This is a genomic window from Acetobacter sp. AAB5 (genome assembly GCF_050106715.1).
Classification (GTDB): Bacteria; Pseudomonadota; Alphaproteobacteria; order Acetobacterales; family Acetobacteraceae; genus Acetobacter; species Acetobacter oryzifermentans.
On record NZ_JBNIEW010000010.1, the window covers coordinates 1 to 57,671 of the forward strand.

Sequence of the window (57,671 nt, forward strand, 5' to 3'; positions counted from 1 at the left end):
CTTCCGCCCCCTCACCCTGCCAGACCGCTTTATTGACCATAACACTCAGGCCGCCCAATATGCCGAGGCCGGGCTCTCCGCTCCGCACATCGTCGGAACCGCTCTAAGCGCGTTGGGCGTTGATTTTTCGGAACAAATGGCCTGATTTGATATGGCACGACGTCGTGTTGACCAGCTTCTTGTAGACAGGGGACTGGTTGAAAGCCGCACCAAAGCACAAGCTCTGATTATGGCTGGGCTTGTGTTTTCTGGTGAAAAACGCGTAGCTAAAGCTGGGGATCAGGTTCCTGAAGATGCACCTTTGCAAGTGCGTGGGCAGGAACACCCTTGGGTATCTCGTGGTGGCTGCAAGCTGGCTCATGCCATTGAACATTTTAGCCTTTCTCCAGAAGGACGGATCTGTTTGGATGTTGGTGCTTCAACCGGCGGGTTTACGGACGTGCTTCTTACTCACGGCGCCAAGCATGTTTACGCAGTTGATGTTGGCCACGGACAACTTGCATGGAAATTGCGGTCTGATCCACGCGTAACTGTGCTGGAAAAATGCAACGCCCGGTATCTGGATAAGACAACCATACCAGAAGCCCCTTCCGTGGTTGTGTGTGATGCCAGCTTTATCGGCCTGCGCACGGTGCTCCCTGCCGCGCTGGCTCTTACCACGGAAAACGCTTGGGCTGTTGCGTTAATCAAACCTCAGTTTGAAGCTGGCCGTGATCAAATAGGCGCTAAAGGCGTTGTGCGCGATCCTGCCGTGCATGATGCCGTTTGCGAAACCATTTTTTCTTGGTGGAGCGCTCTTCCCGGCTGGAAAGTGCTGGGGATTGAACCCAGCCCTATTACCGGACCAGAAGGAAATAGAGAGTTCCTTATTGCAGCTCAGCGCGTCTAGCTAAGACGGCTGATTGTAACACTAAATTAAATTTTCAGGTTTCCCTGCCTTTTTTGCATGGCAGCACATCAATTTTTTTGCCACATTTCTTTGTGATCCTTCTACACGTTATCACTAGGAATAAGGGCAAGCATCTTATGCGCAAAATTGCAGGTCTGTTTGGCGTCGCCTGCCTTGCATTTACAAGCGGTCACGCATTGGCGGCCCCAGTTTTTCATTCTGCATCCCACACTTCTGCCCCTACCCAAAGTATGCAGGCGACAGAAGTTGGTAATACGCTTTTGCGTGGATACGAGCAGGATGGCTTAATCCTGCATGATGATATAAGTGCAGGTACACTTTCAATTCAGGCAGACCCAGCAACACTACAAGCGCATGGTTCTAATACGAATAATCGCTATCGGTTGGCGATGAAAGATGTTCTTTCTGCTGCTGCAACATACGCGTATCTGTATTTTGGACAGAACCCCGATGCGCGGGAAGTTACCGTCTCTGCTAATATCCAGACCGATGGTTTTACCCCTGCCAGCGCAAACTCAGCAGACACGGCAGAGCCTGCCATGACTTTGGAAATTGCCCGACCCGCCTTTCCTATTTCTTCGGATACCAAACCCGATTCATATTCCGCACAAACCATTGGCATGATTCTGGATGGCATAGACGCTTCAAAAATTACCATTGCCCCATGGCTGCGTTCCGCCCTGAAGGAAAGCAACTAACGTGTAAGGGCTGCTGCCCACAACAGATACGAATGCGCATATATAAAAGAGGCTGGTATCTATCAGCCTCTTTTTTTGTTATATCCACTTTCCCTTCCTTTTTTGTAGCAGCATATCCGTAATGTCTTCGCGCACTTATACTTCCACATCAGCTGACGCTAACAGTTCAGCCCTTACCGATCTGAACGCGGAAGAACGTTCACGCATTCTGGCCAAGGCTGCGCTTTTTAGCCCCCCATCAGCCACTTTATCCGATGGACGAAGAGATTTGGTTGGGCTTTCACGCGATGAACTCACGGATATTCTGATAGAAATTGGTGAAAAACCCTTCCGCACCAAGCAGCTCTGGCACTGGATTTATCATCAGGGTGTGACAGATTTTTCGCGGATGAGCACAATTGCCAAGCCTCTTCAGCAGAAATTGGCTGAACGATTTATTATTGGGCGCCCAGAAGCTGCAACGGTTCAGACATCATCGGATAGCACACGTAAATTTCTGTTCCGTTTTCGCGATGGGCAGGAAGCTGAAACCGTTTACATTCCTGATCGGCGTGAAGATCGGGGCGCTGTGTGTATTTCATCGCAAGTTGGATGCACTCTTTCCTGCACTTTTTGCCATACAGGCACGCAAAAGCTGGTGCGTAACCTCGGCGCGGCAGAAATTGTCAGCCAGTTCATGGCTGCGCGGGATTCCTACGGAGAATGGCCCAGCCCGAAAGGCGAAACCCCTCGCCTTCTCTCTACTATCGTGCTGATGGGTATGGGGGAGCCGCTCTATAATTATGAGAATGTTGCCAAAGCCATGAAAATTATCATGGATGGCGAAGGTATTGGGCTCTCTCGTCGGCGTATCACACTTTCTACGTCCGGGGTTGTGCCGCTAATGGATCGGTGTGGTGATGAGCTGGGGATCAATCTGGCGGTCTCCCTACACGCAGTCCGGAATGATCTGCGTGATGAAATTGTGCCGCTCAATAGGAAATATCCAATTGAGGAAGTGCTGGCAGCTTGCAGGCGCTACCCCGCAGCCAGTAATGCCCGCCGCATTACATTCGAATACATCATGCTGCGTGGCGTGAATGACAGCGAAGCCGATGCACGTGAGTTGGTACGCCTGATTTCCGGCATTCCCGCAAAAGTCAACCTCATCCCCTTCAATCCGTGGCCCGGCAGCGCTTACAAGCCTTCCACGCGTGAACAGCAGAACCGGTTTGCAGAAATTGTTATGAATGCAGGATTTGCGTCCCCAATCCGCACACCTCGTGGTCGGGATATTCTGGCTGCCTGTGGGCAATTAAAAACGGCAAGTGAACGTGCACGCGCAGGTTCAGCACCTGTTTCAGAGTAATTTTTCCACACAAACAGCCCTTAGTGGGTGAATGCACTCTGGTTACGCGCCTCCTGCAGTGATAGGAGGAAAGCCATAGTTACAGATTTATATATCAGGAGATCTGCCTCATGGGCCCGACTTCCGCCCGGAAAGACGTCAAAAAGGTTGTGCTGGCTTACTCCGGTGGCTTGGATACATCTGTTATCCTCCGCTGGCTCCAGAAGACCTATGGTTGCGAGGTTGTTACCTTTACGGCTGATCTGGGCCAGGGGGAAGAACTGGAACCAGCCCGCAAAAAAGCGGAAATGTTTGGCGTAAAGGAAATCTTCGTTGAAGATTTGCGCGAGACATTTGTGAAAGACTTTGTTTTTCCGATGTTCCGGGCCAACACCCTGTATGAAGGCCAGTATCTTCTGGGCACATCCATTGCGCGCCCTTTGATTGCTCAGCGCCAGATTGAAATTGCAGAAGCCGTTGGTGCAGATGCCGTGGCACATGGCGCAACGGGTAAAGGCAACGATCAGGTTCGCTTCGAGCTGGCATATTACGCCCTCAAGCCAGATATCACAGTTATTGCCCCTTGGCGGGAATGGGATCTGACATCCCGCACACGTCTGTTGGCCTTTGCTGAAGAAAATCAGATTCCGATTGCCAAAGACAAGCGTGGTGAAGCCCCTTTCTCTGTAGATGCTAACCTGCTGCATTCTTCTTCAGAAGGAAAAGTTCTGGAAGACCCTGCCGTTGCTCCAGAAGAAATCGTGTTTCAGCGCACAATCTCTCCAGAAGCCGCGCCGGATAAGCCCACAGAAATCACCATGGATTTTGTGAGCGGTGACCCCGTTGCCATTAACGGCGTGGCTATGTCTCCGGCCACCTTGCTGACACGTCTGAACGAGTTGGGTAAAGAAAACGGTATTGGCCGTTTGGATATGGTGGAAAACCGCTTTGTTGGCATGAAATCCCGCGGGATTTATGAAACACCCGGTGGCACCATCCTGCTTGCTGCGCATCGCAGCATGGAATCCATCACGCTGGATCGCGAAGCCATGCATCTTAAAGATAGCCTGATGCCGCGCTACGCTTCCATTCTGTATAATGGCCTCTGGTTCTCTCCAGAACGGCGGATGCTGCAAGCTCTTATCGATGCCTCCCAGCATTCTGTTACGGGGCGTGTTCGTCTCAAACTTTACAAGGGCAATGTTATCTGCGTTGGGCGTGAAAGCCCCAACAGCCTGTATGATGCGCGCGTTGTAACGTTTGAAGATGATGAAGGCGCATATAACCAGCAGGATGCTCAAGGCTTTATTAAGCTCAATGCACTGCGCCTGCGCCTTGGTGCGCAGATCGGGCGTAAAGGTGGTGCCCTGTAAGGCCCCCCTTTCCACCATCCATCAGAAGGTGTTGAAGAAGATCATGATCCGTCGCTTTTCTCTTATCCCCTGCATGCTTGCGGCCAGCTTGGCCGTATCTCTTACGGCCTGTGGTTCTCACAAGGAAGAACAGGAACTTACGCCTGCTCAGCAGATGGAAAAGCTGCGCTCTGCACCTGGCGTAACCGTTCTGAAAGATGGCTTGGCTTATAAAGTGCTGGAATCTGGCCCCAAGGATGGTGAACAACCACGCCCGGGTGATGGCATGATGCTTATTTATGAAGGCCGTCTGCCAGACGGCTCCATCTTTGATAGCTCAGACCAGCATGGTAGCGGTGCCTATATGCAGATGCCTCTTGCCGGCCTGATCCAGGGCTGGATGGAGGCTCTGCCCTTGATGCACGTGGGTGATACATGGATGCTGTATGTTCCGCCAGAACTTGGATATGGACATAAATCCATGGGCATTATTCCTTCAGATAGCCCGCTGATTTTCCGCATCCAGCTTTTGGGTGTGGAACACGCACACAATTCGCCCTGATATAAACCCTTATGATAATGCGGGTTCTTGGTTTCAAGAACCCGCTTGGGTTTTTGCCCATGCTTTCTTCACGCTTTGCGTATCGTCTTTTATGTGGCGGCATGTTGCTTTTGGTAGCGGCTTGTTCTCCTAAAAGCGGCTCCAGCCTTTACGGCACCAATTGTGGTATTTGCCATCATGGTGGCGATGGTATGCCCGGCTCTGTTCCCCCTCTTGTAAACCGCATTGACCATATTGCCAGCACCCCAGAAGGGCGCAAATATCTGGCCGATGTGCTTATGAATGGTGTAAGCGGGCCTATTAAGGCTCATGGGGCGGCTTATAGTGCAGAAATGCCCCCCTTCCGCTACCTTAAAGATGAAGAAGTTGCCGCTATTCTGACTTGGCTTTCTGAGCGCGGAAACCTAAAACCTGCCCCAACAATAAGCCCGGCAGACATTGCGACCGCACGGGCTGATCGGAAATCGGCCGGTAAAGTTGCAGGCGAGCGGGAAGAACTGGATCGCATACATCCAATCCCATAATCTGTCCCTATAACATGCGGTGATACTTTTCTTATGCAGCGTATTTTTTCTGGTATTCAGCCTTCTGGTGTTCCCCAACTTGGCAATTATCTGGGGGCAATTCGAAACTGGGTTCATTTACAGGCAAACTATGAGTGCATTTTCTGCCTTGTAGATATGCACGCCATTACTGTGTGGCAGGACCCAGAAAAACTACGCGAACATACCTTAACACAAGCCGCTATCCTGCTTGCTGCGGGCATTGATGCTGATAAGCACATTCTCTTCAACCAGTCTGCTGTTTCTGCCCATGCGCGGCTGGCATGGATTTTTAATTGTGTTGCACGGATCGGCTGGCTGAACCGTATGACGCAATTTAAGGACAAAGCTGGAAAAGACCGCGAAAATCATTCAGCCGGCCTATATGTTTACCCCAACCTTATGGCTGCCGATATTTTGGCCTATAAAGCTACGCATGTTCCGGTAGGTGAAGACCAGAAGCAGCATCTGGAACTCACCAATGATATCGCCCAAAAATTCAACCATGATTACAAGGTAGAGTTTTTTCCGCAGGTAGCACCGCTTATTCCACCTACAGCCGCGCGTATCATGAGCTTGCGTGATGGCACCAAAAAGATGTCCAAGTCCGACCCTTCTGCACAAAGCCGGATTGAATTAACAGACGATGCCGATGCGATTGCTTTAAAAATTCGCCGTGCAAAAACAGACTCAGCCCCCTTGCCCGAAGATATTTCGGGCCTTGCTGATCGCCCGGAAGCAAAAAATCTTGTTTCCATTTATGCTGCCTTGGCAGATATTCCTGCCGAACAGGTACTAAAAGAGCATGCAGGCCAAGGCTTTGGACCATTTAAAGCCGCGCTGACAGAAATTGTTGTCAACGCTATTGCTCCTATCGGGCAAGAAACTACACGGCTTTTGCAAGATGAAAGCTATTTGCTGAATACTCTGCGCGCTGGTGCACAACGCGCACAAAGCATTGCGGAGCCTATTGTTTCTGAAGCTGAAAAACTTGTTGGTTTTCTAAAATAAACGCAATCTGACACTATTTTTTGCGTGCGGATGTTCGGGCATTTTCAATAATGCCCGGCGCCGCCAAAGCTACCAGAATAATTGCGACTATAAATAAAATATATTTTTTGCAATGCATGTAGCCTACAGCCCCTAAAATACCTCCTACAATAAAACAAAATACAATTTGCGCATGTAACCATAAGCGTTTTTTAATAACATCCAAATATTCATCATCAACATGATGGTAAAAAGATTCAAGCCAATCTGATATTTCTATCCCAAGGTCTGTCAACATTCCGGTAACATGGGTGGTACGTACAACAGACCCCGAAATGCGCGTGACTGTGGCGTTTTGTAACCCCATGACAAAACTTAAAACCAACGTAGCGCCCCCATCTGGCACTCCCGCCTGTGCAAACCAAGCAGATTTTACACCTAAAGCTACAAGGATAGCTGCCTCTAAAACCAAACTAAAAGCATATACCGCGCCCCACCCTTTCCGGCGGCCCATATTAACTAAAACGGTACAGACAATGGCGCCCAGAACAAAACTTGCAATTAAAGCAAAACATAAAAAGGCAGATCTAACATCCAAGGCATTGATTTTTAGAGCCAGACTAGATGCGTTGCCTGTCATATTGGCGCAGTAATATCCAAACTGCAGAAAGCCAAGCACATTTACAGCTCCTGCCACCACAGCAAGAGAGCTGCCGAGTTGCCGGTTCATCTGAAAACTGCGCTGACTTTTTTCTCGCAAAAGCATGACTAAGAATTTCTCTGCTTTAATGATGCAAAGCAATGCCATTGCCCTGTTTTTTTTACACTTTTTATATAAGAAGCCCCTTGCCAAATGTCTTAGAGGCAGATATTAAGCTCCCATAAACCGGGTGCGTAGCTCAGCGGTAGAGCATCGCCTTCACACGGCGGGGGTCACAGGTTCAATCCCTGTCGCACCCACCACGGTTTTTCCTAGTTTTCTGCGGGTTTTGGATAAATTATTGAACACTAAGGTGTTCTATTCAGTCCCGTTTTATCCCTCTTAGAAGCGGTAAATCGTTGCCAAAATTGTGCAAAATTGGTGCACAATTCGCAGCCCTTCTACCTATCCCCAATCCGCGTGAGCTTCACGGGGTGATGAGGCACCATCCCTTTCCTAATGTCGAAGCCACAACCCTCGGTCTCACGAGGAAAGTTGCTTCTGGGAACGCTCGGTCAGAAACTAACCCCTGTAAAACTGAGAGCCGCTGCTAGACAGTAGCAGGCAATGCAGAGGGATATAGACGGCGGACCTTAGTCGCGTGGCATATCCTCGTAGCCGACGAGTAGATGTCTTTATGATCATGAACATTAGTGAGCAAAAGGCGTTGAGGCTGGCATGTTCCGCCATGCTCTCTAATTACGAATTTTAAAGCGCGACCACCTATCGGTTCATCTCGTAAGCAAGATTTTATCAGTTTAGCCGATAAGCTTCTGTACAAATTGCCCTGACTGAGATTCCAGCAGAAAAATAGCCAGATACGTTTTTCAGAATTTCTTGTGAAATAAGACAGGCCCTGCTGGGGGCAAGATGATGCTCGCTTTCTGGCTCACTATCTATCGTAGGTTCAGCTTGGCAGTCATCAGAATGAGGAGTTTCATTTTCGGTCTGAACATGGTCATTCAAGGGGTGGAATAGAATTTGCATACGATGATATGATTTTTACGGCAGAATGCAGCATCGTTAGCCGTTCATAATAAAAAAGCCCTCCAAGGTTGGAGGGCTTTCCTAATATAATTTAAATTACGAAACCGTTAGAAATTGAATCTATTTTCAATTTAGCAAGAATCAAACGGCTGTTGTCGCAACTTCTGGTTCAGGGTTCAGCCGATACCCCCCTCCTTCTGTTACCAGCAAGGATGCATGAGCTGGATCTGGCTCAATCTTCTGGCGAAGGCGGTAAATATGCGTTTCCAGCGTATGTGTTGTTACCGCTGCATTATATCCCCACACCTCATTCAGCAAAACTTGCCGGGGCACTGGGCGCGTTCCTGCGCGATAAAGAAACTTGAGAATAGCCGTTTCTTTTTCCGTCAAACGAATGCGACGGTTTTTAGCCGGTTCCTGCAACAGTTTAGCAGAAGGGCGGAACGTATATGGACCAATGGAAAACACTGCATCTTCACTGTTTTCAAACAGTCTGAGCTGCGCCCGCAATCTGGCCAGAAGTTCTGCAATACGGAAAGGCTTGGCAACGTAATCATTAGCACCAGCATCAAGCCCTTTTACAATATCAGATTCATCATCTGATCCTGTGAGCATGATAACGGGCATACGCAAGCCATCCTTGCGCAGTTCTGCACAAAAATCGCGCCCATCTCCATCTGGTAGCGTTACGTCCAGCAGAATGGCATCACATCGCGCATCTGGTTCCTTCAGCTTCTGGCGGGCTTCGGCCAATGTTGCCGCCTCCAGAACCTGAAATTCCCCGTCCAACTGCAACTGCTCTGCCAGTGTTCTGCGAATGACTTGATCGTCATCTACAACCAAAATTGGGCGCGCACCCGTCATGGAACATCGTCTCCTTATGTCAGCCCTCTGGCTCGGCTGCCTTGGCCTGCTTCCTGCACGATCACAAAACGAATCGTATCGAAACCAATTTCTGGCATGATACGTCAACCTCACGCGAAAGCCATAAAGCAGGGGTAAGATTGTTTATGATGATACACGTCTGGCCAACAGTAAACAGCAATATGGATGCACAACTGCATTGCAGACACAAAAGCATGAGCGCCATTATCGGCAAGAATGGCGTAACGCACCATAAGCACGAAGGGGATCTGGCAACACCACTAGGCACCTTTCCCCTACGGCAAGTATTTTATCGGGCTGACCGGATTATAAAACCACAAGCCGCCCTGCCTGTTATCCCTTTAAGCCCGCAGGACGGATGGTGTGATGATCCATCATCATCCTGTTATAACCAGCACATCCAGTTGCCATCTTCTTTCCGCCACGAAATACTGTGGCGTGAAGATGCTGTATATGATCTGATTGTTGTGATCGGTTATAATGATTGCCCTGCAGAACCCGGCAAAGGTTCTGCCATTTTCATGCATCTGCAACGCCCCAACAAAACACCGACTGAAGGATGCGTTGCCCTAACAGAGGCAGACCTACGTTTTGTGCTGGCTGCAGGCGCTACAGAAATAACCATTCACCAGCCACGTTAAGCCGCATTGCCAGAAGCAGGCTTGGCTATTTGTTCCGGCGCAACCAACCCTATTGCCACGTATCCTGGTGTTAAAGTTGGTTGCGGCTCATCCTCTGCCGATACAATCGTGATGGCCGCATCTTTCTGAAGCACCAGAAACAACAGAAAATGGCTGCTTTCACTCAGAAGATAATCCTGATTAGCTTCGGTAACTTCTATCGCAACAAAATGCCAGCCTTGGCTCACCAGCGCTTCCAACACGGTAAAATTCCACGCAGGCTGCCCCAAAACCTTTCCGCGCGCTTCCCGGCTAAATCCGCGATACTGATCCAGCCGCGCAATGCCGGGGCTGACCTGATAAACCCTCTGCCGCCCAAAATGGGGCGCCAGATGTGCACAGACCAACCCATTGTAAATGGCATCTGGTGTAGCTGAAATAAGATAATCAGCCGGGCGTTCCTCCAAATTTTCTGTGCCTTCTTCCGATAAAACCTCAGCACATAAAACAGGCACGCCAGCAAGCTCGGCTGGGCGTAAATCACCCAAAGAACTATCCACCAGCAAAACAGGCGTGCCCACAGCGTGCACTGCCATAGCCAACTGTGTGGACCAATCATTCGCCCCCACAATGGCCAGCGCGGGTTGATTGGAAAGCGTAAGATGCAACCGTCGGCCTAGAGGAATAAGGGAAAAACCATGCAAAATCATGGTGGAGGCAATAACGGCAAAAACAGCCGGCATAACCTGAGAAGCCCCAGGGTAACCTGCATCCTGCAATCGTATCCCGGCGGCACCAGCAACTGCCGCCGCCACAATCCCACGTGGTGCAATCCACCCCATAAATAGCCGTTCGGCCCGGCTTAGGCTGGAACCTATGGTGGCCAACCAAATACCCAAAGGCCTGACCACAAACAGCACTGCCAGCGTTAAAGCCCCAATAGACCATGACAAACCAGCAAGCTCACTTCGTGTCAGATCGGCCGTAAGCATAATGAACAGGATGGAGACAATAAGCACCACCAGCGCTTCTTTCATCCGCTGGATTTCCGCCATACCGGGAATACGCAGATTAACCAACGCCATGCCGAATACGGTAGAGGCAATCAGCCCAGCCCCATCCATGGTTAAAGTGCCGATAACGTAAAGAATCAGCGCAAGGCTAAGCAGTATCGGCATTTTCAGAAGATCGGGCATTAAATCCCGTATGCACAGCCACCGCACAAACCATGCCGCACCAATGCCAAGCGCAATCATCAATGTAGCGCTCATCAGCATATGCGGGATGATAGATACAAAAAATGTGCCAGACCCCTCACCCGGCTGCATAAGCAGCACTTCCAGCACTAACGTGGCCAGAATGGCACCTACGGGGTCATTCAGAATGGCTTCCCACCGCAAAAAGGCTGCAATGCGCGGTTTCAGCTTGGCATGGCGTAACAGGGGCAAAACAACCGTTGGGCCGGTAACCACAATAATGGCGCCAAACAGAAAGGCAGGCCCCCAGCCCATACGCCCAACGTAATGGGCTGCAATGCTGCCTAAAATTAAATTGATCGGCAATGCCACCAGCGTAAGGCGCAAAACGCCCTCACCGGCTTCTTTTAACTGACGAAAATCTAATGCAAGGCCGCCTTCAAACACGATAAGCGCCACCGCCAAAGAAACCATTTGGTGGAAAGCGCTACCCGCAACCTCTGAGGGATGCATGATCTGCAACCCCGGGCCCAAAAGCAGCCCCAGAGAAAAAAGCAGAACAATGGCAGGTAACCTGAACCGCCAAGCCGCCCATTGTGCCAGCATACCGCCGCCCAGCACGAGAAAAACAAAAAGAATTACGCTTTCAGTCATGCTAGGCCATTTATCTTATTGGTCTGTAGGACCTGATGAATCAGGCATCAGTATTATGCGTAAGACCAATAAGATGAACAGTTAAAAATGTTTTCCTATTCTATACCTGCCTCAGGTTCTGGCGCGGCACGCTCCATGACGGCGGCAAAAAAGCCATCTGTTCCATCCCGCAGAGGACTTAAACTGATAGAGCTTTCCTGACGCAAGGCCTGCGGCATTTCTGGGCTACCTGAAGGAACAAGCCTGAAATCAGGATGGCGTGCTAAAAATGCTGTAACCTGATCCATGTTTTCTGCGCGTAGCAAAGAACAGGTTGCATACACCATACGCCCTCCGGCCCGAACAAGTGCTGCCGCCCGGTCCATAATGGCAGCCTGCTTTTCCAACAGCTCTGTCAGATCCTGTTCCGTAGTGCGGAAACGTGCATCCGGGTTCCGGCGCCATGTGCCCGTTCCGCTACACGGTGCATCCACCAATACCCGATCGAATGATCCGGCCCGACGTTTGGCCCATTTATCTCCCGGCACCAGCAAGTGCCGTTCAACATTATGCACGCCTGCACGCCGCAAGCGTTTAACTGCACCTTCTAACCGAGGCGCAGAAACATCGCATGCAACAATATGGCCTTTGTTTTCCATCATCATGGCCATAGCAAGCGTTTTACCGCCAGCGCCTGCGCAATAATCCAACACACGCATCTGGGGTTCAACGCCACTTATGGCGGCAACAAGCTGGCTGCCTTCATCCTGAATTTCCACCAGCCCATCACGGAATGCCACACTTGTTGTAACTGGCAAACGTGCAGGTAAACGCAGCCCCCACGGAGAAAGCGGTGTAGGTTCAGCATGCAGGCCTTCACATGCCAGACTACGCTGTGCCTCCTTACGGGGGCCACGCAGAATATTCACCCGCAAATCCAGAGGCGCTGGGGTGGACATAGCTGCAAGCTCTTCTTCCAGCTTATCGCCAAAAGTTGCTTCCAGATGAGGCAACAGCCAATCCGGCAGTTCCAGCCGAACAGCACGAGGCATTTCCGGGTTATCCAGAGTTTTGCCCGCAAGTGGCGTAAGGGTTGAAAGTTCCCCACGCGTCAACGCCCCTGCTGCAAAGCGCCCCTGCTCAAACATTTCCTCTACTTCTGCAAGAGAGAAACCATCGAACAACAGACGCGCCCCGGCCCGGAGCCGAGCAGACGCCACCTGCCCTTTTTGCTCCAACCACCAGCCAAGCCGACGCCACGCCCGCATAACATCCCATACAAGGCCGGATATGGCTCTGCGGTCTCCACCGCCCATATAGCGCCGCTCTCTAAAAAAGCTGTTGGCGACAGCATCGGCGGGTTTGCGCGGGGCGGCTTCCATTGCTGCAAGCAGATCAATAGCGGCCGCAAGCCTGGCTGAAGGTGTCATATGTGGTTATCAATCCCGACGGTAATTAGGAGCTTCACGCGTGATGGAAACATCATGCACATGGCTTTCACGCAGGCCTGCACCGGTAATACGGCGGAACTGAGCACCTTCTTGCAGCTCCTTCAGCACGCGGGAACCTGTGTAGCCCATACCGGCTTTAAGGCCACCCACCAGCTGATGAATAACCGCAGCCATGCTGCCTTTGTAAGGCACGCGGCCTTCAATGCCTTCTGGCACCAGCTTAAGCGCATCTTTGACTTCCTGCTGGAAATACCGATCAGCCGAGCCACGCGCCATGGCGCCAAGGCTGCCCATGCCACGGTAAGATTTGTAAGAACGCCCCTGATAAAGGAATACCTCGCCCGGCGCTTCTTCCGTGCCAGCAAGCAGTGACCCCACCATGACCACATCAGCACCAGCACCAATGGCCTTTACGATATCGCCCGATGTACGAATGCCGCCATCTGCAATGCAGGGAATACCTTTTTCCTTACATGCCAGAGAGGTTTCAAGCACGGCAGAGAACTGAGGCACACCTACGCCGGCCACAATACGTGTGGTGCAGATGGAACCCGGGCCAATACCGATTTTCACGCAGTCTGCGCCAGCTTCAATCAGGGCATGAGCAGCTTCTGGCGTGGCAACGTTACCAGCCACAATCTGCACATTGGCATCAAAGGCTTTCAGGCGTTCAACTGCACCCAAAACACCGGCAGAATGACCATGCGCTGTATCTACCACCAACACATCCACACCGGCTTCAATCAGCATCTTGGCGCGGCTAAAACCGTCTTCACCCACCCCTGTTGCAGCCGCACAGCGCAGGCGGCCCAAGCTATCCTTGATAGCCAGCGGATGGGCTACAGCCTTATCCATGTCTTTAACCGTGATGATACCTACGCAACGGTCTGCGTCATCAACCACCAGCAGTTTTTCAATCCGGTGTTTGTGCAGCAACTGGCGGGCCGTATCTGCATCCACACCATTTTTAACCGTGATCAGCCGATCTTTGGTCATCAACTCGGAAACGGGCTGGTTGGGATCTACGGCAAAGCGAGCATCACGGTTGGTAAGAATACCCACCAGCTTCTGCGTGCCGGGTTCCACCACAGGAAGGCCACTAATACCGTGGCGGTGCATGATATCACGCACTTCGGCCAGTGTCTGGTCCGGGCCAACGGTTACCGGGTTCACCACCATGCCAGATTCAAAGCGCTTAACGCGACGAACCTGCTCGGCCTGTTCTTCTGGTTGCAGGTTTTTATGGATCACGCCAAGGCCGCCTTGCTGGGCCATGGCAATAGCCATCTGGTCTTCCGTAACTGTATCCATCGCGGCGGAAACCAGCGGAATATTCAGTTCAATAGAGCGTGTGAGATGCGTGCGAACGGTTGTCTGGCTGGGCACAACGTCAGATGCAGCCGGCACAACCAGCACATCGTCAAACGCCAGAGCTTCCGTAACACGGCTATAGGGAGAAGAGGTCATGCTGCGGGCACCCTTGCTGAAATACAAAAAGGCAGGTTACCCTGAAGCATACGCTACGCCGCAGGTCACCCGACCATTGGCGCTCCCTCTTATGATGATGCACGCATAAACGCAAGCGTTACACGCGCCTTCTGTCTGTTTTTTTAACGTAAATGCAAAAAAGCAGAGGAGGAACGTTTGAAAGACACCCGCATACAGGCCATAACACAGCAGATGAAACGTGTTCTTCCTTTCCTGTGGGGTTTTATGCTGGCCCCTGCTGCTGCACATGCAGTGGAAGCTCCACAAACAGGAGGCACGCTGCGCATTCTGGTTTCCAGCGCAGCGGGCACGCTTGATCCGCAGATATCCTATATTGGCTTAACCAAGTTTTTTGAAACGCCTGTTTACGATACGCTTTTAACCTACCCCAAATTTGCAGGAGCAGGCGCGCAACCCGTTATTCCCAATCTGGCAGAAAACGTGCCCCAGCCAGAAGATAACGGGCTGACCTATAGGCTCACCTTGCGCAAAGGCATTCACTTCTCCAACGGGCAGCTTTTAACCGTGGCGGATGTGGCGGCTTCTTTCCGGCGTATTTTTGCTGCTGGCAGCCCGACTGCGGGGCCGTATTACAGCGCAATCAAAGGGGCTGATGCCTGCCTGAAAGACACCGCCCACTGCACTTTAGCCGAGGGCATTGAAACAGATGCAACGGCAAACACCATTACATTTCATCTCAGCCACCCGGACCCGGAATTTCTGGAACATCTGGCGTGGGTTCATGCAACCATTTTGCCAGCGAGCACGCCCACGCATGATATGGGCAATATGGCCCCTCCGGGTACGGGGCCTTACCAAATTACAGATTACAACCCCACAACACATATGCGTTTTGAGCGGAATCCATACTTTCATGAATGGTCGCATAATGCACAGCCTGCGGGCTTTCCTGACCACATAGAAGTAACGTTTGGGTTGGAGCCAGAAGCCGCTGTAACCGCGGTAGAAAATGGCCAAGCTGATCTGATGTATGAAAACGTTCCGCTAGACCGCTTGGGTGAGGTTGGCAGTAAATATGCAGGCCAAGTGCATATCTTTACCCCTCTGTTGTATTACTACGCGACATTAAATGTAAATGAACCGCCGTTTACATCCCTCAAGGTGCGGCAGGCGCTTAATTACGCGGTAAACCGTCATGCTATGGTGATTTACGATGGCGGCAGTGCTGTGGCATCTCCGCAGTGCCAGCTTTTGCCAGAAGGCACTCCGGGGTATGAACGCTTTTGCTCCTATACCGCTGGCGCATCCCCTCAAAACCCTGCACCAGAATGGGCCAAACCGGATATGGAAAAAGCCCGTCAGCTTGTGCAGGAAAGTGGCACCAAGGGTATGCGGGTAACTATTGTAACCCCATCTGGCGGTAAATCGGACAATACTGCGCTAGATTTGCGCAGTGTATTGGAAAATCTGGGTTACAAGGCTTCGGTCCACAGTATCAGCCCGGCCATCCATTTCACGTTTGTGCAGAACTCAGACAACCATGTGCAGATTTCCATTGGTGGGTGGAATGCAGATTACCCATCGGCTGCCAGCTTTCTGGACACGTTGTTTGCGTGCTCCAATTTTCATCCCCATTCCGATAATTCACCCAATATGTCCGGCTTTTGTGATCCGCATATTGACGACATGATGCACCACGCCGCCCAGCTTGCCTTAACAGATCGCACAGCCAGCAATGCGACGTGGGCTCAGGTTGATAAAGCCCTGATGGCGCAGGCCCCTGCCGTGCCTTTTGTACAGACCAAAAGGGTTGTGCTGGTTTCTAAACGCACACGAAATATAATTATTACGCTTAATGATGAAATCCTGCTTTCTCAGCTACAGGTTCCATGACTGATCTCGCCCCCACTTCTGCGCAAGATACCAAACCACCCGGCCCTTGGCGGATGGCGTTGCGGTCCCTACGCCATAATCGCTCTGCACTGTTTTCTTTTGCCGTTTTGGTATTTCTGGCTGTAGCCAGCCTGCTTGCGCCCTATTACGCACGCTATGTTGCACATACAGATCCGTTTGTTTCCAACGTAGCAGGCGCCATCACGGTAGGTGGGCAGGAAGTGGATATCATGCAACCCAATGATAACCCATTGCACCTTGGCCTTAGCCCCATTGGCCCCACATGGCATGGAGCTTACATGCTGGGGGCGGATAGCCAGGGGCGTGATGTTGCAGCACGGTTACTTTATGGCGGACGGAACTCTTTACTGATTTCGTTCTGCTCTGCCGTTCTATGCCTTGTAATGGCAGCCGCTGTCGGAATAACCGCTGGTTTTTGCGGTGGCATTATAGATACCGTTCTCTCCCGCATGATGGATATTATGTGGTCTGTTCCCGTGTATCTGTTTGCTATTTCTCTTTCCATTGTCACGGTAAGTGATGGGCTGCATCTGGGCCCGTTTGTTATTGAATCTGACAACCTGCTTTTGCCTATCTGCATTATCGCGCTGGTTTATGTGCCTTATGCTGCACGCCCTATTCGGGGCCGGGTTATGGCATTGCGGGAAGCTGAATTTGTAATGGCTGCACGTTGCCTTGGCGTTCCCCGCTGGCGTATTGTGCTGCAAGATATTCTCCCCAACGTCACCTCCACCCTTGTTGTTCTTGGGCCACTTATCATGGCCATGTCCTTGCTGGCTGAAAGCGCGCTCTCGTTTTTGTCCATTGGGGTGCAGGCCCCTGCGGCATCTTGGGGTACGCTTATCCAAGATGGTGAAGGATTGATTTATACACGCCCCATGGTGGCCATTGCCCCGGGCTTGGCCATTATAGCCGTAGTGCTGGCCCTGAACATTCTGGGCGATGGCCTGCGAGATGCGCTGGATGTGCGTGATGCCAGCCACCGCGAACAATAGGAGGCCCACTGCATGTTGATGGCCGCCCTCCGCCGAGTGGGACAAACAGTTTTCGTGCTGTTTGGTATTTCCGCATTAGTGTTTGCTGTATTTTTTGCCACACCGGGCGCAGACCCTACAGCTCGGATTGCTGGCAAAAACGCATCGCCTCAGACCATGCAGAAAGTGCGGCAGGAATACGGGTTTGATCGTCCCTTACCCGTTCAATATGCCATCATGATGAAAAAGCTGTTCATCACACAAGATCTGGCCTCTTACGCAGATAGAGGCGAACTGGTGGTGCCCGAAATTGCACGCGCGGCTCCAGTTACAGTTTCCTTAGTGTGTGGTGCGGCCATTATCTGGGTTGTCGTTTCCATTGCCATGGGCACGCTGGCTGCCGCCCTTAAAGGTTCATGGATTGACCGCACGCTGATGATGCTGGGGTTAATTGGCATTTCCATACCCGTTTTCTGGCTTGGGCAGGTCGCCAATCTTATTACACAGAACCGCTATCATGATACCTGGCTTTTTTCATGGGTACCGGCTCTGGGCTATGTGCCGCTTACACAAAACCCTTGGGGTTGGTTCAAAGCCTTGGTTATTCCATGGGTTGTGTTGGCCGTTTTGTTTATTGGTGTTTATAGCCGCGTGCTGCGGGCAGACCTTGTTGCGCTATCTGGAGAAGATTTTATACGCACGGCCCGCGCCAAAGGGCTTTCTCCTTCTCGTATTCTTATCCGGCACGGACTGCGCACGGCTATGGTTACCTTTGTATCTCTGTTCGGTATGGATTTTGCTCAGTTGGTCGGAGGGGGGGCTTTGTTGACCGAAGTGGTTTTCGGCCTGCCTGGAGTTGGTCGCCTCACCTATCAGGCCCTTACCAATCTGGATCTGCCCCTTATCATGGCCACCGTTATGTATTCTGCCGTATTTGTTGTGCTGGCAAATGCGGCGGTTGATATGATCTACCTTCTGCTTGACCCGCGAGTGCGCGATGCCCGCTAACATACCCCCCCACGCCCTGCTGGATGTGCGAGACCTACGGGTAAGTTTTCCGGCCCGGGGGAAGATGATCCCGATTGTAGATGGCGTTTCCTTCGCCCTAAACCATCAAGACATTCTGGGGCTGGTGGGTGAATCTGGATCAGGTAAATCCGTCACGGCTTTAGCGCTTATGGGGCTGATTGATGTTCCCGGCGTGCAGGTAACGGGGTCTGTCTGCTTCCGGGGGCAGGAACTGATAGGAATGCCGCCAAAAAAGCTACGGCGCCTACGTGGCAAAGAAATTGCCATGATCTTTCAGGACCCTATGACAGCCTTTACACCTGTGTACACAATAGGCTGGCAAATTGATGAGCAAATACGGGCCCATGAACGTGTTTCGCGCAAACAAGCCCGCACCCGCACAGTGAAACTGTTGGGTGATATGGGTGTGCCAGACCCAGAACGCACAGCCAACCGCTATCCACACCAACTGTCTGGGGGCTTGCGCCAGCGCGCCATGATTGCCATGGCCCTTTCATGCAACCCATCTCTCCTGATTGCAGACGAACCCACAACCGCATTGGATGTAACCGTACAGGCACAGATACTGGAGCTGATACGCAGCTTGCGAGATACGCACCACTCATCCGTTTTACTGATTACGCATGATATGGGTGTGGTGGCAGAAACCTGCGATAACACCATGGTGCTCTATTCTGGCCGTGTTGCAGAATATGGGCCAACATCTGCCCTATTTGCATCCCCCGCTCACCCATATACAGCCGGGCTTCTGGCTTCCATTCCACCATTGGATGGGCCTAGACCATTACGTTTGCCAGCCATTGCTGGCTCCCCTCCGCTTCCGCAAAACCGCCCGGCAGGATGTGCTTTTTCACCACGTTGCCAATACGCACATACAGCCTGCACGATAGCATTGCCGCCTTACGTTCAAACAGGGCCGAACCATTTTGCCGCTTGCGTTCTCCCGCAAGAAGGAAAACCTTTGCCACCACGCCTGAGTGATGCACTTGCACAGGAGCACCTCCGGTCATGAAAGCGCCTAAAGCCCCCTCACCCATTTTGGATGTGCGCGATCTGTACAAAACATACCGCCTTCCCCGCGGGCAGGAACTCAAGGCTGTAGATGGTGTTTCCTTTTCCGTTATGCCGGGGGAAGTGCTGGGCGTTGTGGGTGAATCTGGGTGCGGAAAATCATCCCTAGGGCGTTGTCTGCTCAAACTGACGCCTGTTACAAGTGGCCAGATTGTATTTGAAGGGCGTGATATCACGCATCTGTCTGAACGCACCCTGCGCCCCTTACGCCAGCGTATGCAGATGGTTTTTCAGGATTCCTACGCCAGTCTAAACCCGCGCCGAAGAATAGGAGACTTGCTAGCCGAACCTCTTAAGGTTCATCCTAATGCCCAAGGCCGCAAGCGTTCCTCTGCCGAAATTACGGCGCGCTTACACGAACTGATGGAACTTGTCAGCCTGCCCATTACAGCACTGGCACGATATCCACATGAATTTTCTGGCGGGCAACGCCAACGTATTAACATTGCACGTGCATTAGCTCTGTCCCCTCAATTGATTATTGCGGATGAGCCTGTTTCTGCCCTGGATGTTTCTGTTCAGGCCCAAATCATCAATCTGTTTGCTGATTTACAAAAACAACTGGGCCTTACCTACATATTTGTAGCGCATGATCTGGCTGTTGTGCGCCAGATATCAAACCGGGTAGCTGTCATGTATCTGGGCCGCATTGTAGAAATTGGTGATACCGATAGCGTTCTACACACCCCCGCCCACCCCTATACAGCTGCCCTTACCGCTGCCATCCCGCGGCCTGTTACAGGGCTAGCACGTCCTGTGCCTTTGCAAGGGGATGTTCCCAGCCCCATTAACCGCCCGAGTGGTTGCCGTTTTCATACACGCTGCCCCTACGTGCAAACACGCTGCAAGCAGGAAGATCCAGCTTTACGCCCCATCCATAACGATGGGCATGAAGTGGCCTGCCATTTTCCGTTATGACCCGCTGCGGCCACAGCGCATTGCAACAGATAAAGCTATGTTTACCTTTTCCACTGCTAAACGTATTTCATCCTGCAAAATATGCGCCATTTCTTTGAAAGAATTATCTCGTATCAGTCTCAGCCCCTGCCCTGCCCACAAAGACATGTTCTCAGCGTTTCCATCTCGCGCAGCCTTCTTACGTAACGCTTGGGTTAAGGCATTCTGGACAGGATAAGGAAACGGCTGGGAGCTTCCATATTCTTCAATAAATTGATTACGTATGCCGCGCGCCAACCTGCCTGAAAAAACATGAGTCAATACGGTGCTTTCGGCTGGCAAATGCTGTGCAAGTGCTTTTCTGTATGCTGGGGCCAACGCTGTATCTGAACAACCCAGAAATGCTGTGCCCATTTGCACGGCTTCTGCACCCAAGCTTATAGCCGCTACTATGCCTTCCCCATCCATGATACCTCCAGCAGCAATAACTGGAATTGAGATATCCTTTACAATTTCTCTGACAAGAGGAAGCAATCCTACGCCATTTCCTCCATCAGAGAGAAAGCTTCCGCGGTGCCCGCCTGCTTCTATACCTTGAGCACACACAGCATCGGCCCCAACATCTGCCCATGCGCGCGCCTCTGCACTGGTTGTAGCTGTACCACACACAAAAATACCTTGAGCATGCAGCCTGGAAACCTGTTCCTGTGTAAGAATACCAAACGTAAAACTTGCAACTGGCGGTTTGGCGTGAAGCAGAACTTCAAACTGTTCCTGAAATGATGGAGCATATTGATTGGGTAATGTAAAATCCAATTCCAGTTTTTCATAAATATGACGCAAAAACAGAGTATCTTGCGGGGCAGGATGATAACGGGGCAGATGATCAATAATAAAAAGGTTAACGTTAAAAGCTGATGTTGTTTCAGATTTAATCTGGTGAAGAGAAGCCTCAATTTCCTCTGGAGACATCATGCCAGCACCAAGAGAGCCTAAAAAACCTGCATTACTGGCAGCAATAACCATTTCAGCATTACTTATGCCAGCCATAGGAGCCTGAATAACTGGCAAGGCAAGCTCTAACGTTTCGGCCAATGTATGGTGCAGCATGTGCTGGCCTTTCTATGTTTTTGTTGTTTAGCACTTTATTTACAAAGCCCATTCTCCACGATCTTCATGCAATCGTCACAGTTATAAATGTGAAATGCAGGTAAATTATACGCCAGTATGACGATTGATGTGGGAATAAGTCACTATGCGTTTTCGTAACGCCGTTTTTTATGCCGTAAGTCTTTCCTTAGCGCACACCTTTTTTGGATATACCGCACAGGCACAACAGTTTACCCTGCCTGATGGGCGTGCATTTCTGCCGCCTCCTCCGCAGGCTGAAGAACCCGCACAACAGGCAGACTTACGGGCTTTTGAAAAAACACGGGGGCTGAAAGATAAGGCGCGCTGGAAATTGGCCCAGAATGACGCCAACCTGAACCCAGACCATGTTATCAAGGATTTTTCATGCGCTGCCGGATTTAATCTGGATCCAGCCAAACTTCCCGCAATGGTCAATCTTCTTACATCGCTTGCGCAGCCCGTAGAGCAAGATGTTTCAAACGAAAAAGACTTCTGGAAACGGCGCAGGCCTTTTGTCGGAACAAATAAAGACATCTGCACAGCGCATTCGGATGGGCTTGATCATAGCTATGCCTACCCATCTGGCCATACAACTTGGGGGTGGCTTACGGCATCCATTCTTGCCAGCGCTCTGCCAGATCGTGCAACGCAAATCATGCAACGCGGCCGTATATTTGGTGAAAGCCGTATTGTTTGCGGCGTGCATTGGAAAAGCGACGTACAAGCTGGCTATATGAACGGAAGCGCCATGTTTGCAACACTTCAGGAACAGCCCGCTTTTACCCAGCAAATGGCAAAAGTTCGTCAGGAACTCCTTGCCTTGCGTAATGCTAAAACAGAACCAGACACAAAAACTTGCGCGGTAGAGCAGCAAGCCGCGCAAGATATTTTTTAATAATTGATATTTCTGATTCTGGGGTCTGGATATTCATGAGTTGCCGGTTATCTGCGTTGCCTGCCCTGCGGTTGTTTACGCTGGTAGGTTACGCACAACAGGCCTTGCCAACCACTTTTAAAGCACCGGCACCGCTTATCGGTTTGCATGGCTTGTGGGGCTCTCGCCTATCCGATCTGGTAGCATATGAATGCACCAAACTTGCAAACTGCTTTGACCTGAACCCTGAAAAGCTTGCCAATTTTCCTCACGCCTCATCATTTACAAGCACTGCTTGGGAACAGAATAACCACCCTGCGCATTTTTTACGGCCAAATTGGGATACTATAAATCGGACAATAAGCTCCATCCCAACAAAGGTTATCCTTTAAAATGCAAAACTCTGTTCCTCACACTCAATGGTTCAATAAAAACCATATCCGTTCCGTAGTTTCTGCTGGGTTTGCGTGTTCTCTGCTTGCTTCTTTTCTGGGAACAATTTTACCGGCACAGGCAGAAGAACAAAAAATTCCGGTTAGAGTGGTTGTTGTAACCACTTTTGAACTCGGCCAGGATACAGGTGATACGCCCGGTGAATTTCAGAACTGGGTGGAAAAACTGCCTCTGAATCAAGAAATTTCTGCCCCTGCGACAGATCATGGCGTTATGCGCTATAATCCCAACCTTCAGGTTTTGGGAATTGTAGCAGGAGAAGGCCCAGAACATATGGCCTCCGCCATGACAGGCCTTGTGCTTGACCCGAGGTTTGATCTGCGAAAAGCCTATTTTATTCTGGCTGGTATTGGTGGCATAAATCCAAACTTTGGTTCTGCTGGATCTGCCGTATGGGCACGATACGCCGTGAATGGCGGCTTGGCCCATATGATTGATGCCCGTGAAATGCCCAAAAACTGGCAAGATGAACTCGTGCCCATTCAAGGGGCTGCTTCAAATATTCACCCTCTTCCGGCCCTGCATTCTCAGTGGGGTGATATGGTTTATACGCTCAACCCCAATTTGGTGACATGGGCATATCAACTTACGCGCTCATTGCCCTTAACAGATACGCCTGCCCTGCAAGCCAATCGCCGCCGATACAAGAGATACCCACAAGCGCAAATCTCGCCGCATGTCATGGTAGGAGACACCTTGGCATCTGAAACCTTTTGGGTTGGCAAGCGAATGAATGCTTGGGCAGAACGCTGGGTGAAATATTGGACAGAGAACCAAGGCACTTTTGCAACAACGGCAGAAGAAGAAATTGGCATGCTTCAGGCTCTGTCCCTGCAAGCACGCGCTGGCCGTGTTGATATGAACCGTATTCTTGTTTTACGCGCTGGCAGCAATTTTGACATGCCTCCACCCGGACAGACGGCAGCAAACCTGCTTAAGGCCGAAACTGAAGAATCTGGTTTTTCTGGTTTTCTACCTGCTCTGGATGCTGCGTATCAGGCAGGAAGTGTGGTTGTAAAAGAAATTGCAACACACTGGAACCATTACGAAAATACCATTCCCTCTCATTAGACGTTTTTACGTATCTGACAGGATCGAAACATGACGACACGTCGTAATTTTCTGAAATATGCGTTCCTTTCCGGGGCGGCGGGTTCTGCTGGCATGTTGCCTTCTGCCATTAGCCGCGCATTTGCTATTTCCCCAGATCCGGGAACGACATATCAGGATGCAGAACATATTGTTGTCCTGATGCAGGAAAACCGTTCGTTCGATCATTTATATGGTACATTACAAGGTGTGCGTGGGTTTAATGACCCACGCGCCATACGCCAGCCCAACGGTAACCCGGTATTTGTGCAATCCAGCACAGAAGGGCAAACCTACGTGCCTTGGCGCCTGAATATTCATGATACACGCATTACATGGATGGGCTCTATCCCTCATTCACGAGAAAGCCAGGTTGATGCGTGGAACAACGGGCATCATGATCGATGGGTGGACGTTAAAAAGTCACATTACAAGAAATACGAACATTATCCCATGACTATGGGATATTATACACGAGAAGACCTCCCGTTTTATTATGCATTGGCAGATGCTTTTACGGTTTGTGACCAAAATTACTGCGGTGTGATGACAAGCACTTGCCCGAACCGTTTGGTGTTCTGGACAGGTACTGTGCGTGATAAACAAAGCACTGATTCCACAGTTTATATGCGCAATCCGGAAATTCTTAAATCTGGCCTAACATGGACAACCTTTCCTGAAAGATTGGAACAGATTGGCATTTCATGGAAAGTATATCAAAATGAAACCGATCAGGTTGGCGGTCTGGATGAAAAAGAACGCGCCTGGCTTTCCAACTTTGCACTGAATATTTTAGAATGCTTTGAAAACTACAATACATCTGCAAACCCCAGATTTCATGAATGGGTAGATGAGCGTATAAAAGCCTGCTCCAAACATATTGAAAAACTTCAGGCCGAAGAAAGACTTGTTTCAGAAAAACATCAGGAACAATTAGCTGAAGCCAATGCCTTGCTGGCTGTTCTAAAACGCCGCCGCGATACTGCTACAAAAACAGTAGAACAGCTTACTCCGGCAGAACGCAGCCTGTTTGAACGCGCTTTTGTAACAAACAAAGCAGACAAAAATTACCGGACACTTGAAACACTCACTTTTTCAGATGGCTCCAACACACGCCATATGGATGTCCCCAAGGGAGATGTCCTCTACCAGTTCCGCAAGGATGTACAGAACGGCAAGCTCCCCACTGTTTCATGGTTAGCTGCACCGGAACATTTTTCTGATCACCCAGCCTCACCTTGGTATGGTGCATGGTTTGTATCAGAAGTTATGGATATTCTTACCGAAAATCCGGAAATCTGGAAAAAAACCATTTTCATCATGACTTACGATGAAAATGACGGCTACTTTGACCATTGCTGCTCCTTCACGGCACCAGACCCTAAACGCCCGGAAACAGGCAAATCCTCCGCCAGCATAGGGCCTGATGGTCTGGAATATACTTACGCTAAAGATGAAGAAGTTATGGGCGTGCCTCCTGCATTAGCACGTAGTGGCCCCATTGGTCTGGGCTTTCGGGTTCCCATGATTATTGCATCTCCGTGGAGCCGTGGGGGCTGGGTGAATTCTCAGCTGTTCGAGCATAGCTCTACGCTTCAGTTTCTTGAAAAGTTTATTGAAGGTAAGTTTGGTAAAAAGGTTACCGAAACAAATATTTCTCCATGGCGCCGTGCCATTAGTGGGGATTTAACATCATGCTTCCGCCCTTATGATGGCACGGTCCCACAGCTTCCATTTATTGAAAGAGATAAACATCTGGAAATTATCGAAGATGCACGCTACCGGCCTATGCCCAGTGGATTTAAATCTCTTGAAGAAGCAGACATTACGCTGCTGAAAAATGATCCCCTCCAGCTACAACGCTATGTAAAACAGGAACCAGGCACACGGCCAGCCTGCGCCATACCCTATGAACTGTATTGTGATGGCGGCCTAAGCGCAGATGGACAAACCATATCCCTGCATCTGCAAGCAGGTACAAAGGTGCACAAGCACCTTTCATCTGGTGCCCCTTTTAATGTGTACACCCACAACATGCAGCAAGATGGCGGTATGCGATCCAGCACCTATGCTGTAGCTGCCGGAGATAACATAAATGTAAATGTTGATAGCCGTTTATCTGAAAACAATATTTACGATGTATCTGTTCACGCACCCAATGGCTTCTACCGCAAATTTACTGGGCGCAAGCATGGCATAAAGCTTTTAGCTGAATGTAAATATATGCCTTCGAACAAGGAAAGCATGCTGCTTTGCCTAAAAAACATGGGCCATGATACATTGGAAATTCACTGCAATGTACCAGGGCACGCATCTTTACATGTCCTGCACATTCCTGCCCAAGGCAATGTCAAGCAGGTTATAGCTCTTGCTCAATCCAGCATGTGGTATAATTTAACACTGACAGCACCCAAAGAACCTGAATTTTCTTATGTTTTTGCTGGCCATCTCGATAATGGGCACCATAGCATTACAGACCCAGAAATGGGCCTTATAAAGTAAATACAGGTTATTATTTTATATAGGATAAAACACCGGGCGTTTGCATGCTGATTTATGTAAACGCCCGGTATATTAAAAACACAATAATGTATTTGATATTCATACAAATTTCGAATTCTTATAAATTCATCTTCCCGTGAATATAGACCTTCTTATTCGCGCAATTTACTGATCAACAGTGAAATCCAGATCATAAACGGCCTGATTGGATGAGCGTTTTTGGCTTTGTATATGAACAGATGAATCATGCGGCAGCAGTACATTCACCAAATAGACAGTATCTGGCCCAGCGCCTTGATTATTATATCTCAACTGATGCTTACCAGGTGCAAGAATGGCCCGCGCCCTAAGCTGCAAACGTATCGTGCCATTTCCTGTCCGCAGTTCTAAAGCGCTAGGAAACACATAGTTCTTCAGTTTGATAGGCAGAAACGCATGATCTAGCATTAAAGACAACCGACTTACGACATGTTGAGCATACTGCTGCTGTTCCTGAGCAGAGAAGCTACCATCTCCATCCGCATCAATTTGGCGTAGAACTTGAGATGCCAGATCCACACCTGGCGTAAGGCGTAAAACAACATCAATCTCTTGCCGCGAGACATCAATAAGTGTTGCCTGCAAATATTCATCCAAACGATGCGCCCATGCTGAAGCCACAGAAGCTGTTAGCCCAGCCAGCATAAGCAAGAAGGCTATTTTTGGTCTCACTGTGCGGTATACCGGTTGCCATAACTATTGGTAGGATCACGATATACCGTGTGCACATGCATGGTTGGATCATCCCCCACCCCTTGTGGTGAAAACTCAATCAGCAACCGTGGCCCCTGAATACGATAGTAGGATGACCCGTTGCGCTCAGGAGCATGCGTGGTTGGGCCGCTCCAGGCAAACCAGGTATCATTCAGTCCTTCCCTTATTTCCGCCAGGCGCGGTGCAGAATAGGTGTCATTAATAATACCCGCCCACTCAGTAATGACTGCCATCAACAATTCTTTTTGTGCACTTGTAAGGGCTGTCCCTTTTATCCCTTCAGGAACAATAGTTTCACCATCATGGCCCGGCCCCTGCACCAGATCTTCCACCTTGTAGGGTAAAATTGCTTGCTGGCGCTGCTTTGCATCCAGCGCATTCAGCAGGGCAAAAGCGCGGTCATTCTCTCCTGCCAGCACACGCACCACTTTGCCGTTGGTTGTATAAACGGCTGGCTGCGCGCCCGTTAAGGTGGGTGTCATCACCCCATGTTCACCATCAATAACAATATTCAAACCAAGATGATGCCCACCAAACTGGATCATCCAAGGTTTTGTTTCTGATGGATCACCAAAAATAGCTATGGTGTAAACCGCCTTGCCAGAAGCAAAAGGGGTTCCGCTATCAGCCAAGGTCTGATCGGCCCCCATAATATCCTGTACTTTCTGATAGCCTTTAGGGCTCAGAACCGTCTGTAACAAATGCAATGCGGCTGTATGCTGGGCAGGTGTTAACTGCCCCATTTGCAAACCGGGGCGCAGCACATCACTTACAGGAAAGTTGGACCATACTGATGCTCCATAGCGTTCGCCAACAAAGCCACCGGGCGGCCCCATACCCGGCCCCCGCACCGTTGGTTGGCGTGCTTGCGCATCTGTTACGGGTTGAACAGGCTGATCTGGAGCACTCCGCCGAAAACGTGCAAGCGTGGCAGACTTCTGTACAACAAAAGGCAATTCCACTGTGGCGCGTCTATGCGCATCTAAAGTAGATAGAAAAGACTGTGCAGCAAGAACTACGGCATGTGTCTGCTGTGCTGTGGCATTTTCATCCATACGCACCAAAGCAGGAGATGTATGAGGTGCGGAAGTTTCTGCCACAGCAGGCATCACGCTTAATAATCCACCAACTATACCAAAAATTTTTCGCATAATTTTTCTGCTTTGTCCCTTTTGGCCAGATTTAACTACCGTTTCCCATCAACACTGCATGGAGCATACTTTTGGCACAATAGGGTTTCCTTTTTCCTCTCTTCCTGCCCAAAATGCCATTTATCGCCACGCGAGCGCCGCTTTAAAAAGCAGTCCGGCGCATGGCACCATATTATTGTGTCACTTTTCTGCAGGTTTTCTTATGCCTTATCCGCAACCACTCTCCGCGTTGTTGGCGGCACTTCCGCGCCGTTTTCCCCTTTGTATAACAGGAGCCACCTTAGCTGCGCTGATGCTTCCACACATGGCTCATGCCACAGACTGCGCAGAACTTGCGCATCAGGCTCTACCAGATACCACATTCACCACTGTTGAAGTTGTGCAAGCCGGCAAATGGCAGCCACCGCAAGATCAACTCAGCCGCATTATGTCCGCTCCAGGAATGAATGTGGCCGGGCATCCAACACAGCCCCCCACCCCCGCTTTCTGCCGCGTAGCCATTACCTTGCGCCCCTCTGCTGATTCACATATCCGCACAGAAGTCTGGCTGCCTCTCAAAGGCTGGAACGGTAAATTACTGGGGGTTGGCAATTTTGGCTGGGCTGGCTCTCTCATGTATTACGGTATGGCTACGGGTGTAGCAGAAGGTTACGCCGTGGCCAGCACCGATACCGGGCATGACAGCTCCACCCCAGAAGGCCAAGGTGGGCGCTTTACGCTCAACCATCCCGAAAAACTGATTGATTATGCTTATCGCGCTGATCATTTGATGACCACAACGGCCAAAGCGCTGATTGAAGCATTTTACAAAAAACCTGCCAGCCATGCCTACTGGATAGGCTGCTCACTTGGCGGCCTTGAAGGTCTGATTGAAGCAAAGAGATACCCAGAAGATTACGATGGTATTGTTGCTGGTGCGCCCCCCAACCCGATTGTAAACTTTAATGCCGAGCAACTCTGGGCGGGCTGGATGAGTTATCATAACCCGGCTTTGCGCGTATCACGCGATAAATTCCGCTTGTTAAACACAGCAGTTATGAATGCCTGCGCCTCACCTGTTGGCAAAAAACAAGGCTTTCTGGATGAGCCAGATAAATGCACATTCACGCCAGATCAGCTTTTGTGCAAAGGGAATGATACTTCGTCCTGCCTGACGGCAAACGAAGTTCAAGCCGCTAAAAACATCTATCAGGGCCCGATAAACCCGCAAACACATGAGGTGATTTTTCCCGGACCAGCAAAAGGAAGCGAAGATGGCTTTTCTGCCGATGGCAAAGCTTTTCCTGTTGCGCTGGATCTCTTTAAATACGCTGCTTTCCAGAACCCAAATTGGGATTGGACAACCCTGAAATGGGATACCGATATAGAGGAAGCCACACGCAAAATTGGTCCGCTTTTGCATGTTGATGATAACCTCACCCCCTTCTTCCAGCATGGTGGCCGCTTGCTGATGTATATCGGCTGGAATGATGGCCATAATCCCGAACAGTTGGCTGGTTATTACCAGTCTGTCCAGCATAATGCCGGGCCAGAATATCAGAATGATATCAGGCTCATTACCATCCCCGGCATGGGCCATTGCTATGGTGGTGCAGGATGCGACACGTTCAGTAAACTTGGTGCCATTGATAACTGGGTGAGCAACAAGCAAGCACCAGAAACACTTGTGGCCTCCCGCGTGAGCAATGGCAAAATTGTGCGTACCCGCCCCCTCTGCGCGTGGCCAAAAGTCGCCCGGTATGATGGGCATGGCAACATGGATAACGCTAGCAGTTTTACCTGCGTTATGCCGGATAACCAGAGTAAATAAGCATAAAAGGCCCGGTGTATTCCGGGCCTTTCTGTTTGTTGATCACGCTTTCTAGCTTGATTTTACTTTGCGTATCATCAGCCCAACAATCATTAAAAAAGCCAAGAGCATAAAGCTACTGCTTACGCTCAGGCTGGCACTGATTGCCCCCTTATACGCTTCAGTCACCCGTACATGCATGTCTGGAGAAAGAGCTTGAATGGCCACCATACCTTTTTCGAGAAACGCAGAAATATCAATCTTGTCTGCCATGGTTTGCAGCCGATTTTGCAGCGTAAGCGCCATAACCCCTCCAGACAGCGCCACCCCCAAAGATCCCCCCAATGAACGGATAAAGGACATCATGGCCGTAGCAATGCCCAGCGCATTACTCGGCACCGAATTCTGAATAATAACGGTAGCATTAGGCATACCAATACCCATGCCTACCCCCAGACAGCCAAGACTTATAAGAAAAAACAGAGGTGGTGCGCCATGATGCGCACAATATGCAATCAGACTGAGTGCTGAAAATTCAATACCCACGCCTATTGCAAGCAAAAGCTCGTAACGCTGCGTTTTGGAAGAAACAAACCCGCCCAATACGGAACTGACAAGCATAGTGCCAACTTGCGGCAGCATCATCAGGCCAGAGGTAGCTGGCGATTGCCCCAGAACAAGCTGATAGTATAAAGGCAGAAAAACCAGTGACCCCATCATGGCAAAAGACATAATGCCCGTTGCGGCAACGCAAACAGAAAAATTGGCGATACGCAGCAGCCCAAGATTTACAAGCGGTTCTGGGGCCTGCCTCTCCTGCCGGATAAACAAACAAAAAACTGCAAGGCTCAAACCAAATAGCAGGAAAGTTAACGGGGATGTCCAAGCAAGAGATGTGCCCACTGAATTGAACAGAAGCAGAAAGCCTGCAGTTGCAATACTCAGCAACCCAGCACCCAGATAATCAATCCGAGGTTTTGCTTCAGATTGCCCTGCAGGCAGGCTGAACATAATTAACGCAAAAGCCAGCAACCCAATGGGCAGGTTTACAAGAAACACCCATCGCCATGAAAGTGCACTTGTTAGCACACCACCTAAAAATGGGCCCGTAACACTGCTTACAGCAAATGCACCGGTAAAAAGCCCTTGGTAGCGGCCACGTTGTTGGGGCGTTACCATATCGCCAATAACCGTTTGCGACAGGGTCATCAGCCCACCGGCCCCAACACCTTGCAAGCCTCTGAACAAAATAAGCTGCCACATATTTTGCGCAATACCGCATAGAAGCGATGCAAACAGAAAAGCCCCAATGCTAAATGCCAGCAATGGGCGCCTGCCAAACATATCAGACAGCTTGCCATACATGGGTGTTGCAATGGTGGAGGTTAGCATAAACGCCGTAACCACCCACGACATACGCGCCAAGCCACCAAGATCGCTGACAATGGTAGGCAGAGCCGTTGAAACAATGCTCTGATCAAGCGCCCCCATAATCATGGTCATGATAAGACCGATGAACACAAGGATACGCGTGGTTGGAGAATAGGCAGATGAGGTTTCCGCCGCAGAGGGTGACTGCACGTAACGTTCCTGTACTATCAAAATAAATCATACGTGGGGAAAACAGGTATTATGAGCAGCCCGCAATGTAAAACCTGTTCAAGCATGCAGCCATTGTGCGGCTGGTAACATAAGCAGTACCAATACCTACTGCATTATGTTTTGGTCTCTTTATTATGCACTCACATCCTTAACAGATGCATCTGCCTGCCCTTGCACCCAATAGCCAGATGCCTTGATCCATTGTGTTGCAATACCGCGTTTTTCAAGCAAATATTGGCGCACTGTTTTTGCAACACGAGCTTCCGCCCCAACCCAGATAAATGTGCGTTCTGGAATATCCATGCCGGATAGAACAGACACAATACCTTGTGCATCATCAGCTTTATCTAAAGGGCGATGGACCCAATGCGCTGTATGCTGCGCAGATGTTTCGAATATCTGCTCGTCTTCTTGCCCTGACACAGCAACAATTGTTGTCACATGGCTTTGAGCGGAAAGCTCCTCCACCCTACGGCCAATGGCTGGCAAGGCGGTTTCATCCCCAATCAGTAACCAGTGCGCGATATTGCCAGAAATAATCTGAGAGCCTTTTGGGCCACCAATATCTAGGTGATCACCAACTTTTGCAGCCCGTGCCCATGCAGCAGCAGGTCCACCTTCGTGATTCACAAAATCCAGCACCAGCGTACCTGCTGCTGGATCATATTTGCGCGGAGTGTAATCCCGACGAACGGGCGCGCCATCCAAGCCAGGAATGGATATTTTGATATGATCATCCGGAGAGGCACTTACAAAACCCTCTAGATCCGAGCCTGCAAGAGTTACCCTTATCATATGCGGTGTCAGCCGCTCTACCTTTACAACTTCTAAAGAGCGGCGATGCAATTCATGCCGCACACGATGGATTTCTGGCACATCGCAAGCACCAGAAACAGCATTCTGGGTTGTCATTTATTTTATCCTATTGCTTGCCCGGAGTTTTATTCTGTTTCTAAACGGCTTACTTCTATGCCTGTCCCGACAGGTAGCAAAACGCTGGAAATACCGGGCAATGCACGTATGGCCTGCCCATAGCGTTTTACATCTTCTGTGCCGGGCCGGATCATATTATCAGCCACAATAATTGCACCGGGGTTAAGGCGTGGGTAAAATGCCTTTAAGCAAGGCACATAAAGATCTTTCCAGAGATCAACAAAAACAAAATCTACTTTTTCATCCAGCTCATCAATCATCTGCACGGCATCACCTACGCGAAAATCTATCCAATTCGCCAAGCCTGCTTGCTGTGCCATTTTCTGAGCATAAGCAGATTTATAATCATGCAGTTCCATTGTAATCAGCTTACCGTCAGCAGCGCGGGCAGCTTCGGCAAGCCAGATGCCAGAATATCCGAAGGATGTGCCGAGTTCCAGAATAGTTGGGTTTTTCAGGCTCTTGGCTAGAATATTCAACAGTTGCCCTGTTTCTGGCCCGATGGAACGCATGCGCTGATCATGCCCTCCATCACGCCCACCAGGAGCCTCAATACGCGGCTGGCTACGTTCTTGCTGTATACGTTCATGATAGAGGTTGAGAACTGTCTGAATTTTATCATCCATGATTATCTTCCCTCTTATTGTCTTACAGATTTAAACTTGCCCAACACCACGTGCAGCTTCATCTAGAAGTGCTGCAATTTTTTCTTCTGCCGCCGGATCAAGCCCACCGTTACGTAACCGAAGACGCAACGCAATTTTCAGGTTTTCCATGGCGCGCATTACAGGCATAGGAATATTCTTACGCCCACCTCTTCCTTCGGGTTCCGCTGCTGCTGCACGAGAGAGGATTTCCTCTAGCCCCGCCTGATTGGCAGACAAAAACGCCTCACCCTCTGGTGTTATCTGGTAGTTTTTACGGCTTTCGCCTTCATCTGGGCGAACATATCCTGCTTCTTCCAGCCAAGTGAGTGTTGGATAAATAACACCGGGGCTTGGGGTATAACTTCCCCCAAATTTTTCTTCGATATCCTTGATAAGTTCATAACCGTAAGTTGGTTTTTCCGAAATCAACTTAAGAACCAGCAAACGGATTTCGCCATAATCAAAAAGCCTGCTACGGCCACCCCGTCGGCCTCCACCCCGACCATGTTGATGGCGATGTTTCCCTCCAGAACCTGCTGTTCCTTCAGGGGAGAATACCTGGCGGTTACGACCGCCTGCGTGTTTGTTTCTGTGTTTCATAATTCCGATATAAGTTCCGATATATCGTATGTCAAGATATATCTAGATATATTTCTTAGGGCTCTATTTTGCTCCCTACCCTCTTCACAAAAGCAACAGGTGCACGTGCGCAGGCACACAAATGCGGCAAAACACAAGCAATCGATATTTTGCCATATATGCAGAATCCCCGTTTTTCACATGATGCGTGAATGTTTTATGAATACTCTATTTAATATAAATGAATTTTTAAAATAGTCCTCAAAAACCCATAAAAAGTCAGATAGGTTGCGGCGCCTTATGGGGAGATGAGACACCGCAATGAAAAAGTTCCTGATCCTGAGCACAGTTTGTATATTTGCTCAAAACACCACAACCATAGCCAAAGCGAGCAGCAACCCGGATAAGCACAAAAACCACGCTCCCCTTGCTGCAAAAAAAACGGCTAAATTGCCGAAAGCCAAGGATGAGAACGTCGACGTCGTCTCGCGCAAAACAGCAGGCGGCGGTATGATGGTGAAACACACATCTGCCAAAACGATAAGCTCACTTTCCCATAGCTATATCGAGATGCAGTCTCCCACCTCCACAATCGAATCACTGATCCAAACAGTGCCTGGCGTGGTTTCTGCCAGTGAAGGGCCTCTTACAACCTCCTTTTCCACCATTCATATTCGCGGGATGGCGCAAGCAGAAATTGGTGTCACGCTTGAAGGCATGCCAGCAGCCAACCCCTTTACATACAGCACCTACACCCCTTCTCTCGTTGATAGTGAGAATATGGGCCAGGTGAATGTGATGCAGGGCTCGGTGGATATTAATTCCCCCACCTACAACGCAACGGGGGCTGAAGTTTCTGCATCATTACGCCACCCGATGGACCGCCAGAATGTGCATGTTGCGGCCTCTGGCGGCTCCTACGGCACGAACAAAGACTTTATCCGCTACGATACCGGAGAAATCGGACACTCCGGCGTGCGGGGCTTTGTTTCTGGTTCCTATGCCCGCAGTGATATGTGGCGTGGTGCTGGTGACATTCGCAAGTGGCACGTAGATGCAGCACTTACAAAAAGCTGGGCTCCCGGTAGCCATTCAGAAGCTATTTTTGGTTTTACAGATGCCGCACAAGGTGAATGGCTTTATCCATCCTTGGCGAATTGGAAAACCTACGGCACCAAATATGGCCTGAACAACCAGTACTACAATGGTGATACACACTACGTTGGGCTGAACGGCAAAAATACCGGAGCTATTTACGGCACATTAAAAAACCATTTCAGCTTTGGGCACGGTTTAAGTTTAGACGCGCAAGCCTATTCTGTTGAATTTCATGGACCTTATTATTACGGCGAAACCGTGCCTGTCGCCAATGGTTATGCAGGCGCGGAAAAATACGCACATCTTGACGATTATAAAAACCTGCCTGGATATGACCCATCAGTTAGCAAATTAACGTCTGTTGAAGTTTCAGATTGGTATACAATTTCTTCCGGCTTAACCCTTACCGGACATTGGAAGCATAAATTCAATACACTTAACTTTACCTATTGGTATTCTTACGCTCAGGAAGCCGCCACCCAGAAGTTTTATCCTGTAAATGGCAGTGGGCATTGGAACTCCAATGGCGCTCCCCTTACAGCTAACGGCGGACTGCTTATTAACCAAGATAATGAAAACGCCTTACAGCAGTTGAATAGCTTTGCTGTGGACGACAAAATGTCGTTCCTGCATGACCGCCTGACTATTGATGGCGGTATTAGAATGGTGATGGCAAACCGCCAATACACTCAGGACCTACCGGGCGTGACGGCAAGCAAATCCATTAAAAATGTGTTTGTTCCCTCCCCTCAGGTGCTTATCAATTACCGCTTCAACCCCAACCATCAGATCTATGTTAACGGCACAACTGGTTACCACCTTCCTGCGGGGTTAAGCTCACAGCTTGCATCCTACAGCTATAACACTGGCAAGGCGACATCGCTCCCGATGTCCGATTACAAGCCAGAATATATGATTACGGAAGAAATAGGGTATCGCTATAGCGGCCTCTTTATGGCTAACCTTGCAGGCTTTCATTATAACGTAACGAACCATCAGGTTTCGGCCATAAGCTATCAACCGGGATCAACATCAACAATTTCACAGTTAATCAACGCTGGCGGTCTGGAAGCCTACGGTATTCAGGCAGAACTTGCTACGCGCCCCTGGCACAATGTAAGCGCTTACGCATCTGGCCAGTATATGCACACTAAAAATGGAAACAATATTGCCTATGCAGGAGATTATCTTGCAACCAAAGGCAAGCAGGAAGTTGGTGCGCCACAATTTTCTGGTTCTCTGGGCCTGACCTATAATGATGGCAAATGGTTTGGCAACTTTACGCTGCAATATACTGGCGCCCAATACGCCACGCTTATGAACGATCAGAGTATTCCCGGTTACGTTACGGCCAACCTTGGCTTTGGCAGGCGCTTGCCGCAAATTGGCCACGTCTCTCCTAAAATCAAGCTGAACCTCGTTAACCTTGGGGACAACCATTATCTGTCTTCAATGTATGGCTATACAACAAACGCCAAAACACAGCATGGTGTGCTTACGGGCAAAAGCCTTTCTGGCTCACAGCCTACTTACGTTATTGGTTCCCCATTTGTGGTAACTGCCACCCTTTCTGCTGATTTTTAATTTCGCACATTATCAGGATACTAAGCGGTTCTGTGTTCTGCTTCTTAAAAGCAGTGCACAGAGCCACTATAGAACGCCCAATAGTTTGATACAGCAGAACACACAGCGTGATGCTCTAAAAGACACACCTAAACACCTGCCTTATGAGACCTTTTTAAGTTATGCAGGCAAAAGTTCTGCCGCAGCCGTTGGCGGAACCTGCACTGGTGGAGCATGCCAGCGCCCTTCGTCTACATCCTTAATTTCCCTATCAATTTCACGCACTACCTGCCGTGAAAATGGGCCGAGATGTAAATAGAGTGCACTGGTCATAACCACGTAAGGTATTGCCTTTGGGTTATGCAGACCACAATCAATCATCATACGCCAGAATTGTTTGGCTGTTCCTGGACCGGCACGATGAATACGGAAAAGCAAACGTACAAAGCTGCGTAAATCACCCCGTATCATTTTATGGGCGCGCTCACGCTTAAGCATCCGGCCCATCCGGCGAACACGACCAAAATATGCAACAGGATTGTAAATTTCTGCCAGAACGGTTCTGTAATCATTCAACACATCGCGGCGCGGACGGTTTGTTTCAAAATTCAGTCCCGCTGTGCACTGATCTCCAGATTGCGTCTGCTCGCCCCCAGAAAACAAGCGGCCCTCGGCTAGCAGGCGACGCGTAAGCTGTGTTGTTGGCAGGGCATAAAGTAACCCAACCATGCAAACCGGAATGGAAGTATCTTCGATACACTCTACCATCCCTGCGGCAACACTGCTTTTTTCGCTATCAAAGCCAACAATAAAGCCAGCGTTTACAAAAATACCGGCCTCATGAATTTTGGTAATACTTTCTTGCAGGCTGCGCCGTGTATTCTGCTTTTTCTGCGTCATCACCAGCGTATCTGTATCCGGGCTTTCAATCCCGATGAATACAGCAAAGAAATTTGTTTCTGCCAGACTGCGCAGCAAATCCGTATCATCTGCAAGGTTGATGGATGCTTCGGTGGAAAACTCAAATGGAAATTTCTTTTTATTCTGCCAGAGTTTCAAATCCGGCAAAAACTTCTTAAGCGCTTTTTTATTACCAATCAGATTATCATCAACAAAATCTACATGCCCCCGATAACCAAGAGCATACAATGCATCCAGCTCTGCAATAACCTGCGCGTTTGTTTTGGTCCGCGGCACACGGCCATATAGTTCAATAATATCGCAGAACTCGCAGCTAAACGGACATCCGCGTGAAAACTGAATACCTACATGCAGATACTGATCCAGCTTTAACAGATCAAAACGCGGCAAAGGGCTTTTTGTAACGTCCGTTTTCCCCATAGGGGCCTTAAAGACGCCCTGCGTGTCTCCCCTCCGCCAAGCTGTTATGAAATCAATCATGATTTCTTCAGCTTCACCCAGAACCTGAAAATTTGCCGCACTATACAAATCTGGGCTGGATGTCACATCCGGCCCACCAACCACCACAGGCTTGTTGCTGGCGCGGCACATTTCTATAATGCGCAGGGCGTCATTTCTTTGGGGAAGCATTCCGCCGGTCATCACCATATCGGCCCAAGCGAAATCCTCATCCGTCAGAAGCTCGGTGTTCCGGTTCACCAGCTTGACCTCCCAGTGTTTGGGAAGCAACGCTGCAACCGTAATCAAACCAAGCGGAGCCGCCGGATAACGTGCCCCAGCCAGATCACAGGCCTCTTTGTAATTCCAGAACGAACTGGCATTAAAAAGCGGAAAGATCATCAAGACCTTGCAGCTATCGGTCGTCACGGAGATATCCTTTGATTGAACAGCTGATCACAATCAAAGCGGACGATATCTCGCTCTCTTCGACGGCGCGCAGCCCCCTGCAGGGCTTGGTTTCCTATGGAGGGTGAATGCTCTGGACACCTTCCATATGGGCGTCGTATCTGAGAGCTGGGGGTAGCAAGGGCCAGCAAAAGGTCATTTCATGACCTTTCATCTGAGTGAATGCTGCTTATACGCTCAAGAACGCATGTATTGCAAATCAATCACTATCCTAGAAGAAAAAGACATACCAAGGCGCTTATCACCTCGGTATGAAATTTCCTGCCAGAACGCTTGCACTCTACAACTCACATAAAAATATAAACTTACTGAGGCAAGTTCTTTGCCAGCCTCAGGTGTTCTTCAAGCGTTGGCACAGTGCTTGCGGCCCACTTTTTCAAGGCAGGATTATCCCCATTTTTTGCATAACGCTGGAAAAGTGAGAGAGCATTTTCATGCGCCGTTATCTGATCTTCCCGATACTGCCGTACAAAGCTTTCACCATGAAGGCCGTGGAGCGTATCAAGCTTTTTTTGGCTTGATTCATCAACGTCAACCGGCAACGTATTGTTTATGTTGTTATCACTTACAATCTGCTTCAGTTCTGCTGATGTCTTATGATGATCTTCTATCATTTTAGACGCAAAATCTTTAAGCGAAGGTTCTGAAAGTGCCTGTTGGCTGGATTGAATCTCGAAAAGATCGCTCCATACAGCACCTTGAATAAAATCATCCGTTTTAGGGGCTATACCCATTGCAGAATTTATGCCGGTTCGTTCTGGCAAAGATTCAGCAAACGCTGGCGCAGCAACACACAAAGCCGCAACAAGAAAGTACATCTTTTTCATTAGTATTGTCCTTTTGAAAGCGGTAATTTTCTTGAAAAAAGATAAATCCGCAAAGTGCGCAATGTGTTGAACGGCACCCTTTACTAAAGGTTTCACGCAATCAAAGAACAATTTTGCTATTGAATAATTTTTATTTACAAAAAACTTTTAAAAATTCGGGAACTTCCTTCACTAGAAAAAAAGTTACGGCCCATGCAGTAACGAATCAAATTTACCCATAAATAAAGCCGGATGCTACACTGTCTATTGAGCAACATCCGGCAACCAAACGGTATTATTTTCTCATCTGCCGTTATCAGAGATCAGCGCTTACGGAAAACTTAAATGTTTGCGGATCCCCCATAACCAGATCGCTCTGATAAACAGAGGCCCAATACCGTTGGTTTCCAACGTTATCGACTTCAAACCGTGCCGTAAGGGGCTTGTTATGGACCAAGAAGGTATAACGCGCCCCCAGATCAAACCGAGACCATGCAGGCAGATGGGCTGAATTGACGTTATTGAACTGCTGCTTGCCAGTACTAACAACACGGCCAACAAGCGTTAACCCTTTTACGAAGGGCACATCGTATTCCAGATTTCCGTTAATTGTATAGTTTGGAACACCAATAACGGTCTTGCCATTATATTCACCTCCGGCTGTATGTACCTGTTTGGCATCAATCAGCGTAAGGCCCCCGTTAAACCGCAACCCGCGCAGGATTTCTCCATTAAATGTCAGTTCCATACCCCGGTTTCTCTGCTTGCCGCTTTGGGTATAGATAGATTCACCCGTATCTCCGTAAGGTTCTGTCATACCATACGGCATGGATGTCTGGAAAAATGCGACACCGGCAGAAAAACGCCCCACGTCGTACTTGGCGCCAACCTCGTACTGCGTGCTCTGATACGGCGCAAAGGTTTGCCCTGCATTTACATAGGTAGAACCAACAGTGGTGCCCGCAGAAAGCCCCTGAATACGGTTGAAATACAACGCAACATTCTTAACCGGGTGCACTACAAGGCCGATAACAGGCGAAAAAGCTGAAGCGTTATAATGCGAAAGCAGACTTCCACTCCCGTAATTATAGGAATCTGATAGAATATCCTGATAACGGAAGCCACCTGTCAACGCGATACGGTCATGCCAGAATGTCATCGTATCAGACAAAAACAAGCTATAGAGTTTGTTCCATGAAACGCGCCCTGGGTTGCGCAAATTGCCTCCGGCAAACGTTTCATTCGGTGTAAACTGGGTTGGGTGATAAATATTCCCGGACTCCCCTACCAAACTCATAGCATAAGCTGCGTCTGATTCTTCCCAGATTGCAGAACCACCCGCATTGATTTCATGCTTGATAAAGCCTGTATTTACATGAGCACGCACCCCAGCCTGCGTTGCCTCGTTCATAACATTATAAGCATCCGCCATAGCCCCCACAGAGCCATCCCCTGTACGAGAATTGCTTAGTGTGGTTGTGGCGTAATTACCCATTTCGTTTCCACTTTGGGCACCAAACTTTGCGTAGGTGGTAATGTGCTCGCCAAAGTCATGTTCAATATTCAGCGTGCCAAACAGATAGGAGAGATCTGTGTAAGCCCAGCGCTGCCCCCAGTTTTTGGAGGGAGAGGTGGCCTTTGGTGTGGGCATATCTGTTGCAAGGCTGGAAACAATAATAGCGCTACGCCCACCAAAAACCTGCTGTTTCTGGTAGTTCATGTTCATATTGATGCGCGTATCATCATTATGCCAATCAAAGGAGCCGCCAAGGGCAATGTCATCATGCCGTTCTCCTTTGATAGGTGTTTCACCATCCATGCCGGCGGCATTGAAGCGAAAACCATAGGCACGATCTTTGCCAAACCGACGGCTTAAATCAAAAGCGCCACCGCCCTGCCCGCTACTTGTATAATCACCTGTAACGCGGGTGATATCGGTAGATGCCGCACGTTTGGGAATAAGATTTACATTCCCGCCAATGGCAGAACCACCCGGCGCCGCACCGTTCAAAAACGCACTAGCGCCATTGAGAACCTGTACTGAATCATAAAGCTGAGGGGAAACAAGCTGGCGCGGTGTAACGCCATACAAGCCATCAATCGCAATATCATCGCCATACAGGGTAAAACCACGTATCTGGAAAAGCTGGGCGTAATTGCCATACCCCATAGTTGTGCGAACCGTTGGGTCATTCAGCAAAACATCACCAAGCGTTTGAGACTGCTGGTTCAAGATAAGGCTGGAATTATAGCTTCGTATATTAAACGGAACATCTAAGCCCTTTTTATGCCCTAAAGCCCCCAGATCTCCTCCATTCGTCACATACATACGGTTGCTGCGCGATGCTTTAACAACCAGATCTTCCTGCTTGGCTGCAACCGTATCTGTTGTTTGCTTGTTTTGCCCCTGTATCGTTTTTTTCGTCTGGCCTGCTCTTGGCTGCTTTGTATCCGAAAGAGGAGCATGCACTGGCTTATGTGACGGCTTGATATCTTCTGCCTGCACATAACCAGGAAAAAAAACGCCTTCTGCAATGCCTGCAAGCAAGCTGGAAACACAAAGCGTATTCAAACAAAACACACGAAAACTCATGGCAAGGCTCACTGCATGGGAATGGCCAGCGCCTTATCTAGCAACTAAGAATAAATTGCAAGTACGTACTCCTATGAGTTTCCATTGGGTCCTCCGCAAGACACGCAACACCCCATAGAATCAGAAAGGGGTAGGACAATGCCTACCCCTTCGCCAAAGCAGATGGCTCTTATTGAGCCCCTAACAAGAATACCCTGAATTACGCAGCAGCCCGTGCAGTTACCCCCAAACGGTAACCTTCCCGCTGAAGCACCTTGATTGAATCCTCGGAATATTTCGCCACGAGAGAGGAAACATCACCCGGAGCACACCAGAACCCCAGAGTAACCTGAATATTTGCAGGCTTGGGCAAAAAGGAAACCGAAGCTGCCGGGTCTTTCAGAACCTGCGGATCCTGCTCTGTCAGCCCCAGCAATAGTGTCCGCGCTTTATCGAGATCATCATTATAATCAATCAGCAAACTGACCGAGCCCAAAAGCCGATCTGATTCCGAGCTGTTAATAACAATGTTGTTTGAGAGTGTTCCATTAGGAACGTAAATAATCTCGTGGTTTGCATCCAGCAGCACAGTGCGGAACATTTCGATTGATGTCACTGTGCCCGAGCTACCACCCGCAGTAATGGAATCCCCCACCTTGAAAGGACGGAAAAGCAGAATCAAAACACCGCCGGCAAAGTTCGCAAGGCTGCCTTGCAATGCCATACCTACAGCCAAGCCCGCTGCACCCAACACCGCAACAAACGATGTTGTAGCAATGCCAACCATAGAAGCTACGCTGATGAGCAAAAGAGCTTTTAGGAACAGGCCAACAACACTTAGCAAAAAACCACGCAGTGTTGGTTCTATGTGGCTGGCGGTCATCATCCGGCCCATTGCCCGCGTTACAGCGTTAACAACTTTCCAGCCCACAAAAAGAACAATCAATGCCAGAACAAACTGGCTTGCATACCCTAACAATACAGGCAACAGCCCGCTTAATTGCGACCAAATTGAATGAACCTGATTTTCCATAATCATCCCTAAATCATATTTCGCGTGCGCCACACGGCAGCATGCAACGCCCACACCTTCCTGACATGGTAAGATATCTCACTGCTATCCGTCATCATTATGGCCTGACTAAAATTTACACACATTGTTGTAAATTCATTAACCACGCATCATCACCACACTGGGAACGCCTGCCCCTGCGCCTATTTATGATGGGATAAATTTTGCATTTAAATATAACAGCTTTGCGCCAACCTATTAGGGCACATCTGCGGTTATAAGGCCGGGCCGAGCCATACAGGCTTCTTGGCAAACAGATAGATAGCCAAGTGCGTATGCTTCCATCACCTTGAAAACATACGCATCTGTTAGGCACCAAAATCACATAACTGTGATCTGTATTTTATCATCATGAATACAGGAAAGGTATTTCAAAACAATTATCATTACGGGTTCTGGCCTATGACACGCCACACAACATTGCCAACATCATCAGCAACCAGCAACGCTCCTGCACGATCAAGCGCAAGACCAACTGGCCGGCCATGCACATGTGATTCATCTGGTGTCAAAAAGCCCGTAAGCACATCAATAGGCATTCCTGCTGGCTGCCCATCGGCAAACGGCACATAGATCACCTTATAGCCACTTTTAGGCCTACGGTTCCAAGATCCATGTTGCGCCACAAACAATCCATGCCGCCATACGTCCGGGAGTTGCACTGCATCATGAGAAAACGCAATACCAATAGAAGCTGTATGCGCACCAACAGCATAATCAGGCACAACCGCTTGCGCTACAAGATCCGGACGTTGAGGTGAAACACGGCTATCAACATGCTGGCCGTAATAGCTGTAAGGCCAGCCATAAAAGGCGCCTTCCTTCACGGCGGTAATGTAATCGGGCACAAGATCACTCCCTATTTCATCCCGCTCATTCACCGCCACCCATAGGGCTCCGCTGTCTGGCTCAAAGGCCAAGCCATTTGGATTACGCAATCCGGTTGCATATGGAGTGAGCTTTCCTGTGGACAGGTCAAGCTTGTCTATCCGTGCCCGCCCCTCTTCAACCTCCATTCCATTATCAGCAACATTGCTGTTAGATCCGATGGTTACATACAAAAAGCTGCCATCTGGGCTTGCAAGCAAGTTTTTGGTCCAGTGATGGTTATATCCAGCCGGTAGGTCCACCACTTTGGTGCCGGGCGTATTAATCTGCGTATCACCATCGTGATAGGGAAAACGCAAAATCTCATTGGCATTAGCGACATACAGATCATTCCCTATAAGCGCCATTCCAAAGGGAGAATAAAGATGATCCAGAAACACCGTGCGCGTATCTGCGGCTCCGTTCCCTGATGTATCACGCAGCAGAATAATCCGGTTCGGGCTGGTATCGCCCGCACCGGCCTTGCCCATTACAAGCCCGGCAATACGATTTTTAACGCTTTTAACATCCGTTTTGGGGGAGTTGCTCTCGGCCACCAGAATGTCACCATTGGGTAACTTATAGAGCCACCGCGGGTGGTTCAGGTTCTTTGCATAAGCTGTAACAGCCAGCCCCTGCGCGGGCGATGGTGTTTGTTTACCCGACCACCCAATAGGCGTTGCAATATTAACTGTTGGGAACAAGGTATGGTTGGGTTTGGGAAGATCAGGACTAGGGCCAAACCCGGCCGCAATGGGCAACTCTGCTGCCTCTGGATGCAGCAAAAGTTTCCACCCAGCGGCACTCATAACCGCAAGGCTCAGCACTCCGACACCGGCCCAGTACACCCATGTTTTCATAACATTCTCTCGGTTCTATGTTACGACCAAGATCATGCACCCAACAAAAAAATCTTTGCCCTATTTTTTGGAAGAAAAACCAAGAATAAAGCAAGCGTAAGCACAACAGCATGATCGTCTGGTCAATGCGTAGTGCCTGTGTAACATCCGAACATCTCAGTGAGTTCCACAGCCTGCCAGCTATATTGTCTGCTTAACGTCATAATCGCGCCACCCGCATCTGCTGGGTGGCGCATTTTTACTTATGGAAACCAACGCCGTCCGTACCGGTAAGCAATCAGGTAAAGGCCCATATACACAACGGGAATAAAGAAAATAATCCGCTCAATATCACCCATCATGGTTAGATTTCCTCATCGGATGAAAGGTTGGATTGGGCATCCAGCATAATTGCCCCTGCCCCGGAAATCAGGATGATCATGACCGTACCAATCACCCACGCAAAATACCATGGCCCCTGATCCCCCACAAACACGGCAAACAGCAGAGAAACAACAAGAGCAACAGCCAGACCGGCCAGACGCAAAAGCTTTGTCATCACGACCTCACAATCAGTAGCTATGGGTATCATGAACGACATCAGCGGTATGAACCTTCCCGCGCATGACGTAATAACACCACGAAGTATAGGATAGGATAATCGGCACAAAAATGGCTGCAACGGCCAGCATGCAGCCTAAGCCGTATTCACTTGCCGTGCTGTTCCATACCGTCAGACTTTGATCTGGCGCGGTGGAAGACGGCATAAGAAATGGAAACATAGCGCAGCCGACTGTCATGATAGTACCGGCCCATGCGCCTAAACCTAACCACCACGCAACCACAGTACGGCCAGCCGCCAGCATTGCAGAACCTGCCAGCATGCAGCCCACCCCCATAAGTGGTAACAGCCATAAGGCAGGATGATGACGGAAATTATGCATCCACCCCCCGGCAACTATTGCCACAGATTGGCCATGTAGAGGGTTTGCTGGCATGGCCGGATTAACCGGAGCTGTCATGACAAATCCGGGCAGAAACTGCATCCATATGCCACCAGCCACAAACAGGATGGCCGCAAATATACCTCCGGCAATGGCATAATGCCGTGCACGTGCCCAAATGGGATTATCAGCCCGCAACATCAGCATGGCCCCGCCTTGATAAATACTTAGGCTGACAGACATAAAACCACATAAAATGGCAAAGGGGTTAAGCAGATAAGACAGGAAGGATTCATCCTGATAATACTGCCCCGTCCAGCCAAAATGGTATCCTACTCCTTCCAGAATATTCCCAAACGCTGCGCCATAGATAAACATTGGCACAAAGCCCGAAACAAGAAATACCCAGTCCCAGCTTGCGCGCCATAACTTGCTATCTGCCTTGGAACGATATTCAAACGCCACAGGCCGCAAAATCATGCTGAACAGCAGGGTAATCATAACCACATAAAAAACCGAGAATGATGTGCCGTAGAGTGTAGGGAAAGCGGCAAAAATTGCCCCTCCCCCTAAAATAAACCAGACTTGGTTACCATCCCAATGCGGACCAATAATGTTGAGTGCTGTACGGCGTTCGGCATCATTGCGCCCTACAAAGCGCAGCAACGTGCCTACCCCCATATCCATACCAACCATGGTGCCAAGGCCGATAAACAGCACACCCAGCATAACGGCCCAGACTATCTTCAATATCGCGTAAAGTTCCATATCACCGTTTCCTGTCAGGAGGCCGTAGGGTGCATGTCAAAGGCTGATGGTTTGGAAGCATGCAGTTGAGCATGTGGTTCCATGCTGTCGTGCTCTGGCCCCAGACGCGCGAACTTGAACATGAGGTAAAGTTCTGCGGCAATAAACACGCTATAAAGCAGCACAAAACCAATGAGCGAAAACACCATGTAAGACACGCCATGGCTTGAGGCGGAAAGGAAGGTGGGCAGCCACCCGAACACTGTCCACGGTTGACGGCCTGCTTCAGCAGTAATCCACCCGAATTCTGTTGCCAGAATTGGCAAAGGAATTGACCACATGCAGAGTTTTAGAAGTAGCTTGTTATGCTCTAGCCGACGTTTCAGGCTGACATAGGCTGAGATAGCAAACAACGCGAAAAACCATAGAGACAGAAACACCATAAACCGAAAAGACCAGAACGTAACAAATACGTTGGGAAGAATATCGGGCTGAGTTGCTTTCACCACAGCGTCAATCTGATCTTCGGGAATGTTCGTAACATCCTGATTGGGGGCATGGCGTGCAGCCAACAGGCCGTATCCCATGTCCTGCTCATGCTGTGTAAACAGAGTGAGATCTGCATCGCTGTGCGTAACACCGTAGCGGCGCAAGGCGCTCACAGCCTCAATACCCGCACGAATACGCGGTCCGGCTGCATCTTCCAGCTCATGCATACCGGTAATGGGTTGGTCAAACGTATGGGTAATCAGTGGAGTGAGCACAAGCGGCACACCAACTTCAAAATGGTTTTCCTGCTTGGTATCATCCGGCAAAGCCGCCAAAATCCACGGTTCGAACGGCGGTTTACTGGTGTGCCAAAGACCTTCAATTGCCGCAATTTTGGTGGGCTGTTTTTCATAATCCAACCGACCCAATACATCTCCTAGCGTGATAACAGCCACAGTGGAGATAATGCCAAATAGCGCTGCCATACGGAACGAACGTGCCGCAAATTGCCGATGCTGACCGCGTAGTAGGTAAAAAGCACTAATGCCCATAACAAACATTGCTGCCGAGACGTAACCCGCAACAGATGTATGTACAAACTTGGCCTGTGCATCTGGGTTGAAAACCAGATTTACAAAACTTTCAAACTGCATCCGCATGGTTTCAGGATCAAAATGCGCACCTTCGGGCATATTCATCCCGGCGTTGGCAATTAAAATCCATAAGGCTGATAAATTAGAGCCCAGAGCCACCAAATAAGTGATCGCCAGATGCGCCTGCTTGCTCAGCCTATCCCAACCAAAAAACATGAGACCTACAAATGTAGATTCCATAAAAAAGGCCATAAGACCTTCAATCGCCAAAGGTGTACCGAACATATCCCCAAAGAAATGGGAATACATGGACCAATTGGTGCCAAACTCAAATTCCATTGTGATGCCAGTTGCAACACCAATGGCAAAGTTTATTCCAAACAGTTTACCCCAAAACTGCGCCATATCTTTATAAATCTGCCGGCCGGTAACAACGTAAACTGTCTCCATAGCCGCCAGCATAAATGTAAGGCCGAGGGTAAGCGGCACAAACATAAAATGGTACAATGCCGTCAGCGCAAATTGAAAGCGCGACAGATCAACGACATTGGGATCAATAAATTCCACCGTCAGATCTCCTGATTACGGTAAAAGCAAATAAAGGTTGTAGGAGGATCAGGTCATCGTTGGATCATGGCGCTCTCCCGACCTCATAAAACCGGCCTTCTACAACGCGCACGATACGGTCCATCAATCCCGCCACTTTGCGGTTGTGGGTAATGCACATTATGGTTGCCTGCGGCGGCAATGCAGCAAGCAAGGCAGCCATAAGGTCCTGCTCCGTCTGTGCATCCAGCCCCTCCGTTGGCTCATCTAAAATGATCCATGCAGGCACGCGCAGCACAACCTGCGCTATGGCCAACCGCCGCGCCTGGCCGCCAGAAAGGCAAATACCTTCTTCACCAACCAAGGTATCAAGCCCTGCTGGCTCAGCCCGCACAAACTTTGCGAGCTGCGCAATCTGTAACGCCCGCCACATTTCATCTTCCGTGGCATTGGGGCGGGCGATCATCAGGTTACGCCGAATACTGCCCAGAAATAGGTGAAAGCCCTGCGCAACAACGCCAACATGTTGCGACATGGTATCTGCATCAACGTTTTTCAGATCAACGTTGCCAAAACTGGCTGTTCCTTCCTGATAATCATAAAAACGGAACAGCAGATTTATCAGCGTGCTTTTGCCTGCCCCTGATGGACCAACTAGAGCGACATGTTCCCCTTGCCGGATCAACAGATTTGCATGCCGCAGCGCCCAGCGCTTTGCTTCTGGGTAACGCATTCCCAAATTACAAAAGCACAGGTCCAATGGTTGAACTGGCGAGGCTGTTACAGCAGGCAGCGGCACGCATGGGGGCTGATCACATACAGCAAATACGCGCCGCGCTGCCACACGCACATGCCTCAGCAGTTGCCATGCGGCTGGCAAAGGCCCCACAACATCAAACGCTGCAAGCCCACCTAACGCCAGCATAGGCAAACATGCCGCGGAAAGAATGCCTGCATGATAAGCATGCGTAGCAAGAGCCAGCATTGCTACTGCGCTTAATGTGCCGATAAGAGTAATTAGGAAGCGGGCGCTCCCTTCCAGCAGCAAAACGTGTTGACGGCATACGCGAATATTGGCTTGTTGACGTGCAATATGCTTCTGCACGCTGCCTGCAGCGCCAAGAAACATAAATTCACCCATGCCCTGTAATATCTCCGTCAGATCCGCATGCATAATGTCTTGCTGAAGGCTGATCTGCGCGGTTGCTCGTGCTGAAAGTTTGGCCGCTATCAACGGGATTATGGTTCCGCACAACAAAAGGCTTGTCGCCAGCACCACGGCGGCTGCAACAGAAAAAAGGCCTGTTACCACCACATATGCAGTGCAACAGATGGCCGCCACAGCAAAAGGCAGTATGACTTCCAGATAAAACTGCCCCATCCGGTCTGTATCAGACACAAAGCGGAACAGCATATCCCCACTACGTTGCCGAGCCAGAACAGATGGAGCCTGGGGGGCAAGACTATCAAAACTCCATGCCCGCACACGCCCAATAAACCGCAGCGTGGCATCATGCGTCACCACACGCTCCAGGTACCGAGCAAGAATACGCGCAGTGGCAAAAAACCTGACGCCTACCGCGGGCAGAAAAATGTTGAAGGCATTTTGCGCAACAATCCCCCCAAGTCCGGCTACTGCCGCAGCCGCCAAAAGCCATCCAGACAGAAACAACAGCCCAAAATTAGCCAGAGATGCCAACACAGCCAGAGCAAGACCCATCAGCATTTCACGCCGGATCGGTCTCATAAGCACAGCAAGGCGTGAAAACGGCGTCATGCTGCGTGCTCCAACAGATGTGGACCACTAAAAACCTGCCCCTTATGTACCCTCAATATTTGCCGTGCGTGAGTGATGATGGCCCCACGATGAGCGATCACGATGACAATGCAATGGGCTGCAACACGCGCGATAGCAGTCGCCACACGTTGCTCACTTTCGGGATCAAGATGGGCTGTAGGTTCATCCAGAATGAGAATTTGTGGCTTCCGCAACAACACTCGCGCCAATGCCAGACGCTGCACCTGCCCGCCAGAAAGACATGCCCCACGCTCACCTATCAAAGTATCAAACCCTTGAGGCAAAGCTTCGATAAATGAGAGTGCATCGGCTTGCCGTGCTACATTGCGCAGGCTTTCAATATCTGCCTGTGGGTTTGCCAGGCGTAAGTTTTCCGCCACTGTGCCATGTACGAGACAAGGCCGTTGCGGCACCCAACCAATATTGGATTGCCAATACCTATGTGTTATGCCGCGAGCATCTTCCGCAACAACGCGCCCTGCAACGGGCGACAACAGGCCAAGCAGCAGGCGCACTAGCGTTGTTTTACCTGCGCCACTTTCGCCCGTTATCAGGCTGAGTGTGCCACGTGCAAATGTGCAGTTTATATTGGATAAAACTGGCCTGTCCGCTTCATATTCTGCTGACATATTCTCGCACTTTACAGATACAAGAGGCTCTGTAATGGGCTTATTTTCATGGCATGCCGCCACCGCTGGAAGCGCAAACAGTTTGCTAATACCAGCCATAGCTGCAGTTGCATTTTGCCGCGCATGATAACTGGCAGAAAAAGCCCGCAGAGGCATAAAATATTCTGGCGCAAGAAGCAGCACCAGAAAAGCAGACTGAAAATCTGCTTTTCCTTCTAACAAACGGGCACCAAACACAACAGCCACAAGAGCAATGGACAAGCTGGCAAAAAACTCCAATACCGCAGAGGTAAGGAATGCCACTTTCATGACAGACATAGTTGTGCAGCGATATTCATCCGCCATACCGGCCACCGCAGCAACAGCATCCCGCGCACGGCCAAATAACCGTAAGCTTGCCATCCCCTGCAATGCATCCAGAAAGGATGAACCCAGCAGAAGCAGTTGGGTCCATTGCCTGTCCATAATCGCCTGTGCCCGATACCCAACCAGCGCCATAAAAACGGGAATAAGCGGCCCAGTGCAGGCAAGAATGAGGAAGCTCCAGCCATCCAGATGCAAAACGGTTGCCAAGATCATAAATGGCAAGACGACCATCATGGCAGCACGTGGAATATACTGGGCAAAATAGGGTTCCAGCCCTTCTAGTCCGGCATCCAGCGCAGTAACTGTCGCCCCTGTTGCGTGGCCGGCCATACCCACTGGGCCAACATTAAACAAATGTTGTAACAGTTCACTCCGCAAATTAGAGATCAACCGCAAGCTACCTTGTGCGGCAACCATATCGGCACCCCATTGCAACAACGCACGAGCAATCAGAAAAAACACCAACCACTTTAAGGCTGGAACCTCGACTGCAAAAGAGTGATGCTGAAAAGCAAGACCGGCAACAATTTGCGCAAAAACAGTAAGTTGTAGCACCAATAATGCGGCAGCAACGCCACCAAGCAGCACAGATGCACCAAGCCAAAAGCTTATGCGCCGCGTAAAGCCCGCAAGAGTTTTGTTGCCCGAAGATTGCATCATCACTTTCACACTCATTGGCCCATACCCCCACCATCACAAAAAACTGGATGAGGATTTGGAATGCGCCACACCTCAATTCATAGTTAATGTAATTATGTATTTATTGATGTCAAGATGCCTTGGAAAAGGATATTTTCGAAAATATGATTTATAAAAATATAGAATATCTAAAAATTTTGAGAGCCTGCGCTCCTTAACTTACATATTTTTATTAACTATTTTCGCGCTGAATAAACATGAAGAAAGATTTTTGGTTGCGCAGTGTTATGCATAGATAAGGCATATGACCGAGGTACAGCCTACAGAACACATGATGCTAATCTGCTTCTAGAAGAACGCTTTTAAGGAACAACACGGCACACTCCTCCGCGCTGTTCGTCATGACCCAATGCGCAATAGCGCACATGAGAATACCCATGCGCGCTTTAAACTGGCCAATATTCTGATAATAATTAAATTACAAAATATGCAGCAGAGTTATCTACTCAGCTACTCTAACCGCTTATGATGAGAAATATACGTTAAGGTTGGTAATTATAAATTCTTGATTATAGAATACACCATTGGCGCATCAAATTATGATAAGTATTTGTAAGCGCTAAAACAGTATGATCTGTATCCCCTAACCTTTCGCGCAGAGATATAATCTGTGTATCCAGATCAAACATAATTTGCCGGCGGCTTTCTTCTGCTATCATTGATTGTGACCAAAAAAATGCAGCCAGCCTTGCACCGCGCGTAACTGGTGCGACACTATGCAATACCGTGGTGGGATATATAACCATATCACCAGCAGACAACTTGACCGATTGCTCGGCGCCGTTGGCATACATAATCAGTTCTCCACCATCATATTCTTCTGGCGCAGAAAAAAATAATGTTGAGGAAACATCTGTGCGAATACGCGTATGAATGCCGCCAGCAAAAACACCCCGGATAGCATTATCAACATGAGCACCAAAATTCATACCTCCTTCATATTTGTTAAATAAAGGAGGCGTTACTTTGTAAGGCAAAACCGCACTATTAAACGTGGCATTTCGCCCTAAAGCGCGCAAAACCACTTCACCCAGATCCAAACAGATTTCTGAATGACGCGGCAACTGTAGATTGTTCTTACTTTTTGCAGATTGCGCCCCGGCTGTTTCCCGCCCATCCGTCCATTCCGCCACCTCCAACTTCATCCGACAATAGGCAAGCTCATCAGCCGTCAGAACAGAAGGAATGCGCAGGAACATCGTCAAAAACTTTTCTAATAATCGATGAATATTCTATTTTTATATCAGAAACAGAAGGAGCACTTTTTATGCGCTCCTTCCGTTATTTCTGGCCGAAAGCCTATCAATAATCCGCAGCCAAATTGAACAAAAATGCCCGCCCAATAGATGGTGTAACACGGTTACTGAACAGATTTCCGTAATTCAGGCGATTAGCAAGATTGTAACCATTCATCGTAACTTTCCAATGCTGATCGAAACGATGGGAAACAACGGCATCAAACTCTACGTTTGCAGGAACACGCGCTGTATTGGCGTTATCAAGAAACACACCTTCCCGCCATGTCATCCCTCCGCCTACAAGAAAATTGTAAGGCTTAGATGGCGCAATCTCATATGTTGTCCAAACCGTTGCCTGGTTTCTGGGAACATACTGCACCTGTTTACCAACATCTGTGGCTGTGCCAGAAAGCGTTTTGCTATCATACCGTGCATAAGTGGCAATCACGTTCCAGTTTTTCATGATCATGCCAGAAACACTTAGCTCCACACCTTGGTTACGCTGCGTATCGCTGGTTGGCGTAACGGCACCAGAGCTTGGGTCTGTTTGAATGGAATTACCCTTTTCCAAACGGAAAACAGAGGCGGCAAAACCAATACGATCATGAAAAGCTGAATATTTAGCCCCGAGCTCATAAAGCCGGCTACGTTCTGGTTTGGAGCCTTGGTCCTTCAGGTTCAACGGCTCAGAACTGTTTGTAACATACAAGCCCAATGGCGTTGTTGATTCCGACCAGTTAAAGTAGATCATGCCGTGATCATTAGGCGTGTACATCAAGCTCACGTTAGGGTTAAATGTATCCTGCGTCTGCCCCATATGCACATCCGGTTTGGCGTAGCTTCCACCAGTCATGCTGTAATGCGTATCCCAGTGGTCCCACCGAAAACCTGCCCTGACAGAAAACCATGGAGCAAGCTGGGCCTGTTCTGAAAAGAAAGCCCCTACATCTGTTGCATCGCCTGTTTTCCATTTTTTCTGCCCGGCTGTAGCTGTATTGACCAACCCTCCGGGCATAGAGGATCCATTTACAACATTCAGCCCCGGCACGATTGGGGATGGATCCAGAAGATTTACGTATTGACGCGCAACAGCATTATTATAGGCAAAATTTTCGCGGCGATCATAGACATGCATGATATCTACGCCGCCAATCATTTCGTGCTTCACGCTACCTGTATCAAACTTGGCAACTGCAGAAAGCACATTTTGCACAGACCAATCATTTTGCTGATACGGGTTTGGCCCAAACACGCCACCAGTTCTGGAAAGCTTGGCCGCTGCCGCATTCCCACCAAAGAAATCGGTATTACAATTATAGGCAGCCCCATTCTGAAGCCTACCGCTGGCATTATAAGAGAGCTGACTGCTTGTGCAGCCTTCCTGCGAAGCAGAAAAATACCGGCTATAAAGTCCACCACGTGTATCATTATACACAGTAACGTAAGGAGAAGCTTCCCACTTCAAACGTCCTGTTAGCATATCCACACTGGAGTTATCCTGATCAAACGTGGTGCCATACCAATTGGTGCGTTTGACACCATATTCTGTGGCTGGTTTGCCATAAGCCGCTCCCGGCTTTTGCAGCACAGGCACACCGTAATCTGGAATACGGTTATCTGTTTGGTGGAAGTATTCCAGGGTATAAGAAAGCTTTTTTCCCATACCGAATGTAATGGATGGTGAAATACCCCATCTGTGAGAATAAACATAATCTCGCCCGACAGTATTGTTTTCATTCCCCATGCCGGTAATACGGATACCAATACTATCCGTAAGCATGCGGTTAAAATCCAATGTGCCGCGATAATATTGTCCGCTTCCGCCAGAAAACGAAGCGCGAATATGATTTTTTAATGTGGGTGTTTTAGTTGTAATATTAATAGCGCCGCCTGTGGTGCCATTACCAAATACCTGTGATGACGGACCTTTAATAACGGCCACATTTTCGTAATCAAAGCTATCACGCGTATAAACACCAAAATCGCGTAAGCCATTTTCATAAATATCATTCTGAGCGGCAAAGCCTCGGATCAGAAACTGATCTCCTGCCATTCCGCCTTCACCTTCCCCAACGGAAGCCGTAATACCCGGAACGTTTTTAAGAGCCTCATCCAAAGATTTCACATTCTGCTGCTGCATGAGAATTTGCGGCACCACGTTAATGGTTTGCGGGGTATGCAAAGCATCATGCGGCATTCGGCTAATACCCATGGGTGTCCGAAGTGTGTTCATGGGGGATGCAGTAACCACCCACTCCTCTGCCTCTGAGCCATCTTTCTGCTTGGCAGAATGCGGCCCTTTCTTACCTGATGTGGCAAGAGTTGCCTTGGATGAAGCATCTATGGCTTCCGGAGCCTTCTGATTTTTAAGAGACTGCCCTTCTGCTGCGGTAGACGCTGCGTATGCATCCCCCGTTAGCAATGAAAGTGTACCCCACCCCATAGCCAAGCCAAACATAAAAGAAGACGTAGGTATCTGCCGAGATGAAGATAAATCTGTCATGAGACTTTACAAAAAATATTAATGCGAATCAGTTGCATATAGTGCTTTACGCGAATGATTCGCAACTACAAGATAATTAAAATAATTTTTATGATATCTATATTCATGAAAATATATTAATATTCGCACTTAATTAGAAAAGTATATTTTATTTATCCTTATTTATTATTATTTGAAATTATTCTTTTTTCTATCATATTTTTCAAATTATCAACTGATCTGTGCTTCAAATGTTGCGTAATATCTTGTATTGCAAGCAAAACATCTAATGTGGCTTGTGGTACAGCTTGCTTCCACCATAACATTGCTTCTTCAATATGCCCTTGCTCTGCCAACCACACCGCGTAATTGTGCTGGCCTCGGTAATCACCTTTTTGTGCTGATTGCTTATACAGCATGATCGCTTTTTTCTTATCTCGAGAAACAACCCATCCCTCTTCGTAAAATCTTGCTAAAATATTCATGGACTTTGCATGCCCAGCTTGGGTTCCTTCTTGAAAAAGTGCAAATGCAGACGGAAGATCCTGCGGCATGCCGATACCCCGCATTGTCATGATTGCCAGATTATAGCGCCCCCAATTATCATATAGTTTTGCCGCTAAAGTGTAATGGGTAATGGCTTGCTGATGGCTTTGGGTGCATCCCCAACCAAAATAATAACAGCGCCCCAGCATGTTATGTGCTGGCCCATACCCTGCCTGAGCAGCCATGCGAAACCATATAATCGCTGTTTCGGGGTCTGAAGGTACATATACACTGTCTAAAAGGATTTTACCCCATAGCACCTGCTCCAAATGGTGCCCACGCAACGCTTTCTGGCGAATAGCTTCTATCTCAGAGGGTAATTCCAAAGGTTTAGAAACGTCTTTCTTCTTTTTCCCATATCTCCAGAATTTTCTAAAATACATTACTGCAAACCCTCCCTGATAAGGATATGCAACATAAAGATAATGCAAATTATTCTCAATAATACATATACTGAGATTTTTTAATTCTCACTTTGAAATGAGCATCAAGCACCAAAATATCATTGAATCGTTATGACAGATATCTGGTTAAAATCACCAAAGCAGACAGCAGACAGCAGACAAGAACACGGCATCCACCACTGTTCTTGTCATCACAAATGTTATCTATAAAAACTCTTCTCGCGTTAAACCAATACTCAAAAACCTTACAGAGCCAGCCTTAGAACATGGCATTGACTGCAAATTGTGGGGAAACCTGAATACTCTTATTGTGTCCTGCAAAATAAAATGCCGAGCCCACAATAACCCCCCAACGTGCATTCCAGTTATATTCAAACGCAGGGGCAATTTGCCAATCCGTTCCGGATGTTCCTGTTTTATGGATGTAATTGCCGTTACCATCATGCCCACGAAGCGTGGACCCATTAGACCAGTCTCGCGCAAGGTCCATGGCCAGAACCCATTTCTGGCTTAAACCATATTCTAATGAAAAACCCGTCTGGCCGCTCATTCCCGGTTGACCACGGCCACGGAAACCGTGAGCAGTGCCATAACTGGTCACATCCGTAAGTTTAGCTGATGTTACAGCACGCCGGAACCAGTTCCACACACGCAGGCGCAGTTCATGGTTGCCCGGTAATGTATAAGTAGATTGCTCAGTCAAGGCAAAACGGAAAACGTATGCACCGCTCCCTACTCCGTCCTGCGCATCACCAAGTTTTTTGTAATCCCCTGTGGGAAAAATCATGCCCGCAAACAGGTTAAACGCCGGAATGTAACGTTTAGGATTAGGCCGCACCAAACGATAGATAAGATCAACAGGCACATCACCTGTTTTGGGGCCATGAGAATGGCCATCTGCATGCTTCCATCCATAATCTACAATGGTATGGACCTGAATGCTGAAATCCTGAGAAATCCCGTATTTCCAAAGAGTTGAATTGGAAAACATGCGTTGCATAGGGTGAGATGCAGGCTCTGCCCGCCCATGCGCATCAAAAGACCCTAAGGGCTGGCTATAGGAATAATAAGGTTCAACATTCAGCACCCCTTCCCGCGTTGTGCCGGAAGGGGAAACGAGCGAGCCTGTATACCACTGATCTGCATGGGCGGATGCAAAGCTCCCACTAGACGCAAGAAAGCAGACAAACGCTTTTCTTACGGAAACCTTGCCACCTGCATATGCCCATTGCTTAAGGCGTGCTCTCATTCACTTACTCATCCTGCTGAGTTTTTTTCTGCTCAAAAGCCTACGCTGAAAGCTTTTTGAATATCTGCTGCTGAGGTTTTTCCATTAGCAAGCAGAAGCTGCAAAAGTATCCGTGCCTTTTGTGGGTTCAGATCCATAGAGGCCACAAGCCCGTAGTGATCATCATCCACTTCCACATCGCGGTTTACAAAACCGTTGCCTACGCGGGTAGAACGCACAACAACCACGCCAGCCTTTGTGGCGCGTTCTATGCCAGCCAAGGCATCTGTTGAGACATTTCCATCCCCCATACCTGCAATGACAATACCCCGAGCCCCATCTTTTACGGCATCATCTATTTGCTGGGCATCCATATCTGCGTGGGCATATACAATTTGCACCCGTGGCAATTTGTGATCTGCCGGTAAATCAAGATGCTGCTGAGGTTTGGCAGGGGCAACAAAGCGCACGCTTGCCGGATCAACATAACCCACTGGGCCCAGATTAGGTGAGTGGAATGTTTGCAGCGCAGTTGTATGCATTTTGCTCACGCCACGCGCAGATTGCACTTCATCATTCAGCACAACCAGAACGCCTCTTCCGCGGGCCTGCGGGTCTGCCGCTACCT

General features: G+C 49.2%; 45 protein-coding genes, 1 tRNA gene and 1 pseudogene (1 of these 47 running past the window's edge). 20 read left to right on the plus strand and 27 right to left on the minus strand.

The genetic code is table 11. From position 1 onward, the window contains the following. Positions 1–151 precede the first annotated feature (151 nt). From ACP7IZ_RS10055 to trpS, 7 genes are all read left to right on the plus strand, one after another. Positions 152–889, plus strand: a complete 738-nt coding sequence (locus tag ACP7IZ_RS10055; RefSeq protein ID WP_426848989.1) for a TlyA family RNA methyltransferase — start codon at positions 152–154, stop codon at positions 887–889. Between the two features lie 137 nt (positions 890–1,026). Then, on the plus strand, positions 1,027–1,608 hold the full coding sequence (locus ACP7IZ_RS10060) for a hypothetical protein (RefSeq protein WP_426848990.1): 582 nt from the start codon (positions 1,027–1,029) through the stop codon (positions 1,606–1,608). 121 nt (positions 1,609–1,729) lie between these two features. Beyond that, entirely contained in the window at positions 1,730–2,956 is a 1,227-nt protein-coding gene (gene rlmN / locus ACP7IZ_RS10065) for a 23S rRNA (adenine(2503)-C(2))-methyltransferase RlmN (protein WP_426848992.1), read from the plus strand. 110 nt (positions 2,957–3,066) lie between these two features. Then, positions 3,067–4,308, plus strand: a complete 1,242-nt coding sequence (locus ACP7IZ_RS10070; protein WP_089179136.1) for an argininosuccinate synthase — start codon at positions 3,067–3,069, stop codon at positions 4,306–4,308. Positions 4,309–4,351: 43 nt separating this feature from the next. Further along, entirely contained in the window at positions 4,352–4,849 is a 498-nt protein-coding gene (locus ACP7IZ_RS10075; RefSeq protein ID WP_012813070.1) for an FKBP-type peptidyl-prolyl cis-trans isomerase, read from the plus strand. A 59-nt stretch (positions 4,850–4,908) separates the two neighbouring features. Beyond that, positions 4,909–5,373, plus strand: a complete 465-nt coding sequence (locus ACP7IZ_RS10080; protein ID WP_426849092.1) for a c-type cytochrome — start codon at positions 4,909–4,911, stop codon at positions 5,371–5,373. 33 nt (positions 5,374–5,406) lie between these two features. Beyond that, on the plus strand, positions 5,407–6,402 hold the full coding sequence (gene trpS / locus ACP7IZ_RS10085; RefSeq protein ID WP_426848995.1) for a tryptophan--tRNA ligase: 996 nt from the start codon (positions 5,407–5,409) through the stop codon (positions 6,400–6,402). A gap of 13 nt (positions 6,403–6,415) precedes the next feature. Here trpS and ACP7IZ_RS10090 read toward each other — a convergent pair whose 3' ends face one another. Then, positions 6,416–7,147 carry a YoaK family protein gene (locus tag ACP7IZ_RS10090; protein WP_426849093.1) on the minus strand — a complete coding sequence of 244 codons (732 nt, stop codon included), beginning with the start codon at positions 7,145–7,147 and terminating at the stop codon, positions 6,416–6,418. A 122-nt stretch (positions 7,148–7,269) separates the two neighbouring features. Between ACP7IZ_RS10090 and ACP7IZ_RS10095 the strand changes: the two genes are divergently transcribed. Continuing rightward, a tRNA-Val gene (locus ACP7IZ_RS10095) sits at positions 7,270–7,344 on the plus strand. A gap of 865 nt (positions 7,345–8,209) precedes the next feature. Here the strand turns inward: ACP7IZ_RS10095 and ACP7IZ_RS10100 are convergent. After that, positions 8,210–8,932, minus strand: a complete 723-nt coding sequence (locus tag ACP7IZ_RS10100; protein ID WP_003623877.1) for a response regulator transcription factor — start codon at positions 8,930–8,932, stop codon at positions 8,210–8,212. Positions 8,933–9,078: 146 nt separating this feature from the next. On the opposite strand from ACP7IZ_RS10100, the gene ACP7IZ_RS10105 reads away from it, so the two are divergent. Further along, a complete protein-coding gene (locus ACP7IZ_RS10105) occupies positions 9,079–9,594 on the plus strand; it encodes a L,D-transpeptidase family protein (protein ID WP_426848997.1) in 516 nt (171 codons plus the stop codon). On the opposite strand, the gene ACP7IZ_RS10110 is transcribed toward ACP7IZ_RS10105, so the two are convergent. From ACP7IZ_RS10110 to guaB, 3 genes are all read right to left on the minus strand, one after another. Then, positions 9,591–11,423 (minus strand): cation:proton antiporter, encoded by a 1,833-nt coding sequence (locus ACP7IZ_RS10110; protein WP_063354172.1) that lies wholly within the window; start codon positions 11,421–11,423, stop codon positions 9,591–9,593. The genes ACP7IZ_RS10105 and ACP7IZ_RS10110 overlap by 4 nt on opposite strands. Positions 11,424–11,518: 95 nt before the next feature. Then, complete coding sequence (locus ACP7IZ_RS10115) at positions 11,519–12,832, minus strand: RsmB/NOP family class I SAM-dependent RNA methyltransferase (RefSeq protein WP_426848999.1); 1,314 nt, start codon at positions 12,830–12,832, stop codon at positions 11,519–11,521. Positions 12,833–12,841: 9 nt separating this feature from the next. Next, positions 12,842–14,320, minus strand: coding sequence for an IMP dehydrogenase (guaB, locus tag ACP7IZ_RS10120; RefSeq protein ID WP_035350963.1), 1,479 nt, complete (start codon positions 14,318–14,320; stop codon positions 12,842–12,844). Positions 14,321–14,533: 213 nt separating this feature from the next. Between guaB and ACP7IZ_RS10125 the strand changes: the two genes are divergently transcribed. Genes ACP7IZ_RS10125 through ACP7IZ_RS10145 form a run of 5 tightly spaced genes read left to right on the plus strand, consistent with a single transcriptional unit; the run spans position 14,534 to position 20,208 of the window. After that, complete coding sequence (locus tag ACP7IZ_RS10125; RefSeq protein WP_426849000.1) at positions 14,534–16,195, plus strand: ABC transporter substrate-binding protein; 1,662 nt, start codon at positions 14,534–14,536, stop codon at positions 16,193–16,195. Then, a complete protein-coding gene (locus ACP7IZ_RS10130) occupies positions 16,192–17,211 on the plus strand; it encodes an ABC transporter permease (protein ID WP_426849001.1) in 1,020 nt (339 codons plus the stop codon). Before ACP7IZ_RS10125 ends, ACP7IZ_RS10130 begins: the two co-directional genes overlap by 4 nt. 12 nt (positions 17,212–17,223) lie before the next feature. After that, the gene (locus ACP7IZ_RS10135) at positions 17,224–18,198 is read left to right on the plus strand and encodes an ABC transporter permease (protein WP_426849002.1); all 975 of its coding nucleotides are present in this window, start codon (positions 17,224–17,226) and stop codon (positions 18,196–18,198) included. Continuing rightward, on the plus strand, positions 18,188–19,231 hold the full coding sequence (locus ACP7IZ_RS10140) for an ABC transporter ATP-binding protein (protein ID WP_426849003.1): 1,044 nt from the start codon (positions 18,188–18,190) through the stop codon (positions 19,229–19,231). The genes ACP7IZ_RS10135 and ACP7IZ_RS10140 overlap by 11 nt, the downstream gene beginning before the upstream one ends. Beyond that, on the plus strand, positions 19,228–20,208 hold the full coding sequence (locus ACP7IZ_RS10145; protein ID WP_426849004.1) for an ABC transporter ATP-binding protein: 981 nt from the start codon (positions 19,228–19,230) through the stop codon (positions 20,206–20,208). Before ACP7IZ_RS10140 ends, ACP7IZ_RS10145 begins: the two co-directional genes overlap by 4 nt. Here the strand turns inward: ACP7IZ_RS10145 and ACP7IZ_RS10150 are convergent. Continuing rightward, positions 20,203–21,297 (minus strand): NAD(P)H-dependent flavin oxidoreductase, encoded by a 1,095-nt coding sequence (locus ACP7IZ_RS10150; protein ID WP_426849005.1) that lies wholly within the window; start codon positions 21,295–21,297, stop codon positions 20,203–20,205. The two genes, ACP7IZ_RS10145 and ACP7IZ_RS10150, sit on opposite strands and share 6 nt — an antisense overlap. A gap of 145 nt (positions 21,298–21,442) precedes the next feature. Between ACP7IZ_RS10150 and ACP7IZ_RS10155 the strand changes: the two genes are divergently transcribed. The 4 genes from ACP7IZ_RS10155 to ACP7IZ_RS10170 are packed head-to-tail and all read left to right on the plus strand — an operon-like array spanning position 21,443 to position 26,236. Next, positions 21,443–22,213, plus strand: coding sequence for an acid phosphatase (locus tag ACP7IZ_RS10155; protein WP_426849006.1), 771 nt, complete (start codon positions 21,443–21,445; stop codon positions 22,211–22,213). Between the two features lie 35 nt (positions 22,214–22,248). Beyond that, positions 22,249–22,584: a hypothetical protein gene (locus ACP7IZ_RS10160; RefSeq protein ID WP_426849007.1), complete on the plus strand. Its 336-nt coding sequence runs from the start codon at positions 22,249–22,251 to the stop codon at positions 22,582–22,584. 1 nt (position 22,585) lies between these two features. Further along, positions 22,586–23,716, plus strand: a complete 1,131-nt coding sequence (locus ACP7IZ_RS10165; RefSeq protein WP_426849009.1) for a purine nucleoside permease — start codon at positions 22,586–22,588, stop codon at positions 23,714–23,716. Between the two features lie 30 nt (positions 23,717–23,746). Beyond that, on the plus strand, positions 23,747–26,236 hold the full coding sequence (locus ACP7IZ_RS10170) for a phosphocholine-specific phospholipase C (protein ID WP_426849011.1): 2,490 nt from the start codon (positions 23,747–23,749) through the stop codon (positions 26,234–26,236). Positions 26,237–26,401: 165 nt separating this feature from the next. Here the strand turns inward: ACP7IZ_RS10170 and ACP7IZ_RS10175 are convergent, their stop codons facing one another. Together ACP7IZ_RS10175 and ACP7IZ_RS10180 are read right to left on the minus strand one after the other, a co-directional pair. Continuing rightward, on the minus strand, positions 26,402–26,920 hold the full coding sequence (locus ACP7IZ_RS10175) for a hypothetical protein (RefSeq protein ID WP_426849094.1): 519 nt from the start codon (positions 26,918–26,920) through the stop codon (positions 26,402–26,404). A 23-nt stretch (positions 26,921–26,943) separates the two neighbouring features. Next, the gene (locus ACP7IZ_RS10180; protein WP_426849012.1) at positions 26,944–28,140 is read right to left on the minus strand and encodes a DUF3500 domain-containing protein; all 1,197 of its coding nucleotides are present in this window, start codon (positions 28,138–28,140) and stop codon (positions 26,944–26,946) included. A 161-nt stretch (positions 28,141–28,301) separates the two neighbouring features. Between ACP7IZ_RS10180 and ACP7IZ_RS10185 the strand changes: the two are divergent. Then, positions 28,302–29,950, plus strand: a pseudogene (locus tag ACP7IZ_RS10185) (tannase/feruloyl esterase family alpha/beta hydrolase). Between the two features lie 51 nt (positions 29,951–30,001). On the opposite strand, the gene ACP7IZ_RS10190 reads toward ACP7IZ_RS10185, so the two are convergent. The 4 genes from ACP7IZ_RS10190 to ACP7IZ_RS10205 form a co-directional block, all read right to left on the minus strand. Next, the gene (locus tag ACP7IZ_RS10190) at positions 30,002–31,510 is read right to left on the minus strand and encodes an MDR family MFS transporter (protein ID WP_426849014.1); all 1,509 of its coding nucleotides are present in this window, start codon (positions 31,508–31,510) and stop codon (positions 30,002–30,004) included. 153 nt (positions 31,511–31,663) lie between these two features. Beyond that, complete coding sequence (locus ACP7IZ_RS10195) at positions 31,664–32,443, minus strand: siderophore-interacting protein (protein WP_426849015.1); 780 nt, start codon at positions 32,441–32,443, stop codon at positions 31,664–31,666. A 29-nt stretch (positions 32,444–32,472) separates the two neighbouring features. Further along, positions 32,473–33,096: an O-methyltransferase gene (locus ACP7IZ_RS10200; RefSeq protein ID WP_426849095.1), complete on the minus strand. Its 624-nt coding sequence runs from the start codon at positions 33,094–33,096 to the stop codon at positions 32,473–32,475. Between the two features lie 24 nt (positions 33,097–33,120). Beyond that, the gene (locus ACP7IZ_RS10205; RefSeq protein WP_426849016.1) at positions 33,121–33,711 is read right to left on the minus strand and encodes a PadR family transcriptional regulator; all 591 of its coding nucleotides are present in this window, start codon (positions 33,709–33,711) and stop codon (positions 33,121–33,123) included. Positions 33,712–34,011: 300 nt separating this feature from the next. Here ACP7IZ_RS10205 and ACP7IZ_RS10210 point away from each other — a divergent pair, with 300 nt between their 5' ends. Continuing rightward, the gene (locus tag ACP7IZ_RS10210) at positions 34,012–36,372 is read left to right on the plus strand and encodes a TonB-dependent receptor (protein WP_426849018.1); all 2,361 of its coding nucleotides are present in this window, start codon (positions 34,012–34,014) and stop codon (positions 36,370–36,372) included. 159 nt (positions 36,373–36,531) lie between these two features. Here ACP7IZ_RS10210 and ACP7IZ_RS10215 read toward each other — a convergent pair whose 3' ends face one another. The 15 genes from ACP7IZ_RS10215 to ACP7IZ_RS10285 form a co-directional block, all read right to left on the minus strand. After that, complete coding sequence (locus ACP7IZ_RS10215; RefSeq protein WP_426849020.1) at positions 36,532–38,139, minus strand: B12-binding domain-containing radical SAM protein; 1,608 nt, start codon at positions 38,137–38,139, stop codon at positions 36,532–36,534. Positions 38,140–38,483: 344 nt separating this feature from the next. Further along, positions 38,484–39,005, minus strand: coding sequence for a DUF4142 domain-containing protein (locus ACP7IZ_RS10220; protein WP_426849096.1), 522 nt, complete (start codon positions 39,003–39,005; stop codon positions 38,484–38,486). Positions 39,006–39,300: 295 nt separating this feature from the next. Continuing rightward, positions 39,301–41,577 (minus strand): TonB-dependent receptor, encoded by a 2,277-nt coding sequence (locus tag ACP7IZ_RS10225; RefSeq protein WP_426849021.1) that lies wholly within the window; start codon positions 41,575–41,577, stop codon positions 39,301–39,303. A 199-nt stretch (positions 41,578–41,776) separates the two neighbouring features. Beyond that, a complete protein-coding gene (locus ACP7IZ_RS10230; RefSeq protein WP_081461466.1) occupies positions 41,777–42,595 on the minus strand; it encodes a mechanosensitive ion channel family protein in 819 nt (272 codons plus the stop codon). Positions 42,596–43,014: 419 nt separating this feature from the next. Continuing rightward, positions 43,015–44,355 (minus strand): PQQ-dependent sugar dehydrogenase, encoded by a 1,341-nt coding sequence (locus tag ACP7IZ_RS10235; RefSeq protein ID WP_426849022.1) that lies wholly within the window; start codon positions 44,353–44,355, stop codon positions 43,015–43,017. 343 nt (positions 44,356–44,698) lie between these two features. Next, positions 44,699–44,893, minus strand: a complete 195-nt coding sequence (locus ACP7IZ_RS10240; protein WP_089179155.1) for a hypothetical protein — start codon at positions 44,891–44,893, stop codon at positions 44,699–44,701. 13 nt (positions 44,894–44,906) lie between these two features. Next, a complete protein-coding gene (cydB, locus tag ACP7IZ_RS10245) occupies positions 44,907–46,046 on the minus strand; it encodes a cytochrome d ubiquinol oxidase subunit II (protein WP_426849024.1) in 1,140 nt (379 codons plus the stop codon). A gap of 14 nt (positions 46,047–46,060) precedes the next feature. After that, positions 46,061–47,674, minus strand: coding sequence for a cytochrome ubiquinol oxidase subunit I (locus ACP7IZ_RS10250; protein ID WP_426849025.1), 1,614 nt, complete (start codon positions 47,672–47,674; stop codon positions 46,061–46,063). Positions 47,675–47,738: 64 nt separating this feature from the next. After that, the gene (gene cydC, locus ACP7IZ_RS10255) at positions 47,739–49,430 is read right to left on the minus strand and encodes a thiol reductant ABC exporter subunit CydC (protein ID WP_426849027.1); all 1,692 of its coding nucleotides are present in this window, start codon (positions 49,428–49,430) and stop codon (positions 47,739–47,741) included. Next, a complete protein-coding gene (gene cydD, locus ACP7IZ_RS10260) occupies positions 49,427–51,115 on the minus strand; it encodes a thiol reductant ABC exporter subunit CydD (RefSeq protein WP_426849097.1) in 1,689 nt (562 codons plus the stop codon). The genes cydC and cydD overlap by 4 nt, the downstream gene beginning before the upstream one ends. A 539-nt stretch (positions 51,116–51,654) precedes the next feature. Next, positions 51,655–52,344: a Fe2+-dependent dioxygenase gene (locus tag ACP7IZ_RS10265; protein ID WP_426849028.1), complete on the minus strand. Its 690-nt coding sequence runs from the start codon at positions 52,342–52,344 to the stop codon at positions 51,655–51,657. A gap of 103 nt (positions 52,345–52,447) precedes the next feature. Then, entirely contained in the window at positions 52,448–54,886 is a 2,439-nt protein-coding gene (locus ACP7IZ_RS10270) for a TonB-dependent receptor (protein WP_426849030.1), read from the minus strand. A 158-nt stretch (positions 54,887–55,044) separates the two neighbouring features. After that, positions 55,045–55,794, minus strand: coding sequence for a tetratricopeptide repeat protein (locus ACP7IZ_RS10275; protein ID WP_426849031.1), 750 nt, complete (start codon positions 55,792–55,794; stop codon positions 55,045–55,047). A gap of 280 nt (positions 55,795–56,074) precedes the next feature. Then, the gene (locus ACP7IZ_RS10280; protein ID WP_426849032.1) at positions 56,075–57,064 is read right to left on the minus strand and encodes a transporter; all 990 of its coding nucleotides are present in this window, start codon (positions 57,062–57,064) and stop codon (positions 56,075–56,077) included. A 32-nt stretch (positions 57,065–57,096) separates the two neighbouring features. Next, on the minus strand, positions 57,097–57,671 hold the 3' portion of the coding sequence (locus ACP7IZ_RS10285) for an asparaginase (RefSeq protein ID WP_426849033.1). Its footprint extends 526 nt past the window's final position; 575 of the gene's 1,101 nt are visible here — the last part of the coding sequence; its start codon lies off the right edge, out of view; it ends in the stop codon at positions 57,097–57,099.

What these genes read in the sequence shown, in the direction of transcription:
- cydB (WP_426849024.1), bottom strand. Translation starts at nt 46,046, where the DNA reads ATGGAACTTTACGCGATATTGAAGATAGTCTGGGCCGTTATGCTGGGT.
- ACP7IZ_RS10100 (WP_003623877.1), bottom strand. Translation starts at nt 8,932, where the DNA reads ATGACGGGTGCGCGCCCAATTTTGGTTGTAGATGACGATCAAGTCATT.
- ACP7IZ_RS10125 (WP_426849000.1), top strand. Translation starts at nt 14,534, where the DNA reads ATGAAACGTGTTCTTCCTTTCCTGTGGGGTTTTATGCTGGCCCCTGCT.
- ACP7IZ_RS10230 (WP_081461466.1), bottom strand. Translation starts at nt 42,595, where the DNA reads ATGATTATGGAAAATCAGGTTCATTCAATTTGGTCGCAATTAAGCGGG.
- ACP7IZ_RS10160 (WP_426849007.1), top strand. Translation starts at nt 22,249, where the DNA reads ATGAGTTGCCGGTTATCTGCGTTGCCTGCCCTGCGGTTGTTTACGCTG.
- ACP7IZ_RS10240 (WP_089179155.1), bottom strand. Translation starts at nt 44,893, where the DNA reads ATGACAAAGCTTTTGCGTCTGGCCGGTCTGGCTGTTGCTCTTGTTGTT.
- ACP7IZ_RS10275 (WP_426849031.1), bottom strand. Translation starts at nt 55,794, where the DNA reads ATGTATTTTAGAAAATTCTGGAGATATGGGAAAAAGAAGAAAGACGTT.
- rlmN (WP_426848992.1), top strand. Translation starts at nt 1,730, where the DNA reads ATGTCTTCGCGCACTTATACTTCCACATCAGCTGACGCTAACAGTTCA.
- ACP7IZ_RS10075 (WP_012813070.1), top strand. Translation starts at nt 4,352, where the DNA reads ATGATCCGTCGCTTTTCTCTTATCCCCTGCATGCTTGCGGCCAGCTTG.
- ACP7IZ_RS10265 (WP_426849028.1), bottom strand. Translation starts at nt 52,344, where the DNA reads ATGTTCCTGCGCATTCCTTCTGTTCTGACGGCTGATGAGCTTGCCTAT.
- ACP7IZ_RS10140 (WP_426849003.1), top strand. Translation starts at nt 18,188, where the DNA reads ATGCCCGCTAACATACCCCCCCACGCCCTGCTGGATGTGCGAGACCTA.
- guaB (WP_035350963.1), bottom strand. Translation starts at nt 14,320, where the DNA reads ATGACCTCTTCTCCCTATAGCCGTGTTACGGAAGCTCTGGCGTTTGAC.
- ACP7IZ_RS10130 (WP_426849001.1), top strand. Translation starts at nt 16,192, where the DNA reads ATGACTGATCTCGCCCCCACTTCTGCGCAAGATACCAAACCACCCGGC.
- trpS (WP_426848995.1), top strand. Translation starts at nt 5,407, where the DNA reads ATGCAGCGTATTTTTTCTGGTATTCAGCCTTCTGGTGTTCCCCAACTT.
- ACP7IZ_RS10110 (WP_063354172.1), bottom strand. Translation starts at nt 11,423, where the DNA reads ATGACTGAAAGCGTAATTCTTTTTGTTTTTCTCGTGCTGGGCGGCGGT.
- ACP7IZ_RS10115 (WP_426848999.1), bottom strand. Translation starts at nt 12,832, where the DNA reads ATGACACCTTCAGCCAGGCTTGCGGCCGCTATTGATCTGCTTGCAGCA.
- ACP7IZ_RS10195 (WP_426849015.1), bottom strand. Translation starts at nt 32,443, where the DNA reads ATGACAACCCAGAATGCTGTTTCTGGTGCTTGCGATGTGCCAGAAATC.
- ACP7IZ_RS10170 (WP_426849011.1), top strand. Translation starts at nt 23,747, where the DNA reads ATGACGACACGTCGTAATTTTCTGAAATATGCGTTCCTTTCCGGGGCG.
- ACP7IZ_RS10180 (WP_426849012.1), bottom strand. Translation starts at nt 28,140, where the DNA reads ATGCGAAAAATTTTTGGTATAGTTGGTGGATTATTAAGCGTGATGCCT.
- ACP7IZ_RS10280 (WP_426849032.1), bottom strand. Translation starts at nt 57,064, where the DNA reads ATGAGAGCACGCCTTAAGCAATGGGCATATGCAGGTGGCAAGGTTTCC.
- ACP7IZ_RS10175 (WP_426849094.1), bottom strand. Translation starts at nt 26,920, where the DNA reads ATGCTGGCTGGGCTAACAGCTTCTGTGGCTTCAGCATGGGCGCATCGT.
- ACP7IZ_RS10105 (WP_426848997.1), top strand. Translation starts at nt 9,079, where the DNA reads ATGATGATACACGTCTGGCCAACAGTAAACAGCAATATGGATGCACAA.
- ACP7IZ_RS10235 (WP_426849022.1), bottom strand. Translation starts at nt 44,355, where the DNA reads ATGAAAACATGGGTGTACTGGGCCGGTGTCGGAGTGCTGAGCCTTGCG.
- ACP7IZ_RS10165 (WP_426849009.1), top strand. Translation starts at nt 22,586, where the DNA reads ATGCAAAACTCTGTTCCTCACACTCAATGGTTCAATAAAAACCATATC.
- ACP7IZ_RS10145 (WP_426849004.1), top strand. Translation starts at nt 19,228, where the DNA reads ATGAAAGCGCCTAAAGCCCCCTCACCCATTTTGGATGTGCGCGATCTG.
- ACP7IZ_RS10210 (WP_426849018.1), top strand. Translation starts at nt 34,012, where the DNA reads ATGAAAAAGTTCCTGATCCTGAGCACAGTTTGTATATTTGCTCAAAAC.
- ACP7IZ_RS10220 (WP_426849096.1), bottom strand. Translation starts at nt 39,005, where the DNA reads ATGAAAAAGATGTACTTTCTTGTTGCGGCTTTGTGTGTTGCTGCGCCA.
- ACP7IZ_RS10070 (WP_089179136.1), top strand. Translation starts at nt 3,067, where the DNA reads ATGGGCCCGACTTCCGCCCGGAAAGACGTCAAAAAGGTTGTGCTGGCT.
- cydC (WP_426849027.1), bottom strand. Translation starts at nt 49,430, where the DNA reads ATGACGCCGTTTTCACGCCTTGCTGTGCTTATGAGACCGATCCGGCGT.
- ACP7IZ_RS10205 (WP_426849016.1), bottom strand. Translation starts at nt 33,711, where the DNA reads ATGAAACACAGAAACAAACACGCAGGCGGTCGTAACCGCCAGGTATTC.
- ACP7IZ_RS10270 (WP_426849030.1), bottom strand. Translation starts at nt 54,886, where the DNA reads ATGACAGATTTATCTTCATCTCGGCAGATACCTACGTCTTCTTTTATG.
- ACP7IZ_RS10090 (WP_426849093.1), bottom strand. Translation starts at nt 7,147, where the DNA reads ATGCTTTTGCGAGAAAAAAGTCAGCGCAGTTTTCAGATGAACCGGCAA.
- ACP7IZ_RS10150 (WP_426849005.1), bottom strand. Translation starts at nt 21,297, where the DNA reads ATGCTGCACCATACATTGGCCGAAACGTTAGAGCTTGCCTTGCCAGTT.
- ACP7IZ_RS10155 (WP_426849006.1), top strand. Translation starts at nt 21,443, where the DNA reads ATGCGTTTTCGTAACGCCGTTTTTTATGCCGTAAGTCTTTCCTTAGCG.
- ACP7IZ_RS10055 (WP_426848989.1), top strand. Translation starts at nt 152, where the DNA reads ATGGCACGACGTCGTGTTGACCAGCTTCTTGTAGACAGGGGACTGGTT.
- ACP7IZ_RS10135 (WP_426849002.1), top strand. Translation starts at nt 17,224, where the DNA reads ATGTTGATGGCCGCCCTCCGCCGAGTGGGACAAACAGTTTTCGTGCTG.
- ACP7IZ_RS10225 (WP_426849021.1), bottom strand. Translation starts at nt 41,577, where the DNA reads ATGAGTTTTCGTGTGTTTTGTTTGAATACGCTTTGTGTTTCCAGCTTG.
- ACP7IZ_RS10060 (WP_426848990.1), top strand. Translation starts at nt 1,027, where the DNA reads ATGCGCAAAATTGCAGGTCTGTTTGGCGTCGCCTGCCTTGCATTTACA.
- ACP7IZ_RS10080 (WP_426849092.1), top strand. Translation starts at nt 4,909, where the DNA reads ATGCTTTCTTCACGCTTTGCGTATCGTCTTTTATGTGGCGGCATGTTG.